This window comes from Novosphingobium kalidii (genome assembly GCF_040534015.1).
GTDB classification, from domain to species: domain Bacteria; phylum Pseudomonadota; class Alphaproteobacteria; order Sphingomonadales; family Sphingomonadaceae; genus Novosphingobium; species Novosphingobium kalidii.
Genome location: NZ_JBEWLY010000023.1, coordinates 72842 through 128201, shown reverse-complemented (window position 1 = coordinate 128201; position 55360 = coordinate 72842). Strand labels below are relative to the sequence as shown.

Sequence of the window (55360 nt, the reverse complement as noted above, 5' to 3'; positions counted from 1 at the left end):
TCGACCTGGGCCAGGGCGTTCAGACCGCACCCGAGCACTTCCTGGGAGACTATCCCGCTTTCAAATTCAGGGGCTTTGCGCACGTCATCCCCGAGGATCTGACCGGGAAGAGTGTGCTCGATATCGGCTGCAACGCCGGGTTCTATGCCATGGAGATGAAGCGGCGGGGAGCCGACCGCGTGCTCGGCATTGACAGTGACGATCGCTATCTCGCCCAAGCCCGCTTCGCTTCCGAGCAACTCGGCTTCAACGACATCGAGTACCGCAATCACTCGGTCTACGACGTCGGCGCCTTGGGTGAGAAGTTCGATCTCGTGATCTTCATGGGCGTGCTCTACCATTTGCGGCATCCCCTCCTCGCGCTCGACCTTATTCGCGAGCATGTCGCCGGCGACATGATGCTGTTCCAGACTATGCAACAGGGCTCTGCCGACGTGCTGCAAGTGCCTGAGGATCACCCCTTTCACCTGCCCGGCACCAGCACGCCACCGACCTACTTCGACAATCCCGCGTATCCCAAGATGCACTTCATCGAGAAGTCCTTTGCGCACGACTGGACGAACTGGTGGGCGCCAAACGCCGCGTGCAGCCAAGCCATGTTGCGTGCTGCCGGGTTCACGATCGAGGCTCAACCGGAGCCAGAAGTCTACATGTGCCGCGCCGTCGAGGTCCCGTACGAGAAGTTCGGACCTGCAGCGGTCTATCCGGCAACAGAGCCAGCCAAAGGGGGGAATGCCAAGTGATCGAAGCCGCGATGATCTGGAACGAGCCCAACAACAAGTCGCATTGGGACCCGGAGCACGACCCCGACTGGGCCATCTACGGCGACCTGGTGAAGCGCGCGGGCGCAGCGATCCACGACGTCAATCCTGAGGTACTGCGCGTTTTGGGCGGCATGTCGCCTATCGACCCGCATTGGGTGAACCGCATGCGTAAGCACGGCGCGCTCGACGCTGTGGACGTCGTTGCAGTGCACGGCTTTCCGCTCGACTGGAACCTGTGGCCAATTCACGATTGGCCCGAAAAGATTTCCGAGATCGAGGCTGTCTGCCCGGACAAGCCGATCTGGGTCACCGAGGTTGGCGTCGGCTCTTTCGGCGCTGAGGAAGTGCAGGAATTCGGCGTTAGGCGAACTTCCGAGTTGCTTATCAATCGAGTGCCCCGGATTTTCTGGTATTCGCTTTACGATCTGCCGCAGGAATGGGGTGCCACCACGCGCCACCGCGAGGCGGAAGGCTCAAGTTACTACCGCCACTTCTACATGGGCCTGATCCGGGCCGACGGCACGCCGAAACCCAGCCTGGAGCATTACGCCAAGGTCGCCGGCGAGATGGGCTTGATGCAGTGGTTCCACTTCGAGGATCCGCGCCTGGACGACGCCGTGGCATGGATGAAGCGTCTGGGCACCAAGCACTTGCGCACCGGCCTCTCCTGGGCCGATAGCTTCCGCCCCAACGCGCTTGATTGGTTCGACCGCCAGATGGAAGCGCTGGCCGACTTTGATGTGACGGTCACCTTCTGTTTCACGCCAGAGCACTTGGGCCCCGGCGCGCACCACACCAGCCCACCGCACGACACACAGGCCTTTGCCGATTTCTGCGGTCAGATGATCGAGCGTTATGCCCCGAAGGCGGTCGGCTCAGCCATGTCGCCCTCATCCGCCCTCCAGCCTGCAGCCGTCTAGGGAGACCGTCGATGCTTTCGCCTCATCCGCACGGGATCAACGTTGCCGTCGTCGGCATCGGTAATTGCGCCAGTTCGCTGGTACAGGGAATTGAGCATTACCGCGCCGGCGCAAACGAAACGATTGGCCTGATGCATTACGAGCTCGGCGGATACGCGCCGAGCGACATCCGCCTCGTCGCCGGCTGGGATATCGACAAGCGGAAGGTGGGCCGCGACATTGCCGAGGCTGTGTTCGCCAAGCCGAACTGCACCACCGTGTTCTGCGAAACGGTGACGCCCACTGGCGCGGTGGTGAAGATGGGGCGCCTTCTCGACGGCGTCGCTGACCACATGGTCGAATACCCCGACGATCGCACTTTTTTGCCCGCAGAGGAACCGGAGGCCACCGAGGAAGAGGTCATCGCCACGCTGCGCGAAACCAACACCGACGTGCTCATGAATTACCTTCCGGTCGGCTCGCAGAAGGCGACGGAATTCTACGCCGAGTGTGCGCTTAAGGCTGGCGTCGCCTTCGTAAACAACATCCCCGTCTTCATCGCCAGTGATCCGGATTGGGCGCGCCGCTTCGCGGAAGCGGGCATCCCCATCATCGGCGACGACATCAAGGCGCAACTCGGTGCGACGATCACCCATCGCGTGCTGACGGACTTGTTCGCCAAGCGCGGCGTGAAGCTTGATCGCACTTACCAGCTCAATACTGGCGGAAATACCGACTTCCTGAACATGCTGGAGAGGAAGCGGCTCGCCTCAAAGAAGAAGTCCAAGACCGAAGCAGTCCAGTCCGTGGCCGCAGAGCGCGTCGAGGACGAAAACATCCACGTAGGGCCTTCGGACTACGTCGCGTGGCAGAACGACAACAAGGTTTGCTTCCTGCGCATGGAAGGCCGCATGTTTGGTGGTGTCCCCATGAACCTCGAGCTGCGTCTTTCCGTGGAGGACAGTCCCAATTCAGCGGGCGTGGCGATCGATATGATCCGTTGCGCCAAGATCGCGGGGGAGCGGGGCATCTCAGGGCCGGTCAATCCAGCCGCGGCGTACTTCTGCAAGCACCCGCCCGAGCAGATGACCGACGACGCCGCGTTCGACGCCCTTGAGGCCTTCATCGCCGGCTGAGGCAGCTCGACGGCGAATCTAGACTTCGATTTTCGGATCGGCGCCGCGGCTCGATACGGCGTTGAGCTGATGAAGGCTGCACGCGGGCGGTCTGGCCCTGCGAAGCCATCCCGGTGCAGATTCCAGTTCCTGATTTCCAGCTTGCGAGGGGGTAAGCGCATGAATGTACAAGAAGGGCTTGTGCCCAAGACGATGCGAGCCGCCACTTTGACGGCGCCTGGCACCATGACTGTCAAAACTGTGCAGCAACCGCAGCCGGGTGCGGGCGAGGTCCGCATCGCGATAGAAGGCTGCGGCGTTTGCGCGTCGAACCTGCTGCCCTGGAAAGGCAGCGAGTGGATAGACTACCCGCTGGAACCAGGCGGGCTCGGCCACGAAAGCTGGGGAACGATCGACGCCGTTGGATCTGACGTGGCCGGTCTTGAACCAGGCGACCGCGTCGCCTCACTCTCGGGGCGCAGCTATGCCGAATACGACGTTGCCCCGGCTTCGGCCGTGGTCAAGCTGCCGCCTGCACTCGACGGCGAGCCTTTTCCAGGCGAACCGCTAGCCTGCGCATTCAATATCTTCCGACGCAGCGACGTGCGGCCGGGGCAAACTGTCGCTATCGTCGGGATCGGCTTCCTGGGTGCTGTCCTGACCAAGCTCGCAAGCGATGCCGGCGCACGCGTCATCGCCATCTCCCGCCGTCCTTCCTCGCTCGAGCTGGCCAAGCACTACGGTGCTGCCGAGACGATCCCTATGGACGACCACTGGCAGATCATTGAACGTGTGAAGGCACTCACCGGAGAAGGCCTCTGCGAGAGGGTGATCGAGTGCGTCGGGTATCAGTGGCCGCTCGACCTTGCTGGCGAGTTGGTCGGCTTCGGCGGCAGGCTCGTCATCGCGGGCTACCATCAGGACGGCCCGCGCCAGGTGAACATGCAGATGTGGAACTGGAAAGGCATCGACGTGATCAATGCCCACGAGCGCGACCCAGCAGTCAGCCTTCAAGGCTTGCAAGAGGCAGTGCAGGCGGTCGCCAGCGGTCGCTTGGACCCAACGCCGCTCTACACCCATCGCTATCCGCTCCAACGCCTTGGCGAAGCACTGGACGCCACGCGGGACAAACCCGACGGTTTCGTCAAGGCCTTGGTGACAGTGGCATGAACGGCATGAGCCTGCCCCGCGTAGGTTTCCTGGGCACCGGGTGGATCGGAAGGCACCGGATGGAGGCAGCCCTCGCCACCGGCGCCATCCAGGCGGCTGCAGTGTGCGATCCCTCGCCCGAATGTGCTGACGAAGCGCTAAAGCTGGCGCCTGACGCCAAAGTGCTGCCCTCCATCGAAGCCTTGCTGGACGAGGATCTGGACGGCATCGTCATCGCAACGCCAAGTGCGCTCCATGCGGAACAGTCGATTGCCGCCCTGAAGAGAGGCGTGGCCGTGTTCTGCCAAAAACCGTTAGGCCGCGATGCGGCCGAGGCGGCGGCAGTGGTGCAGGCGGCGCGCGAGGCCGATCGACTGCTTTCGGTCGATTTCTCCTACCGGTACACACAGGGCGGGCAGGCTCTTGCGGAACTGGTGCGCGGCGGCTCGCTCGGCAAGATCTTTGCCGCCGATCTCGTGTTTCACAATGCCTATGGGCCCGACAAACCTTGGTTTTACGACCGCACTCAATCGGGTGGCGGTTGCGTCATGGACCTTGGCGTCCACCTCGTAGACCTGTTGCTTTGGCTGCTCGACTTTCCGGAAGTGGCGGACGTCTCGTCCACTCTGTTGGCCGGCGGCGCACCTGCCGCTCCGGAAGCTGTAGAAGACTACGCCACCGCTCAGATCACGCTCGCAAACGGCGTAACTGCGCGGCTTGCCTGTTCCTGGCGGCTGCAGGCGGGTCAGGAAGCGGTGATTGAGGCCAGCCTCTACGGCACCGATGGCGGCGCTTCGCTTCACAACGTAGGTGGCAGCTTCTACGACTTCGAAGCCAAGCGCTTCAGCGGAACCTCCAGTGAAACGCTGGTTTCTCCGCCGGACGCCTGGGGCGGTCGAGCCGCCGCTGACTGGGCTGAGCGCCTAGCGCGAGATCGCGCTTTTGATCCGGCCGCCGAGCGGCTCGTCGAAGTCGCACGGGTTCTTGATCGGATCTACGGCGACTGACCTCTTCCAGAGGCGGGGACGACCGACCGCGTCAGTCCGTCCCCATCGCTTTCGGATCGATGAGCCGGTCCACCAGCTTGCCCACCCTACCGCGCGAGTAGGCCAAACCATGATATGCGCTCAGCGCCGCCTGCCCCCAACGGATGTAGACGGCAGGCCAGTGCAGAGCGCGCGCGAGTCGGAAGGCCCGGTGGCTGCCCCGGCTGATCGCCTGACGCATGCGGTAGATCATCTTGCGCCGTTTCGGTATCTGACGCGAGGGCTGAACGCGCTTGCGGGGCTGCACCGGAAGCCTGGCGCGGGCCAGCCGGTAAGCCAGTCCTTCCCGCCGCTGGCGAAAGCCTGCCGCTTGCGTCTGCCGGATGAACTCGTGATCGACCTTCTGCAATTGCAGGCGTCCTTCCGCAATCCCCTGTTGTACGATCTCGAGCATCAGCGTCGAGCGCGTGATCACGACGTTCGTGCCCTTCCCGTCTGAGGAGTAGGGCTCAACCCAGGCGTCGCCCATCGCGATGTCCGCTGTCTCCGACACGACATCGTCGCAGAAATTGCAGGCGGAATTCATAAAGAAGCCTGAGCCCCAGTCTCCATCGACCAAGTGCCACCAGTCTTGCTGGCGCGTAGATCCATCTTCAAGCGTCAGCTGCGCCGTGTACCAGTTGGCCGGCCTGTCGGGATTTTTCAGACGGTAATCGATCGCAGCCACAGCTTCAGGTTCGGCGCCAAGCTGCAGCGCGAAACTGTCCACCATGCGCGCGCTCTTCATGTGCCCGCAGAACAAGCCGATGGTAAATGCGACGCGTTCCGCGATGATCGGATTTTCGCGACGGATGAGATTCACGGCCTTGATGAAACACGGAATGCCAACGATGGCGTACCGGCCGGGCACAGCCTCGATCTCGCGCAGCACTTCCGATAGCTCGACGGGGTAGTAGCGTGACTTCGCGCCCTCGCTCAGCTCGGCTTCACTGCGTGAGATGCGATAGCCGAACAGCCGCCCATCTCCCTCACTGCGCCGGCGCGGTGTCACATGTGCGACGCCGTCAACAAGGCCACGGCGCAACAGTTCCGCTGCAACCCAGCTCACCATTCCGCCGGAGCTGCCGCCCATCCGAAAGTCGCCTTCCGAGACGTGCCCTACGTATGCGCCTCGATATCGGCCGATCATCGCGTCGTTCTGCGGTGCACTCGGGTAGAGCCTAGCGGCGATTTCGTCCTCGTCGGCAGCGGCAGGCGAGAACGGGCACAGGCGGGCAAATGCGTCGCTCGGGGGCCAAGGCTCAGGCGCAGCAGGCTTAAGGTGGCCATCCTTGTCCCAGACCATCTGCGCGGAGGGCTGCAATGTCGTGCATCCACCGCAGCCGATACACAGACCCGAAGCAATGATCTCCTTCGGCTCCGTCGGCGCGCGGCCCCGCTTTGCAAGACCTGTCATACCCCGACAGACTCCAGATACGCTTCGGACTGGCGCCTCAGTTGGGCGATGGCCTCAGTAATGCCGCCCGCAAGCGGCTGATCGAGCACGGCAGAGAATCGCTCCGGCGCGTCGTCCCCATGGAGCAAGTGTGCCTCTGCCCCGAGAGCAGCCGTCAGGTCACGCACCTTGTTCATGCGGTAAGGGGATACGGCGCAGGCAAAGGGTTTCTCATAGAGGAGCGCGAAGACGCACCCATGGAAGAAGTTGGTCAGGACTGCGCGAGAGCCGCCAATCAAGTCGGTGAACTCGAACGGATCCGCGTCGATCCTTTGCTCGTGCGCCCAACTGTTGCGGTATCCTATGCTGATGAGCTTAAGGCCCCGCTCATCGGCCCAGCGCCGCGCCGCCTGGGCAAACTCTTCACTGAAGCTGTGCCCATAGAGCGCAACGTATTCTTCCGGCGGGCTGCTCATGGCGCGGAGTGCGACGGGAAACTGCAAAACCGGGTCCAGCACGAGTGCTGGTTCCCGGTCCAGGACCGAAGAGACCAGCTGCCGTGAGTTGTCGTCGCGAACGGATATCGCATCGAACTGGTTCAGACGATCCGACCAGTGCCCGCCAATACCGGCTACAGCGTCGTAGTTCCCGAAGCTGGCTGCATAGGAGACGACGCGGCGCGCCGGTAAGCCGCCGCCCCAGAACACGTCGTAACCGCCGTACCAGGGGTGATACAGGTTCCAGACTTCGTCGCTGCCAATGATGACAAGATCGCGCAGCTCCATAGCCGCCGGGTCCTGCAAGGGGAACGGCTCCGACAGCGGGAGACCGGCGATAGCCACCTGGAAGGCGCGAGCTTTACGCGCATAAAGGCGGATGTCCTCACGCGATGACCTGCTCGGCAGCAGCGGTTGCATCGCACAGCGCCATTCGATCAGGTCCGTGCGCGGACACTGATAATCGAGCAGAACGGCGTCGTGACCTCGCGCGCGCAAACCCTCCACCAGGCTGCGAGCCTGCCAGTAGGAGCCGTAGTTGATGCAGCGGTGAAACGTCAGCACTCCGATCTTGAGCGGTCTGCCAGCGCCTCCGGACGAATTTCCTTCACTGTGTTCCCGAAACATTCCTGCTAGCGCCGCTCAATCTGCCTCGCCGGAGACAAACTTGTTGAAGCGGCTCTCCTTGCCGTCTTCTGTCTTGTCCTGGTGCAGGAAAGCCAGCTTGTTCTCATCAAATATCTTGAAGAACTCGTCCCAATCGATTTCCTCCAGCGCCTCGTCCTTCTCGGCGAAGTCCACGCGCAGGAGGCCGCCCTCCTGACCATTGTCATGCGTAGAGGATACGACGCTGGGGCGGCCCTTACGGTCTTCGATCCACTTGCGGATTTCCTTGTGATCGGTCGTCTTCTTGGCCGAACTCATGCCGGAGCTCCCTTGTGCGGCAATGGTGGAAGGCCACTGCGGGTTAAGAATGGCTGCTCAACCTCCGGAAACGAACGTCGTTCCCGTCGTTCGGCGCAGATGCCGCCAGCCGGTCCGAGAAACCTTTGGTCGGAGTGCCGAACTCAGTGTGCAACTTAGCGCACGCCGTGCACGTTGCCTGCACATGATCCTCTCGGCAACCCGTGGAGAATAGAACGGTGCGAAGCAGGCGAGATACCGCCGTTGCGGGCAGTCGGACTGGTGGGAAGGCGACAAGCCTCTCTCTTCTACTCCTTGCCGGCGCGGGCGCCATGTTCTGGCGTGCCAACCAGCGCAAGGAGAAAGCCGTGAACGCCACTACCCGGGCACGACTGCAGCCAGCGGCTTCCCCTGCGGGCGACCTTCTGGAGCAGGATTGAGACGATGCGGATTCATCATCTGAGCTGTGGAACCTGTTGCCCGGTCGGTGGTCGCCTCTTCGATGGGACGAGCGACGGAGCCTTCGGCCACCTTGTTTGCCACTGCCTGCTGATTGAGACTGACGCCGGGCTGGTCCTTGTCGATACAGGCATCGGCACTCGCGACATCGCCCACCCGCGCGAGCGTATCTCCCCATTCTTTCTGGCGCTCTGCAACGTGCAGCTTCGTCCTGAGGAAACAGCAATTGCACAGGTGAAGGCGCTCGGCTTCGACCCTGCTGATGTCCGGCACATCGTCGTAACGCACCTCGATTTTGATCACGCTGGCGGCATTGAGGACTTTCCGAACGCAGTCGTTCACGTCACTTCCCGAGAGCGGGACGCCGCGCTTCACGGGCGCGGCGGAGCATTCGTGGGACGTCGGCGCTATCGCCCGCAACAGTGGGACGAAGTCATCGATTGGCGGCTATACCCGATGGGCGGAGGCGAGAAATGGCTGGGTTTTGATGCCGTTCGCGATCTCGAAGGTTTGCCTCCGGAAATACTGCTGGTTCCGCTGGTCGGGCACACATGGGGCCACTGCGGCGTTGCCGTGCAGACTGACAGCGATTGGCTGCTTCACGCTGGCGATGCTTACTTCTTCCGCGGCGAAATTGGCTCCGAACACCGGGCCTGCCCACCGGGAATGGCGGGATATCAGCGCCTGATGGAAGTCGATCGCCGTGCGCGGCTCACCAATCAAGAAAGATTGCGCAAGCTGTCGTTGTCGAAGACCGACAACGTGCGGATTTTCTGCGCCCATGATCCCGTGGAGTTCGAGATACTCAGCCGCTGCTGACAGCTCGCGCTATAGAAACCCTGCGCCTGACCGGATCAACGCCGAAACTCTCCAATTGCGAGGCCGAAAATGAGCAACCAGCAACCCGAGACCCCTGCCCTGCGCGACATTCCGATCGGCATCGATGCTGCAGGGCTACGCCGGGAGTTCGACTCCATGGGCGAGATCGAAGTCCCCGCTGACCGGTACTGGGGTGCGCAGACGCAGCGCTCGCTTCACCACTTCAACATCGGCGGAGACCGCATGCCGATCGAAGTCTGCCGCGCCTATGGCACTGTGAAAAAGGCATGTGCGCTGGTGAATGCGGCCGGGGGCTCGCTGCCGCAGTGGAAATGCGACGCTATTGTTCGTGCCGCGGATGAGACCATCTCCGGTGCCCTCGACGGGCATTATCCGCTCTACGTTTGGCAGACCGGTTCGGGCACGCAGTCCAACATGAACGTCAACGAAGTGCTTTCGAATCGCGCCATCCAGTTGCTTGGTGGCGAGATCGGCTCACAAGTACCGGTCAGCCCCAATGACGACGTCAACATGGGGCAATCTTCGAACGACACGTTCCCGACGGCCATGCACATCGCCACCGTTCTGGCTATCGACGATGAACTGCTTCCCGCCATCACCCGGCTGGTTGAGGTGATCGAGCGCAAGGCCGACGGCTGGATGGACGTCGTCAAGATCGGCCGCACCCATCTCGAAGACGCGGTGCCGCTCACCGTCGGTCAGGAATGGCATGGCTGGGCCGGGCAGTTGCGCGCTTGCCTCCACGAGATCGAGCGCAGCCGCGAGGGTCTTTGCGAACTTGCAGTCGGGGGGACGGCGGTCGGCACAGGCCTCAACGCTCCGCCGAGGTTCTCGGCAAACGTAGCCGGGATGATCGCGGAACTCACGGGCAAGCCCTTCGTCACCGCCCCGAACAAGTTCGCCGCGCAAGGCGCGCTAGACGCGATGGTGCGCGCCAGCGCCGGGTTGCGCGGGCTTGCCGTGGCGCTGATGAAGATCGCCAACGATATGCGATGGCTGGGTTCCGGCCCTCGCTGCGGCCTTGGCGAGCTCAAGCTGCCGGACAACGAACCGGGCTCTTCCATCATGCCCGGCAAGGTAAACCCGACACAATGCGAAGCGATCATGATGATCGCGATCCAGGTGATCGGCAACGACACGGCGGTCGCGTTCGCCGGCAGCCAGGGCAACTTCGAACTCAACGTCATGCGGCCCGTCATCATCAACAACGTGCTGCATTCCATCCGCATTCTCGCCGACGGTTGCGACCGTTTCCGCGAGTTCTCGGTTGAGGGCACCGAGATCGTTCGCGAGACTATCGAGCGTTACGTCCATGGCAGCGTCATGTTGGTCACCGCCCTTTCTCCCGTCATTGGCTATCAGAACGCCGCCCACATCGCGCACGAAGCCATCGAAAAGGGGCTGACGCTGAAAGAAGCTGCGCTTGCTTCGGGGCATATCGACGAAGCCGGCTTCGAAGCGGCGGTGCGCCCACTCGACATGGTAGGAAAGGGTCTTGCCGGCGCGTGAGCGGCACGAGGCGCGACTTTGCTTTGCCACACGTTTTCTGTAATAGTGGGCGATGCAAACCGTACAGGAAATCGTCGCGGAACTCGTCCGCGTTTATGAAGCCGCCGTCGCCTGCCTGAAGGCCGATATCGCCGCCTTTATTCAGGATGGCACTCCGCCGCCGCCGGATCGCCGGGCGGAGGGCTTGTGGGCCTATCCTGAAATCCGCATCGATTACGCAGGGCGGGAGCATGGCGCGGCCACGTCACGCGCCTTCGGCCGCCTGCCGGAGCCCGGCACTTACATCAGCACCGTCACACGCCCGCATCTTTTTGCTGACTATCTCTCCGAGCAGCTGTCTTTGCTTGATAGCGAGTATGCGATCGAAGTGACGGTCAGTCGTTCCAAGCAGCACATCCCGTTCCCCTACGTGCTGGAAGGGATCGCAGTGGGCAACGTTACTCCACAAGAGCTGGCGGCACACTTTCCCACCACTGAACTAGCGATGATCGGGGACGAGATCGCCGACGCAGTGGATCGCGGTGCGCCTGGCGACCCGCTGCCACTCTCCCTGTTCGACGGCCTGCGCACAGACTTCAGCCTCGCGCGGCTCGCCCACTATACGGGCACCAGCGTCGAGCACTGCCAGCAGTACATCCTGTTCACCAATTACCATCGCTATGTGGACGAATTCGTTGACTGGGCGGCGCGCCAGATCGGGAAGGACGGCTACGTCGCTCTATCCGGTGCCGGCGGGCTCTACCTTGACGCCCCCACCGACAATGCGCGTGCTCGGCTCTCCGACACGGCCTGGCGCCGCCACCAGATGCCGGCCTACCATCTCATCCGCGAGGACCGGCTGGGCATCACGCTCGTTAACATCGGCGTTGGCCCCTCCAACGCGAAGACGATCACAGACCATCTCGCCGTCCTTCGGCCAGAGGCCTGGTTGATGATCGGCCACTGCGGCGGCCTGCGTGAGTCCCAGCGCATTGGCGACTACGTGCTCGCTCATGCTTACTTGCGTGACGACCATGTGCTCGACCCGGTGCTCCCGCCCGAAATTCCCCTACCCGCGATTGCCGAAGTGCAGCAGGCACTCGCCCAAGCCGCCGAAACGGTGAGCGGCACGGGCGGAATGGACCTCAAAAAGCGGATGCGCACGGGCACGATCATCACCACCGACGACCGGAACTGGGAACTACGCTACAGTCACTCGGCGCGCCGCTTCAGTCAAAGCCGCGCGATCGGCATCGACATGGAAAGCGCCACCATCAGCGCCCAGGGCTTCCGCTTCCGGGTTCCCTACGGCACCCTGCTGTGCGTTTCCGACAAGCCCCTCCACGGCGAGCTCAAGCTACCCGGCCAGGCCAATCGCTTTTATGAGGAAGCCATCGGCGCGCACCTCGCCATAGGCGTGCGCACCTGCGAGCTTCTGCGTGAGCAAGGGCCGCGTCTGCACTCCCGCAAGCTGCGCGCCTTCATCGAGCCGCCGTTCCGCTGATCAAGACCGCCGCACGCCAGGGAACGAACTCCGGCCGCAGCCACTTAAAGTGGCATTGGGCAAGGAGAACTGAGGCATGGCGACACAGGCTGCGTACGCGGACCGGCTGGCGGAGCCGTTCGGCATGAGCGAGAGACTGGCTCACAACTGGGCATGGCTGATGCTGCGCGGCGTACTCGCGGTGATCTTCGGCATCATCACTTGGCTGATGCCCGCTGTCGCGCTCGGTTCGCTGGTGATGGTCTTCGCGATCTACATGCTGGCCGACGGTGTTCTTGCGATCGTTGCCGCCGTGCGGGCGGCAAAGGCGCATGAGCGCTGGGGCTGGTTGATCTTCGAAGGAGTCCTCAACATCGCTGCGGGCTTGTTTGCCTTGCTGGTCCCGGGTCTGGCAGTCCTCACTCTCGTGCTCCTGATCGCGGCTTGGGCGGTCATCACAGGGGTAGCGCTGCTTGTTGCATCGTTCCGCCTGCACATGACGCATGGCCGGCTGTTGATGGCGTTCGCGGGTGTGCTTTCGGCGGCGTGGGGTGTGCTCCTCTTGTTGGCGCCCATCGCGGGAGCCTTGGTTCTCACGTTGTGGATCGGCGCCTACGCTGTGGCTTTCGGCGGGCTGATGGTGTTCCTGGCTCTCCGCCTGCGCAAGCAGCGCCAATCGGTCGCTGGCTGATGGGAACCAACCCTAGGGGCTGCTCAAAGCGGCGCCGAGCCTGTCACACGGCAGGCCCGGCGCGGGTGACAAACCGCGGCCTTGCTCTTGACGGATGTCACATACCGGTCACATGAGCGCGCCCATTCCCACGGAGACTTCCCAAAATTCGCCAGATTGCCGCCCTTCCCTATCGCGTTGACGACGGCACGGACGGCTCGATCAGGGTTCTTCTGGTAACATCGCGCGATACGGGGCGCTGGGTCATCCCTAAAGGCAACACGATGAGCGGCACCAGCGCGCACGCAGCGGCCGCCATCGAGGCGGAAGAGGAAGCCGGCGTGACAGGGCTCATCTGCCCTACCGCGATCGGCTCGTACCGCTATCGCAAGCGGCGCCGGAACGGCGCTTCACTGATGATCGACGTGGAAGTCTTTCCCCTCGTCGTGCGCGAAGAGCTGCCGAACTGGAAGGAAGCGCACGAGCGAGAGCGGCGCTGGTTCAGCCTGAGCGAAGCGGCCAGCAACGTCAACGAGCCGGACCTTCGCGATCTCATCCGCTCCTTTGCCGCCACCGAATTTCGCGCTGCCGCCACACGCACAACGATCTTGGGCACCATGGCCCAGAAAACGGGAATGAGCAGGATGTTTGGCTGGTTTCAGATGCTGTTGCCGCGCAAGACCGAGTTCTTCGACCTGTTCGAGGCGCACGTGGGAACCGTCGTCGCAGGCGCAGATGCTCTTGCCCGGCTCTTCTCCGAGGCGAAAGGCCGGCAGGACCATATCCGCGAAATCAACGAGCGTGAGCACGACGCCGACAATATCATCCGCGACGTGCTGCACCTTGTGCGCCGGACCTTTCTGACGCCATTTGACCGCAGTGCCATCATTAGCCTCGTGAGTTCGATAGACGACGCCATCGACCTTATGCAGTCCGCGGCGGCAGCGATCGATCTTTACGAGTTTACCGAAATCGACCAAGAGATGCGCGACATGGTTGCGCTCATCGTCGACAGCACGCGCGTTTTGAGTGAGGCCGTGCCGCTGCTGCGCGATGTGGGCGCCAACGGCAAACGCCTGCACGAACTGACGGAGCGCCTGGTCCGCATGGAAGGCCACGCCGACGCCATTCATGCCATGGGCCTTAAGAATGCCTATCGCGCGTTCGGGGCCGACAATCCGATGGGTTTCATCGTACGCCGGGAGATCTTCAACCACTTGGAGCGCATCACCGACGCGCTGGAAGACGTCGCCAACGAGATCGACGGCATCGTCATCGATCACGCCTGACCGCCCCATGCACGAACTTGCTTTGCCGCTACTCGTCGGGCTGGTGCTCATAGCCCTTGCCTTCGATTACCTCAACGGCCTTCACGATGCCGCCAACTCCATCGCCACGGTTGTCGCCACCAGGCTGCTGAGCCCCGGCATGGCAGTTGGCTTTGCAGCATTCTTCAATTTCGCCGCGTACTTCCTGACGCTGTTCTTCCCGGCGCTGCATAAAGTGGCCGAGACAATCGGGTCCGGCATCATCGGGCAGGATCTGGTCACGCCTTCGGTGATCTTCGGCGCGCTGATCGGCGCCATGTTCTGGAACGTCGTTACCTGGCTGAAGGGCATCCCGTCTTCAAGCAGCCATGCGCTTATCGGCGGGCTGATTGGTGCCGGCGTCGCGCGCGCTGGCGTGACCGGGATCCAATGGTCGGGTCTCAACAAGACGCTGATTGCCATCGTGCTGTCGCCGCTGATCGGCATGGCTATCGCGATGCTGCTGATGCTGCTGACGAGTTGGCTCTTTGCCCGTTCGACGTCGCAGGCTGCGGAGAAGAGCTTCCGGGCGTTACACCTGGTGTCCTCCGCCGCTTACTCGTTGAGCCACGGCTTGAACGATGCGCAAAAGACCATGGGCATCATCACCGTGCTGCTTTACTCGACGGGCTATCTGAGCGGCCCCTTCGAGGTGCCTCACTGGGTGGCGATCAGTTGCTATGTCGCCATCGCCTTGGGCACTCTGACGGGCGGATGGAAGATCATCGAAACGATGGGCTCTCGCATTACCAAGCTATCGCAGCACCAGGGTTTCTGCGCTTCGACGTCAGGCTCGGTCGTGGTTTTCACAGCCTCGCTGCTCGGTATCCCCGTTTCAACCACGCACACCATTACCGGCTGCGTGATTGGCGCCGGCACCGCCCGCCGTGCCTCGGCGGTTCGCTGGGGAGTCGCCAGAAGCGTGGTGACGGCGTGGGTCATCACCATCCCTGCGTCCGCAGCGGTGGGCGCACTGTTCTATCTGCTAACCGTTCCTTTCGGCGGCTGACGAGCGGCGCGGCGCCGTGAAGCGCCGCGCCACAGATCATGTTACCAGCCGCAGGTCTTGCCCTGGTTCTGCTTCTCGAGCCAGGTCTGCAGCGGCGCGAAGTAGCGCAGCATCGGCTTCCCGCTCATCTCGCGGCTGCCGGTGAAAGCCTGCAGCGCGTCGGGCCAAGGCTTTGATGCCCCCATCTTGAGCATCGCGTTCATCTTCTCGCCGACTTTCTTGTCGCCGTAGAAGCTGCAACGGTGAAGCGGGCCTTTCCATCCGGCCTGCTTGCAAGCGGCCTCGTAGAACTGGAACTGCAGCAGCCGGGCAAGGAAGTACCGCGTGTAGGGCGTCACTGCCGGGATGTGGTACTTGGCGCCCGGATCGAACGCATCGGCAGGCCGCTCGGTCGGAGGAACGATGCCCTGGTACTTCAGGCGCATCTCGTCCCACGCTTGCTGGTACTGCGCCGGTTTGATGTCGCCGGAGAACACATCCCAGCGCCAGCGGTCGATCATCAGACCGAACGGCAGGAACGCCACCTTGTCCATCGCTTGGCGCAGCAGCAGACCCAAGTCCTTGTCGGCGCCGGGCACCTTTGATTTGTCCAGCAAACCGATCTGAACGAGGTACTGCGGCGTGATCGAGAGCGCCATCGTGTCGCCGATCGCCTCGTGAAAGCCGTCGTTGGCGCCGTCCTGATAGTAGGCCGGCTGCACATTGTAGGCGCGCTGATAGTAGTTATGGCCAAGTTCGTGATGAATGGTCACGAAGTCATCCGAGTTGACCTTGGTGCACATCTTAATGCGCAGGTCGTCAACGTTGTCGACGTTCCAGGCCGAAGCATGGCAGACCACTTCGCGGTCCGCCGGCTTGGTGATCTGCGAGCGCTCCCAGAACGTCTGCGGCAGCGGCTCGAAGCCGAGCGAGGAATAGAAGTTCTCGCCAGCCTTGACCATCTTCACGGGGTCGTAGCCCTTCGCCACCAGCAGCTCGCCAATGTCGTAGCCAAGGTCTCCAGCGCCGGCGGGTGCAACGACATCGTAGATGTTGCCCCACTCCTGGGCCCACATGTTGCCGAGCAGGTCAGCGCGGATCGGACCCGTCGTCTTCTGCACGGCGTCGCCGTACTTCTCGTTGAGCTTGGTGCGAGTGTAGCAGTGAAGCTGGTCGTAAAGCGGCTTCACTTCCTGCCACAGCCTCTCGGTGAGCGCAGCGAACTCCTCGGGCTTCATGTCGTAATTCGACCGCCACAGTGCACCTGCATCGGCATAGCCCAGCTCCTCGGCACCGGCGTTCTGCAGGTCGACCATCTTGGCGTAATCGGCCTTCATCGGCTTGCCGACGTTGTCGTGCCAGCTGGTCCACATCTCCGCGAGTTCGGCGGGGTTGCGGTTGGTGCCCATGGCCTCTTCGATGTCAGAGCCGTTGATGGGCTGGCCGTTGAGCATGCCCTTGCCCTTGCCGTAGATGCCTTGGAGGCGCGCGCCGAGCGTGGCCAGTTCCTCTGCCGCGCCGGGACGGGTCGGTGCCGGCTGAACGATCAGCGTGCGCATGCGGTTCAGCTTGCGGTTCACGTCGTAGGACAAGCCCGGCTGCCCCGCGTAAGTGGCGGCCTTGTTCGCGTTCTCAACGTTGAGCTTGTTGTAGGCCGCTGCAGCCCGCGAAGTTACCGCCTCGCTGTCCACTGTGATGTAGGTGTTATAGACCCAGTCGGCCTGGCTCGCCTCGATTGTCTTCTCGTTGTAGGCAGCTTCGGCCTGTTCAACGAACTGGGCGGCCGTCTGCTCCTTGGCAGGCGCTTCATGCGCCTGCGCCGGAAAAGCTGCAGCCATCGCTCCGGCCAGCGCCAGAAGCGAAATCGTGTTAGTTTTCATGATGTCCCCGTACTTGGGAATTGCGGATGGCCTATGCTGGCCGCACCGCAGCCACGGGTCAAGTCGTCAGAAAGGCCACCATCGCTTCACCCAGTTCCCGCTGCGTCACTGAAGACATATGGGTGCCGGGCACCTCGACGTAGCGGCCATCGGGAAGTGCCTCTGCCAGCGCCGGAGCAGACCCGTTATCCTGATCGTCTGCACCACAGACCACCAGCGTGGGCATCGTGATGCGAGCCAGAGCCTCGGATGCCGTATCATCGACCGATTGCAGCAGCAGCCGAGCCGCGACACGGTCAACCTTCTGCGTTTTCATGAAAGCCTGCGCGAAGTAGGCGGGATCGCCTCGCTTGATTTCATCGAAGCGGTCGATCGCATCGACGAAGAAGGCGCTCCGCCGCGCCCATCCGGCAAGCCCCTCCAGCCCCATACCGGCCAGGATCAGCCGTCTGGGAGCCAGACCTGCGAGCACAGCCCGAACCGCTGTGCGCGCTCCCAGAGAGAACCCAGCAAGGTCGAAGTCGGAAAGCCCGATCGCCTCGACCAGGGCGGCAGCGTCGCGGACCAGCACGTCCTCGGGATAAGCGTCCGGCTCGTGCGGCGCGTCGCTCTGCCCATGGGCGCGCAAGTCGGGCATGATAGCTTCGAAGCCGGCTTCTGCCAGCCTTCGCGCATGACCGAACTTGATCCAGTTAACCTCGGCGCTGGAGAAAAGTCCGTGAAGCAGGAGCACCGGACGCCCTTCACCCAGACGGTGCACCGCAAGGCGCGTGCCACCCCAACCCTCCAGAAACTCGCTGCGCACTTCGTTCATTCAGGCGGCTCCTCACGCTTGTTTTGGATGGACGAACGAACCGCTAGGTACCAGCCGCACGGCAGCACCACCAGCGCAGTTCCGGCCTGTTACTGAGTTCGCGAGTTGAAGCGCTATGCTGGAGAGGACGCAGTCAACGGGTTTGCAGCAGAAGCGGAGATGCCGTGCTTCTTCAGGCAGTGCCGCAACTGGTCATAAGTAAGTCCCAGATCTGTGGCTGTCCGGCGCTGGTTCCAGCGATGCCGCTCCAGCGCCCCCTCGATCAGCTCGCGCTCATGCGCATCGACCGCCGCACGCAGATTCATCGCGGGTGACCGCTCGGAACGGTCTGCCTGCCCGGCGCGGTTGGCTGGCGCCTCCTCCCGCTTCTGCGGCGTGGTTACGCACGGTGCCCAAGCGCTTTCGAACGGATCGAACACAATCTCTCCAATCGGCTGATTTTCATTGTCCCATCGGTAGACCGCCCGCTCGACAACATTGCGCAGTTCGCGCACATTTCCCGGCCAGCTGTAAGCCTCCAGCGCCTCCAGCGCGACCGCAGCAAAGCCGGGCCAGCCGCTCCACCCCAGTTCCGTCGCCATGCGCCGCCCATAGTATTCGGCGAGCTCAGGCACGTCCCCTTCCCGAGCGCGCAGCGGCGGTAGTGTTATGACCTCGAAGCTTAGCCGGTCCAGCAAGTCCGCGCGGAATCGGTCTTCCGCCGCCATTCGCGGGAGGTCGGCGTTCGTGGCTCCAACGATCCGCACGTCCACTTCAAGCGGACGCGATGATCCGATACGTGTAACCTCGCCGTATTCGACTGCTCGCAGCAATCTTTCCTGGGCAGCCATGGAGAGCGTGCCCAGCTCATCCAGGAACAGAGTGCCTTTGTCTGCCTCTTCGAAGCGCCCTGCCCGGGCACGCGTTGCGCCGGTGAATGCCCCTGCCTCGTGCCCGAACAACTCGGCCTCGATCAGTGTTTCGGGCAGAGCGGCGCAGTTGAGCGTGATGAGCGGCTCTCCCCAACGCGAACTCAAGCGATGCAAGCGTTGTGCGATGAGTTCCTTTCCGGTTCCTCTCTCTCCCACCACCAGTACCGGCCGCCCGGTCGCAGCGGCACGAGAGGCTCGTTCGACTGCGTCGAGAAAAGCCGTGGACTGACCCAAGAACTGGACGTTGCGCTCCATGCCCAGCTTTTAGTGCAATTTGCCACCTTTTGGCAAATTATCCCATTCAGCAGTCATCAACTCGCACCGGAAAACGTTAAAATTCAACAGCAAGGCAAATTGGCACGGCGCTTGCGAAGTTGGGGTCAACCACGGATCAGGGTAAGGCAAGGATAGACACATGCTCTCGCGCAATAACACTCCCGCAGATGGCCAGCCCTCGCGCACGAAGCTCGACACGGCAATCGTGGCGAGCATCCTGGCAATGGGCGCGCTGAACTTGTTCGTACTGATTGACCAGATCAGCCCCGCCAGAGCCTATGCGGCGGGCCCGTGCAATTGCGTCATCTCGCGCGTGGCACTGGCATGACCCGACTGGAGGCAGAGATAGCCGAACTCCGTGGCGCCGAGCACGGCAGCCATGCTGCGCGGCTATTGACGCTCGACGGCATGGAAGGCGTTCGCTCTAAACGGACTGTCAGCCGCCCGTATCCCTACCCCTACGCCGACCGTCCCAAGATTAGAAAGGGCATTCCCAAAATGGGTATTTTCTCCCGGACGCGCGACATCATCGCCGCCAACTTCAACGATTTGCTCGAGAAGGCGGAAGATCCGGCCAAGATGATCCGCCTGATCATCCTCGAAATGGAAGAGACGCTGGTCGAGGTTCGCACGTCGAGTGCGCGCACGATCGCCGATCAGAAAGAGATGCGCAGGCACGTCGCAAAACTCGACAAGTTGCAGGCGGACTGGGCCGACAAGGCACAGCTCGCGCTCAGCAAAGCCCGCGAAGACCTCGCCCGGGCCGCGCTGCTGGAGAAAAAGAAGGCTGCGGACATGGCAGACCAGCTCAAGGCCGAGATCGAGGTGCTCGACGATGCGCTGCGTGCCTATGAGCAGGACATCGAGAAGCTGCAGAGCCGCCTTCGCGAGGCTCGCACCAGGCAGACCTCGATCGCCGCGCGGCTCCAGAGCGCAGAGAACCGCGTCAAACTGCGCAGCTTGCTCGCCAGCGAGCGAGTAGACGAGGCGATGGTCCGCTTCGATCAGCTTGAAAGGCGCGTAGACTATGCGGAGGGCCGAGCCGAATCGATGAGCATGGGCGATAGTCGCCAGCCGTCGCTATCGGATGAGATCGCCGCTCTGGCGGATGGCGACAGCATTGAAGCGGAACTCGCTGAAATGAAGCGTGCCATGGGCGACGAAAAGGCAGAAAATAAGACGACAGACTCACCGCTGGGCTGAAGCGGTAGCAGCTGACAGAAAACATGCAGTCATTCGTGCAAGAGGAACAGGACCATGGCACGCGGACAATTCTATCTCGACAAGTCGAATGCCAAGCTCGCGGGAGTATGCTCGGGGCTGGCGGACTACACCGGCGTCGATCCCCTCTGGGTTCGGATCGCAACGGTTTTACTGACGCTGTTTGTGTCGTTCATAACCATTCCGATGTACATCGTGGCAGCGCTGATCGCCGACAAGAAGCCGTTTTCGCACTACAGTGAGGTGGAAGAGGAGCGCCAGCTGCGCCGCATCCAGCGCCGACGCAAGAAGCATCATGTTCACGCGGAGCTCTCCGACATAGATCGCCGGGTAGCGGAGATGGAACGGCACTACTCCAGCAGCAACCCACGGCTCGCCGCCGAAATTGACAGTCTGCGCTAAGCGCAACAAGAAGGATATTGCGCCATGGAAGGCATTCTCGCCCTGCTCATCCCGCTGGCTCCATTCATCATGGTGTGCTTCATCGTGTGGACCAAGCATCAGCGCAAGATGGCCGAACTGCAGGTGCAGGCGACAGCCGAGAAGGCGGCGCAATATGCATCGCACTCCCGCGAGCTGGAAGAGCGCGTGCGTGTTCTGGAGCGGATCATCACTGACGGTGGCTACGACACCGCCCTCCAGATCGAGGCTCTTCGTGACGCCCGCTCGGTGGAGCGGCAGCGCAGCGTCGAGCCGGACAGCAGCATCAACTGAAGGAGGACGCGATGGCTTTGGACTACCTCGCGATCGAAGCGCTGGCACCGGTGCTCGTCGCCGGGACCTGTATCGCCACGGCAGGCTGGGTCTTCAACAACTGGCTCCGAATGCGGCACGGATATCCTCTTGAGAACTCCTGGGGCAAGACCCTCTACCCCAAGGGCGACACCGAAGCGCAAGCTCGCGTTCAACTCCTGACACAGGAAAATGCGCAGCTTCGTGCCGAAATCGGTTCCATCAAGGATCGCCTTGCGAGCGTCGAGCGGATCGTCACTGACAGCGGCTATGACGTGGCGCAGCAGATTGAAGGACTGCGCCTCGCCCGTGAAGAGGTGACGACCCAATGAGCTTCGGGACCGCCATTGTCGTGATCGTCGCGATTGCCGCAGTCACTTGGTTGCGCGCTCAAAAAAATCGGGGTGGCCACGGCTCGCCGCCTCATGATGCTGAGCTGGAGCGGGAGGTCGAGCAGTTGCGGCAGCGCATCGCCGTGCTCGAGCGGATCGCCATCGAAGAGCGCGACGGCGACCGCCTGGCGCGCGAGATCGAAGCCCTTCGCGACTGAACTCCTGCCGCGCGCTCAGGGGAGCGCGCGCTTGAGCTCGTCGATCCAAACCGTCGCACTTGCGTCCGAGGGCGCCCGCCAGTCGCCCCTCGGGCTCAGCGCTCCTCCGCCCGAGACCTTGGGCCCGTTTGGAATCGCAGAGCGCTTGAACTGGCTGAAGGCGAAGAACCGCCACAGGAATTCTTCCAGCCACTTTGCGACGGTCGCGAGGTCGTAAACGTTGCGCCCATCTTCGGGGAAGCCAGCGGGCCAATTGCCCTGCGAGGCTTCACGCCAAGCATGCCACGCCAGGAACGCGACCTTGGACGGCTTCTGCCCGAAGCGCACGATGTGGTGCAGGAAGAAGTCGTTCAGTTCGTACGGACCGATCTTGCCTTCGGTACTCTGCATTTCCCCGTCCTCGCCGGCAGGGACAAGTTCGGGCGAGATCTCGGTGTTCAGGATCGAGAGCAGAACCGCGGACGTCTCCTCATCCACCTGGGTGTTCGCGGTCCAGCGGATAAGATACTGAATCAGCGTCTTGGGAACGCCCGCGTTGACGGCATAGTGGCTCATCTGATCGCCCACACCATAGGTGCACCAGCCCAAGGCCAGCTCCGACAAGTCGCCGGTACCGATCACGAATCCGGAGTGCTGGCTGGCGAGGCGGAACAGATAGTCGGTTCGCAGCCCCGCCTGCACGTTCTCGAAAGTGACGTCGTAGACTGGCTCTCCTTTGCCGAAGGGGTGCCCGATGTCCTTGAGCATGGTCGTGGCGGCAGGCCGGATGTCGATCTCAGCAGCAGTAATGCCGAGCGCCTCCATCAGCTTCCAGGCGTTGCTCTTGGTTCCCTGGCTGGTACCAAATCCGGGCATCGTATAACCACGGATCGTAGTGCGCGGCAGGCCCAGGCGGTCGCAAGTCTTGGCCGCGACAATGAGCGCGTGCGTGGAGTCGAGGCCGCCCGAGACGCCGATGACAAGGCTCTTCGACTTGGTCGATTCCATCCGCCGCATGAGCCCATCCACTTGGATGTTGAACGCCTCGTAGCAGTCGGCGTCGAGCTTTTCAGGGCGATCGGGCACGAAGGGAAAGCGGCGGATCGCACGCTTGAGGCCGATGTCACCCTTGGCTGGAACATGATCGAAGGAGATCGTGCGGAAGCTATACTCCGGGCGCCCGGAAGCACGGCCGGAATCGTTGTAGGTGGGAAGGCGAAGCCGTTCGCCAACGATCCGCGCGCAATCGACGTCAGCAATGCACAGTTCTGGTTCGAGCGAGAAACGCTCCGATTCAGCCAGCAATTCGCTCAGCTCGTAGATGACGCCCTGTCCGTCCCACGCCATGTCGGTCGTGCTCTCCCCGTGACCACCCGCGGAGTAAACATAGGCAGAAGCGGTCCGGGCCGACTGGGCGCTGCACAGCATGTGCCGGTCGTCCGACTTGCCGATGACGATGTTCGACGCGGACAGATTGCACAAGATCGTCGCTCCGGCGAGCGCACCTAGTGTCGAGGGCGGCGTGGGCGCCCAGAAGTCCTCGCAGATTTCGATGAAGAAGCGGAAATCCGACATCAGGCTGGATGCGAAGACCAGGTCGGTTCCGAACGGGATGTCCCTGCCGGCAACCCGGATCGTCTGCCCGACAATCCCGATCCCGCTCGCGAACCAACGCTTTTCGTAGAACTCGCGGTAGTTAGGCAGGTACGACTTCGGCACTGCACCCAGCAGCCGCCCATTCGCGATGGCCAGGGCGCAATTGTAGAGCCGGCCTCGGTCCGCGACCGCGGCGCCGATCAGCAGCACGGGCGAGAGACCTTTGCTCGCTTCCACCACCTCTCCGATGGCGGCTTCCACCGCCTCGATCATAGCCTGCTGCAAGTGGAGGTCGTCTATGGCGTAGGAGGATAGGCACAGCTCAGGATAGACCAGCAGGTCGACCCCTGCTTCGTGCGCTCGACGCGCTTCCGCGATGATGGCGTCGCGGTTGCACGGCACGTCGGCCGTGCGAACCTTAGGGGTCGAGGTGGCAACGCGCACGAGTCCATGGCGGTGCATGTCGTAAAAGGGGTGGCTCTCGCTCATGCTTCAGGTCCTGACATCCCGAACCGCTCCAGGCAATGTTCACCTCGCATCGTGCACTCCGTCCCACATATCGGCCAAGCCCGATGCAATGCGACAGCCTGCAACGTCCAGCCCTGCGACACGAACGGGAGGGGATTTGACTTGTTCCGTCCGACCTTGGCCTTACATGCTCTCAACATGCGCAGCCTGGATGACATTCGCGAAGAGTATGAGTTCCTCGATGGTGACGAGCGGTATCGTCTGCTGATCGAGTTAGGACGCGAGCTCGATCCAATGCCCGATGCGCTAAAAACAGACGCAACGAAGGTGCGCGGCTGCTCGGCGAGCGTCTGGGTCTATCCTACCAGAGCCGACGGCGATACGCTGCACTTCCTGGCGGATAGCAATGCGGCCATCACGAAAGGCATCGTCGCCCTGGTGCTCGCTGCCGTGCAGGATCGTCCTGCTGCCGAAGTGGCCGACACCGACATCGCGGAAAAGCTGGAGCCTTTCGATCTGCGCAACCAGCTCTCGTCGAACCGAACGCAGGGCGTGCCGAACATGATCGCGCTGATCCGGGAGACTGCGGCGCGCTATGCCGGATGACGAGTTCCCGAAGCGCGCGCCTCCAGCGCTGCGGCCGTTGTGGGCCGCTGGAGGCGCCTTCTTCGTAGGACTGGGCACCGTTGGCATTTTCCTGCCGCTGCTGCCGACCGTCGTGTTCTACCTTCTGGCGGCCTGGTGCTTTTCGAAAAGCCACCCTCACCTTGCCGACAAGCTTTACGCGCACAAACACTACGGACCGCACCTCGTCGCGTGGCGGGATCGGCGGGCGGTCAGCCGCAAAGGCAAAATCTCGGCGCTGCTCGGCATGACGGGCAGCGTGCCCTTCGTGATGCTGACGCTTGGGTTTCCTGCCGTGATCATCCCGGTCGTGGTGCTGGTGACTTTCGGCCCGTGGATCTGGTTGCGGCCGGAATAGTTAAGGCCCTCCCGCCATGGTGACGGGAAGGCCTTAACTCTCATTCGCGCGATCTCAGAGGAGATCGAAACGATCGGCGTTCATCACCTTCGTCCAGGCCGCCACGAAGTCCTTGACGAACTTTTCACCGGCGTCCGCCGCAGCATAGACTTCCGACAACGCACGAAGCTGCGAGTTCGAACCGAACACGAGGTCGGTGCGGGTCGCGGTCCACTTGCGCTCATCCGTCTTGCGGCACGTGCCGACGAAAGTCTCGTCGCTGCTCTCGTCGACGACTTTCCACGCCGTGCCCATGTCGAGCAGGTTGACGAAGAAGTCGTTGGTCAGCTGCCCCGGACGATCGGTTAGGACGCCGTCCTGGTTGCCGCCGTGGTTGGCGCCGAGCACGCGCAGACCGCCCACCAGCACCGCCATCTCGGGAGCGCTGAGACCGAGGAGCGCCGCGCGATCTATCAGCAGTTCCTCCGTCGGCACGCTCATGCGAGTCGGCAGGTAGTTACGGAAGCCATCGGCTTGCGGCTCCAGCGGTTCGAAGTTGACCGGATCGGTCCACTCTTGCGAAGCGTCGGTGCGGCCCGGCGTGAACGGCACGCGCACCTTATAGCCCGCATTGATCGCCGCCATTTCGACCGCTGCCGTGCCGCCCAGCACGATCAGGTCCGCGATAGACACCTTCTTGCCGCCCGTCGCGCTGGCATCGAAGTCAGCCTTGATGCGCTCGTAGACAGCCAGCACCTTCGCGAGCTTCTCTGGTTCGTTCACATCCCAGTTCTTCTGCGGTTCCAGGCGGATACGCGCACCGTTGGCACCGCCGCGGTGATCAGAGCACCGGTAAGTCGAAGCCGAGGCCCAGGCGACCGAGACCATCTCGGAGACGGTCAACCCGGATTGCAGAATCTGCTTCTCGAGCACCGCCACATCGTTGGCGTCGATCTGCTTGTAGTCGGCCTTGGGGATAGGGTCCTGCCAGATCAGATCTTCGGCGGGCACGTCGGAGCCGAGGTAGCGCGCCTTGGGCCCCATGTCGCGGTGGCAAAGCTTGAACCATGCGCGGGCGAAGGCATCGGCGAACTGGTCGGGATTGGCGTGAAAGCGCTCGGAAATCTGGCGGTAGCCCGGATCGACCTTCATCGCCATGTCGGCCGTCGTCATGATCGTCGGTACTTTGACGCCGGCGGTGTGAGCCTTCGGTGCCAGAGTTTCCTCCGGATTGCCGACGGGGTGCCACTGCCAGGCGCCCGCGGGGCTCTTCTCCAGCTCGTACTCATGGTTGAGCAGATTATCGAAGTACCCATTGTCCCACTGGATGGGATTGGCGGTCCAAGCACCTTCGATGCCGCTGGTGATCGTGTGATCGCCCAAGCCGCTCTCGTGCCCACTCTGCCAACCCAGGCCCTGCTGCGCGATGTCCGAGCCCTCAGGTTCGGCGCCGACCTTCGCGGCGTCACCGGCGCCGTGGCACTTGCCGAAAGTGTGGCCGCCGGCGGTCAGAGCCACGACTTCCTCGTCATTCATGCCCATCCGCGCGAACGTCTCGCGGATGTCTCGTGCGGAGCCGACCGGGTCGGGCTTGCCGCCGGGCCCCTCGGGATTAACGTAGATGAGGCCCATCTGGATCGCCGCCAGCGGGTTCTCCAAGGCACGACCAGCTTCCTCGTCGATGCGCGTCTCGCCGAGCCATTCCTCCTCAGTGCCCCAGTAGATGTCCTTCTCTGGCTCGAAGACGTCAACGCGCCCGCCACCGAAGCCGAATACCGGCCCGCCCATGGACTCGATCGCGACGTTGCCGGTCAGGATCATCAGGTCCGCCCAAGAAAGCTTGGCCCCGTACTTCTGCTTGATCGGCCAGAGCAGGCGACGCGCCTTGTCGAGGTTGGCATTGTCCGGCCAGGAATTGAGCGGCGCAAACCGCTGAGAGCCCGAGGATGAGCCGCCGCGACCGTCACCCGTGCGATAAGTGCCGGCGCTGTGCCAGGCCATCCGGATGAAGAAGGGGCCGTAGTGCCCATAGTCCGCTGGCCACCAGGGTTGGCTGTCAGTCATCAGCGCGCGCAGGTCTGCCTTCACTTCTTCCAGGTCCAGAGTCTTGAAGGCCTCACGATAATTGAACTCGTCCCCGTACGGGCTGCCGGTAGCACCCTTCTGCGGAAGCACCTCCAGCGACAGCTGGTTCGGCCACCAGTCACGATTGCTGCGGCCGAACAAGGTGCGAAGCGCCGTGGCTTCCTTCATCGGACAACCCTTCAGGGGATCGCCGCTTGTCTTGGCGTCCATATTCTTCTCTCCTCAAGGTCATTTAAAGTGATGCTAGTCTGCCAACCGAACGCCTCAGTGGGAAATGAGTTCGGCCGATTACAGCGATAGGGGCTACCGAATGGATCCGAGAGCAACCTCGGTTTTGGCGCGATCTCCCACGGCTTCTCGCAACCCCGCCACTCCAGACCAGCGCTGCCACTTGAGTTCGCGCTTCAGCCCCCATCGCCTTCTTTCTCAGCCGTGACGTCATCACCGCTGCGACACTTTGGTGCAAAGGCACATAGCTCTGCGACGATCCAAATAACCATCATTCATCTTTGAGGTCATATTTCTGAATACGACGGAAGCCACCTCCGCTTCCAGCAAAGAGGATCAACACCATGCGCAAGCTCACTATCGTCGCCCCGGCTCTTATCGCTGCGATGGGCCTCACGGCCGCCCTTCCCGCTCAAGCCGCACCACACGGCCACTACGAAGGGGGGCGATACGAAACAGGGCGCTATGAAAGGGGTAGGCACGACACTGGCCGGCACATGCGCGGAGCAGACGCGCAAATCCGTAGTGACATCAAAGGGCTGAACCTTGCGATCGACCGCGCTCAGGCACGACGGAACATCTCGAAGCGTGAGGCTGCGGGCCTGAGGCGTGATGCCGCACAACTCCAGCCCTCTACGCCTCCTACAGTCGCGGTGATCTCACCAAGGTGGAAGTACGCAGGCTGCAGGACCGCATCGCTCACATCCAAGTGGCTCTCCGCTCAGAAAACCGTATCTGGAACAAGCGCCGCGGATAAACTCTAGGCTACGGTTGCTCGCGCCCGTTCCGCTTGAATTGCGGGACGGTCGCGCCTAATCGCGACATATTATGACAGACATGCCGCGCACTCTATACCAAAAGATCTGGGACGCTCACGTCGTCGATACGCGTGAGGATGGTACGAGCCTCATCTATATCGACCGCCATCTTGTTCACGAGGTGACGAGTCCCCAGGCCTTCGAAGGCCTGCGGGTGGCAGGTCGCAAGGTGCGGCGTCCCGACCTTACGCTGGCGGTACCCGATCACAACCTGCCGACAACGCCGCGCAGAGATGCGGCGGGCAACCCCCTTCCGATAACCGACGCCGAGAGTGCGAACCAGCTTGCGGCGTTGCGCCGGAACGCGCCGGAGTTCGGCGTGCGCTACATCGACGCGACCGATGCCGAACAAGGCATCGTTCATGTCGTAGGGCCCGAGCAGGGCTTCTCGCTTCCGGGTGCTACAATTGTCTGCGGTGACAGTCACACCGCTTCGCACGGCGGCATTGGCGCGCTTGCCTTCGGCATCGGCACCACAGAGGTGGAGCACGTGCTGGCAACGCAGACGCTGTTGCTGAAGCAGAGCAAGACCATGGAAGTGCGCGTCGAAGGGCAACTCGGCGCCGGCGTCACTCCCAAGGACGTGATCCTGCACGTCATCGGGGTCACCGGAATGGGCGGCGGCACTGGCTATGTCATCGAGTATCGCGGCAACGTGTTCGAGGACATGTCGGTGGAGGGGCGCCTGACCGTCTGCAACATGGCGATCGAGGGTGGCGCCCGCTCGGGCCTCATCGCGCCCGACGAGAAGACCTTCGCTTACCTCCAGGGACGCCCTTATGCGCCTAAGGGCGAGGACTGGGACAAGGCCGTCGCCTGGTGGAAGAGCCTGGCGACCGACCCTGGCGCCACGTTCGACAAGTCGGTCGCCATCCGTGCTGAGGACATCCAGCCCACCGTCACCTGGGGAACGAGCCCAGAAGACGTGTCGGCCATTGGCGGCGTCGTCCCCGCTCCCGAGGACTTTGCCGACGCCTCGAAGCGCGACGCGGTGAAGGTGAGCCTCGATTACATGGGACTGACCCCTGGCACCCGGCTGACCGAGGTGGAAGTGCAGAACGTCTTCATCGGCTCGTGTACCAACAGCCGCATCGAAGATATCCGGGCTGCCGCCGAAGTGCTCAAGGGCCGCAAGAAGGCTGGCCATGTGAAGTGGGCCATCGTCGTGCCCGGCTCGGGCTTGGTCAAGGCGCAAGCCGAAGCCGAAGGCCTCGACAAGATCATCATCGATGCAGGTCTGGAGTGGCGTGAGCCGGGCTGCTCGGCCTGTCTGGCCATGAACCCGGACAAGGTCCCGTCTGGGGAGCGCTGCGCCTCCACGAGCAACCGCAACTTCACGGGGCGCCAAGGTCCCGGCAGCCGCACGCATCTCATGAGCCCGGCGATGGCCGCGGCCGCGGCGGTTACCGGCCGCCTGACCGACGTGCGTGAACTGGTAGGATAAGCGACATGGACAACGACACCGACGATTCCCTCGCCTCGCGCGCCGCTCTCGCAGCCGGCGCGGCAATCGGTTCGGCAGCAATCGCTGCAGCCCTGCTCTACGCAAAGCGCCGCAGGGACAAGAAGGCGGCCGCAGCCCTGCCCCCGCCGACCAGCACCGCCCCCCACTTTCCCGTCGAGACTGACTGATGGAGCCGATTTCCCACGTCGCCGGGCGAGCCATTCCGTTTGGCCGCAAGAATGTCGATACTGACGTCATCATCCCCGCGCACTGGCTCAAGACCATCACGCGCGAGGGCCTCGGCTGCGGCGCCTTCGAGGCCGTGCGCAAGGAGCCGAACAACGTCTTCGACGATCCGGAATACGCCGGCGCCCCGATTTTGGTAGCCGGAGACAACTTCGGGTGCGGATCGAGCCGCGAGCACGCCGCATGGGCGCTGCTGGACATGGGTGTGACGTGCGTGATCGCCCCCAGCTTTTCAGACATTTTCTCTGGCAACGCCTTCAAGAACGGCATCCTCACGGTTGCGCTGCCGCAGGAGGCCGTTGATCGGCTGCTGGAAGTCGCAAAAACCGATCCGATCGACGTAGATCTTGAGACGCAAAGCGTGACAACGCCCTTCCAGGATCGCTTCACCTTCGAAATCGATGCGTTTCGCAAACACTGCTTGCTGGAAGGGTTGGACGAAGTCGGCATGACCATGGCTCAGGCGAGCACGATCGACGCGTATGAAGGAAAAGCACGCGCAGAACTGCCGTTTTTGGCCCAGACTGCACGCAACGTCCCCTAAGGGCAAATTCCTTTGTTGAACCCGGCAAGCCGTCGCCCTATCGCGATGCTCGCAATTCCCTCGCAGAGGTTACGTGATGACGACTTTCGACGACCGTGAGCGCGCCGAAGAGGCCAAGTTCGCCCATGATGCCGAAATGCAGTTCCGCATTCAGGCACGCCGCAACCGCCTCCTCGGAGAATGGGCCGCAGAGCGCATGAACCTCTCCCCTGCGGAGCGCGAGGCTTACGCCAAGGCTGTCGTTCAGGCTGACTTTGAGGAAACAGGCGACGAAGACGTCGTACGCAAGCTGCTGGGCGACCTGACCAGCGCCGGCGTCGAGGTGGATGAAGCCGAAGTGCGCTCCGCCTTGGAAAGCAAGCAAATCGAAGCCCGCCGCGCGCTTATGGGCGAAGCCTGAGCCATCCCGCAAGAGCAAGGACAAGCAAAATGGCGATGCCGGCAAACGAGATCGAGGCGCTGATCCGCTCAGCGCTGCCCGACGCTCAGGTCACGATTACCGACCTCGCGGGCGACGGCGATCACTACGCCGCTCATGTTGTGTCCGCCGCTTTCGAGGGCAAAAGCCGGGTCGCGCAGCATAAGCTCGTCTACGAGGCGCTCGGGGGCCGTATGGGCGGTGTGCTTCACGCCTTGCAACTCACCACCGCTGTTCCCAACTGAGGACGCATACACATTTCCCCTGGCGAGATGCCTGGCGCACAAAGGTTCTGCTTCAATGTCCGACGTCAACACCCGCATCGGCGACATCGTCAAATCTAACGACGTTGTGCTTTTCATGAAGGGCACGCCGCTCTTTCCGCAGTGCGGCTTTTCAAGCCGGGCAGTGGCGATCCTCGACCATCTTGGTGTGGCTTACGAAAGTGTGGACGTTCTCCAGGACATGGAAATCCGGCAGAGCATCAAGACCTTTTCGGACTGGCCCACGATCCCGCAGCTCTACGTGAAGGGTGAATTCGTCGGCGGCAGCGACATTATGATGGAGATGTATGAGGCCGGCGAACTGCACGCCTTGATGACGCAATCTGGCGTGCCAACCGCCGCCTGAGAACCTTGACGCAGTGGCCTTCGTGCGAAGCCGCTGCATTGCGCACTCCCGTCACCTCTAGCTTCTGTACGGCAGTGGTCTGCAGGTGAGTGTCTGCCGCCAGTTCGGGGAGGCGGAGCCGTCAAGTTGTCCGGCCCCGCCTCTAGCGAGACGTACTCAGGGTACGTCAGCCACATTGCACAACCCGTGCCAACTTCTTGAAACCGTAGCTTTTGCTGTGTTTTCCCTCTCCGTTCTCTGCGCGGGGGACACTCTTCTGTAAAGTTCACCGACACCAGATCGGCATCGCGTTCTTTCTAGACCCAATTTGCTTGCCTGATCACAGCGGGGCGGCAAGAATAGGCAGATGTCAGAATACCCAGGTGAAGGCCCGATGCCGCCAAATGGCCCTCAGGTCGTTCCCGCCGCGACAGTCGTTATCTTCCGCCGTGCTCATGAGGGCCCACCTCAACTGCTGATGGTTCAGCGCTCACGCGAGATGCGCTTTGCTGGCGGCGCGGCTGTGTTCCCTGGCGGCAAGATCGATCCGGAAGACCGGACGCTAGCCGCTGAACTCATGCCGGAGGATGATCCAGAGGTGGCCGCCGCGCGCATCGCGGCAATCCGGGAAACGCTGGAGGAGACCGGATTGGTGATCGGTCTGCGCAACCGGGTCTCCGCAAGCGAAGCCGCGTCCGCTCGTGCGCTTCTTCTGAAAGAAGGCCACCTCGCACCCGTTATCCGGGCTTATGGCTGGGCAGTCGAGCCAGAGCGCCTGACGCTTTACGCGCACTGGTGCCCACCATTTGCCCGCGCGTTCGACACACGCTTCTTCGTCACCGATCTCGGAACTGGCGACGTAGATATTGCGGTAGACGCTACCGAGAATACTCATCTTTTCTGGGCCAGCGCCGCGCGCGCGCTTGAGATGGCAGATGCGGGGGAGATCAGCGTGATCTTCCCTACCCGGCGTAATCTGGAACGGCTCGCTCAGTTCGATAGCTTCACAGCGGCCTTGCACGACATTTCGCGCCACCCCGTGCGCCGCATTCAGCCGATACAGGTCGAGCGAGAGGGCGAAATGTGGATCGAGATTGCCGAGGGGCATGGCTACCCTGTCCTCGGGCAGCCGCTAGCAACCGCCAAGAGGGGCTGAGAGCCAGCAAGCGCGCGATTAGCGGCGGAGTAACGTCAAAGCTTGCGCCGACACGATGGTGGTGAGGCCGAGAGACGTCTTCTCGGCCTCACCACGCTCTCGGGGCCCGCCGAGAGCCAAGGATCAAGCGCCCATGACGGCAGGCGCCGATCGCTACGCTACGCGCCCTCGCCAGCCGGCCCGACACACTGGGGGAATGCCGGAACGCTGCGCCGCTCAGCCTTTCAGCGGCGGCTCACGCGACGAGGGGAAGAGGATACTCGCCGCCAGCTTTGAGAACTCTCCTCAGGTGCCCCAGATCGGCGCGAGCTGGCAGTCCCGGTCTTGGGGGACAGCGCCCCACAACCGGAATTAGGCCTCGGCGGTATGCGCTGCGGGTTGTGCCGCCGAGCGATCCGCGTCAGGTTCGGGAGCGGGACGGAAGAATCCCGTATAGAGATGCCCGGCAAGCACCGAGTGCAGCACGGCGGATGTACGGTCGGACACACCGAGCTTACGAAATGCGCGCCGCACGTAGCTGTCAACGGTCTCAGCCGATATTCCCAGTATCTCGGCGATGACAGAGTTACTCTTGCCCATGGCGATCCAGTACACCACGTCCAACTCGCGCTCCGACAGGCGGACGTCGCTTGGTTCCATACTGTCGATCAGCTCGCAATAGCGCAGGAACGACATCTGGGCGAGCCCGTGCATGATCGCGACAGTTTCGTCAGTGGCCAAAATGCTGGTTTGCGCTGGCAGCCCAACAAAGCCGGTTCGGGCGCCGGGTCCGTAGGTCGGCAGGGCAAGTCCCTCCTCGAAACCGAGATCGGAAAGAAACGCAAAGAATGCCGCCTGCTGGCGACCGCCTGGTTCGATCTGCCGCGCCTCACTCCAACGCAACGGCCGTCCGACACGTAGCGTTGTGTCGGGCAACGGGTCTTCGAAGCGAAGTCGCTCGGGGTAGGCGCCGGACCATGCGGCAGGCATGTTGTTGGCGCTGTGCACCCGGCCGAAGCGTCGGTCGGAGGTAATCGGCGTGACAAAATAGGCGGAAGGATACCCACAGGCAGCGAAGGCAGCCATGGTCGCCTCTCGCAGACCAAGGACCGATTGCGCCGCGCGGATCTGCGCAAGGCCCATGCGAACGTGCATCAGCGACTCCAGCAACGCTTCGCGCGCTGCACTTGTCGGACATAGGAGATTCTCGGCGGACAGGCAAACCATGCAGCGCGGATGCGGGGCTTGCGAAATCCGTTCATGGCCAATGCCCCTGCCGCGCAACAACCCCTCTGCTGCCAAGCCGATTTTGCTGTATGGGCGGTGACCATGGATAGCATGCCGCGACGCCGCTTTGTCATGGGTCTCGGACTTGCGGGTGGAGCAGTTGCCACCGCAGGGCCCTTGCGTGGAGCCACGGCTGCGCCAGCCACGACCATTCCCGCCGCCTGCGCACCGCTCACCGGCCTCAGCTTCACGGCTCCCGAGCAGCAGCAGATGCTGGGCGCGGTGGACGAGATTGTCGATCGGGCCCGCGCATTGGCGCAGATGCGCTTTGACAACGACCTGCCACCCGCCGAACTGTTCGACCCGCGCCTGGCGGGATGGCAGCGTGAAAAGGGCATTGCCCTTGCAGCGCCTGCCCTTCCTCTTCCCAACCTGCCGACTGGCGCAGACGATATTGCCTTTTCCCCAGCATGGCAGCTCGCTGGATGGATACAGTCCGGCAAGCTCAAGGCGCGGGCACTTACGGATATCTACCTGGATCGGATCGCGAGGAACGCGGACCGCCTCAACTGCATCACGACGCTGATGGCCGATGCTGCACGGCGGGAAGCGGAAGCCTGCGACCATGACCTCGCACGCGGACATCTGCGCGGACCGCTTCACGGCCTACCGTATGGCCTGAAGGACCTGATCGACACCGCAGGCGTGGAAACCGCATGGGGTGCCGAGCCTTACCGCGGACGGGTGCCGGCCTCAGACGCGACAATCGTGACGCGCATGCGCGATGCGGGCGCCATCCCGCTTGCCAAAACGAGCCTTGGCGCCATCGCATACGGCGACATCTGGTACGGCGGGCGCACACGCAATCCCTGGAATACAGCGGAGGGTTCCTCCGGCTCATCAGCGGGGAGTGCGGCGGCGGTCGCTGGCGGTCTTTGCGCGTTCGCGATTGGGACGGAGACAATGGGCTCGATCATCGCGCCCGCTGCCCGCTGCGGCGCAGTCGGCCTGCGACCCACTTTCGGGCGAGTGCCCCGCACTGGCGCAATGGCCCTGTGCTGGTCGCTGGATAAGATTGGCGTCCTTGCCCGCGATCCGCTGGACACCGCACTGGCTCTGAAGGTGATGAACGGTCCCGATGGACAAGATGCCAGCGCAATCCCAGAGCCGCTCGGGCGAGTGCCACAGATAACGCCCGCCAACATAAGGGTTGGCTATCGACCCGAGTGGTTCAAGGCAGGCACCGCAGCCGACTGGGCTGCCCTGGCGGCGGCGCGCAAGGCGGGCTTCACTCTTCACGAGATCGAGATGCCCGAGGTTGATCTCGAGAAGCTGGGTGGGCTCGTGGTGCTGGAAGCTGCCGCGGCCTTCCAGGAGTTAACCGCGAGCGGGCGCGATGATCTCCTGACCTGGCAGGATGACATTGCCTGGCCCAATAGCTGGCGCGCGGCGCAGTTCGAAACGGCAGTCAACTACATCCAGGCGCAGCGGCTGCGACGGCGGCTCATGCTGGAGTTTGCCAAGACGATGGCAAGTGTGGACGTGATCCTGCACCCGAATAACGCTGGCGGTCTACTCGCGATCGGCAACCATTGCGGCTACCCCGCCCTGTGCCTGCCGGTTGCGATGCTCAAGCAGCCTACCCGGCAGGGGTTCACCGACTATGTCGCGCCGGCGGACGTGCCGGCAGGTGCTGCCATGCATCGGGTGCCGTTCAACGTGAGCATCACCGGAAGGCTGTTCGAGGAGGCGCGCCTGGTCGCTGTGGGCCAGGCTCTAGCGCGAACAATCGGCCTTGAGCCTCTTCGCCCCCTACCGTGAGCCTTGATGCAGGTCATGGTCGGGATCTGCCAGTTCCGCATCGATACTGAGCTCTTGCTTGGCTTTCTTGCTCGGCATGCGGGTGAAGCCGCTCAGGTCGCTGAACTGGTCGAAGTCTCGCTCGATCTTCACCGGGCTGGCTACATAGGCGGTCACGAGTTCGGCTACGGAACGCAGTGCGTGAAGATGGATGCGCTCGTACCCGTGGCTGGCATCGACCCCAAAGGTGATCAGCCCGGTGCGAACGTCGGCTCCGGACTCCAGCGCACTCGCTGAATCGGAGCGGTAGTAGCGAAACACATCCTTCTGATAGCGGATGTCGTTGTCGTGACACAGCAGCGCCAGCTTCTTGCACAAATGATAGTCAAAGGGTCCTGTCTGGTCGGCCATCGCCAGGGTGACGCCAAACTCATCGCTGTTCTGGCCCGGTGCCGTCGTGCCATTGTCGATGGCTACCAGAGAGGCGACCTCGGGCAGCAGGATGGACGAGGCTCCGACGCCAACTTCCTCGGCGATGGTGAAGAGGAAGTGGACGTCGACCGGCGTCTCCTTTCCCTCGTGCTGCAGCGCGCGAATGGCGGCCAGCATGATGGCCACGCCTGCCTTGTCGTCCAGATGACGCGAAACGATGTAGCCGTTCTCCAGGAACTCAGTCTCGGTATCGATGGCGATGATATCGCCAATCTCGATGCCAAGCTTGTGTAGCTCGGGCAACCCCTTGGCATAGGCGTCGACGCGAACTTCGACATTGTCCCAGGATACCGGCTGAGTATCGATTTCCTTATTGAAGGTGTGACCCGAAGCCTTGAGCGGCAGGATCGAGCCACGATAGGTGCCCTTCTCCGAAAAGATCGTGCAGCGTGCCCCCTCCGCAAAGCGTGAGGACCAATGCCCGATAGGCACGATGGCCAGTCGTCCATTCTCCTTGAGCGCTTTCACCTGCGCGCCCAGCGTATCAACATGGCTCACAATTGCCCGAGCCCCGCGCGGGTCCTTGCCTCTGCGGATGGCACGAATTGCACCGCGCCTGGTCAACTCCGCGTCAAGCCCCATGGCTGCAAGCTCGGAGGTGACCAGTCGCACGACGTTGTCGGTAAAACCGGTGGGACTGGGAGTCCTGAGCAGCTTTCCAAGGACTTGGAGCAAGTAGTCGGTATCGATTGTCAGCTTGTTCACGTCTTCTTCTCGATCGCTTTAAGTCCGCTGCGGAAGTTGCGCACGTCGGTGGGCATCGACAGCGGAAATATCAAATCCACAAAACGCTGCGCGGTCGGCTGCGGCTCGTGGTTGGCAAGGCCCGGTCGCTCGTTGGCCTCGATGAACACATAGTCGGGCGATCGCGGGCTCGTGACCATGAAGTCGATGCCGACCACCGGTATGTCGATCGACCGAGCGGCGGCGACTGCCGCTTCGACCAGTTCGGGATGGACGGAATCGGTGACGTCGTGGATGGTGCCCCCGGTGTGCAGGTTCGCTGTCTTACGGACTTGCAGCTCTTCGCCTGCGGGCAGAATATCGTCCATGGTGTACCCAGCCAGGCGGACGATGCGGGCTGTCTCGGCATCGACGGGGATACGGGATTCCCCGGCGGTTGCCGCCATGCGTCGGCGGCTCTGCGCGTCGATCAACCGCGCGATAGTGCTGATGCCGTCACCAGTAACTGCCGCAGGTTTGCGGATCGCGGCTGCGACGAGCTTGAAGTTGATGACTACCAGGCGCAGGTCCTGGCCTTCGAAGTACTCCTCCAGCAGCACGGTGGTCGACATGCGCTGAGCACTCGCAATGGCGCTTTCCACTTCCTCCACGCTGCGCAAATCGACCGAAATCCCGCGCCCCTGCTCACCGTGGGTTGGCTTGACCACGACCGCGGTGTTGCGCCCGAGGAAATCTGCGATCTGCTCACGAGTCCCGTCCCATTGCACCTGATCGGGAACGCGTACGCCCGCCTCGGAGACAACGCGGCGCGAGATTTCCTTGTTCTCGCAGATCGACATGGCGACGGCGCTGGTCAGCTCTGAAAGGCTTTCCCGGCACACGACTGTGCGTCCGCCGAGCGATAGGCGAAAGATGCCGCTTTCCTCATCGATCACCTCGACATGAATGCCCCGCCGCCGCGCCTCGTTGATGATGATGAGCGCATAAGGATTGAGATTGCCGCCGAGCTCGGGCCCGGTGAACAGCTTCTCGTTGATCGTGTTCTTGCGCTTCACGGTGAAGCTTTGGATGCGCTTGAAGCCAAGCTTCTCGTAGAGCCCGATCGCCTGCTCGTTGTCATGCAGGACGGTAAGGTCGAGGTACTCTGCCCCCTTTGCCCAGAAGCGCTCTGCCAGCGCACGCGTCAAAGCGGTGCCGATCCCCGACTGGCGTGCCTGGGGGTCCACCGCCAGGCACCAGAGCGAACAGCCCTTGTCCTGGCTGCCCAGGTAGTGGCTGTGGTCCACTCCCATCACGACGCCGGCAACTTCGCCGTCCTGAGAGTCGGTCGCGACCAGAAAGATCAGACCTGCACCCTCAAGGTTCCCGTCGAAGAACTCTGGCCGCATCACCACCATGTTGCGCGACGCGAAGATGCGGTTTGCGCTCTCCACGTCCCGTCCCGGTTCGATGTCCCGCACGAGTACCGGACAAGCTTCATCCGCTGGTTCGTAGTCCGATCGTTGAAGCCGAAACGTGTGGGAAGGATCGAGGAACAACTCCTGCGGTGCGCTGGCGAGCAGCACATGAGGATTGATCACATAGATGCCGATGTCACGGCAGTCCTTCTCCTCCTCTCGCAGAGCTTCGGCGAAGTCTTGCGTGTCGGCGAAGCTATTACCGAAGATGACGCGGCCCCACCCGCATTCGGCGACGGCATTTCTCATGGCCGTCATCTCCGGCATCACCGCGAGTTCATGCATCATCGCCTTAGATCCCCTGCCCCTGGAGCCACATCTCGATCAACCCAGCTTGCCAGAGTTCGGACCCTTGCAGTGGCGTGATATGATCGGCGGGATCGGCATAAAGCTTGTCCAGCCACTCCTGCCGAAACAGGCCGCGGTCCCGCGCTGCCTGGCTCGACAGAGCATCGCGTACCAGATCAAGGTAGGGCCCCGAGATGTACTTGAGCTGCGGGACCGGGAAGTAACCTTTCTTCCGATCGATCACCTCATGCGGCACGACCAGCCGGGCGGCGTCCTTCAGCACACCCTTGCCGTTGTCGTTCAACTTGAATTCGGGCGGAATTCTGGCGGCAAGCTCCGCGAGTTCATGATCGAGGAACGGTACGCGCGCCTCAAGCCCCCAAGCCATGGTCATATTGTCCACGCGCTTTACGGGATCATCGACCAGCATGACCTGGCTATCCAGCCGCAGCGCCCGATCAACGGGTGTGTCGGCACCGCTCGCCAACAAATGTGAGGCTACCAATTCGCGGCTGACGTCGCTTTCGGCCATCCACTCAGGCGCGAGTTGTGTGGCGAGCGTCGCGTGGTCACGGTCGAAGAAGGCGGCGGCATAGTCGTCGACCACCGACGTAGAGTCCGCCACTTTCGGATACCAGTGATAGCCCGCAAAGATCTCGTCGGCGCCCTGTCCGGACTGCACCACCTTGATGTGCTTGGAAACCTCGCGGCTCAACAGATAGAAGCCAATGTTGTCATAGCTGACCATCGGCTCGGACATCGCCGCGATCGTGCCAGGCAGGTTCTCCATCAACTCGGATGAGGGGACGAAGATCTGGTGATGATTGGTTTCGAACCGCTGCGCGATAAGGTCGGAATAGACGAACTCATCGCCCTTCTCCCCATTGGCCTCCTCAAAGCCGATCGAGAACGTCATCAGCCCCGCCTGCCCTTGTTCAGCGAGCAGCCCGACGATGACGCTGGAATCCACGCCTCCTGACAACAGCACGCCAACCGGCACATCTGCCACCATGCGGCGCTTCACCGCCAGCTTCAACGCATCCAGCACCTGATCGCGCCAGTCCTCGCGCGTGAGAGCCGCATCTTCCGGGCGCCGTTCATGGGGCGGGTTCCAGTAACGCCACTCCTTGAATTCGCCGTTGGGTTCGTAGCGGCGCACCGTGGCAGGAGCCAGCTTGCGCACACCCTGCAGCAGTGTGCGCGGGGGCGGGACCACCGCGTGAAAGGTCATATAGTTGTGCAGCGCAGCACGATCGATCGTCGTGTCGACGTCTCCCCCAGCCACGATGGCCGGGAGAGTCGATGCAAACCGCAGCCGCTGGCCATTCACGCTGTAATAGAGCGGCTTGATGCCGAAGCGGTCGCGAGCCATCGTGACGATGCCGCTATCGCGCTCCACGATCACGAAGGCGAACATGCCATGGAAGCGCTCCACGCAGTCGGGGCCCCAGGCGTGATAGGCCTTGAGGATCACCTCCGTGTCTCCGTGCGAGAAGAATGTATAGCCGAGGGCCGTGAGCTCTTCCCGCAACTCCGGATAGTTGTAGATGCAGCCGTTAAAGACGAGCGTCAGCCCGAGCGTAGGATCCACCATCGGCTGCGCCGCATGGTTCGTAAGGTCGATGATCTTGAGCCTTCGGTGAGCGAAGGCGACCCGCCCTTGCGCAAATACACCTGCGCCATCAGGCCCGCGCGGCGCCAGCTTCTCAGCCATTCGGGTGACGGCGAGAGTATCCGCAGAGCCGCTATCGAAGCGAATTTCACCAGCTAAACCACACATGTCAGACTAGCGCCCGCAGAGCGGAGAACGGGAACATCGGCGTGAAAGGCAGCGTTCTGGAAACGGGTATGACGGCCTCCTTCGGGTGGTTCTTGGTCGGGGTTCCCTGAACCAAATGGCTCAACGCCTGAATGGCTCCCGCCACTATGTCGCTTTGGCGGAGAGTGTTCCGCTGCATATCACTCGATAGGACGCCGACTATCCAGAAGATCGTCGCTCGTCGTGTGGGCACGCTCCGCATCGACCAGTTTAGCCACGTTCGCGTCCGGCCCCGGCTCGTCTTTCGACCGCTCAACCGACTGTGGCGCCCTCCCCGGCCTCTTCGTTGTCCCGACGCTCTCTTGCGGCGGCGCTGGGGGCACCTCGTCGAAGCGGAGGCGATAAATCGGCTCGGGTAGAGCGAACCCGGCGCCTTCCAGCGCAGTTTTGGCTGCGTCGAGCGCGAGGCTCCGCCCCTTCAGGAAGTCTGTCCGCGATTGATCGAGCCAGCCGAAGAAACGCAGCACGATATTGGAATCGCCCACCTCCCAGATGATCGCTGCCGCTGCCGGTGTATCCAGCACGAATGGCAAGCTGCGGACCGCCTCGAGACCAACTGCCATGCCGCCCACCGGATCGTCCGCTGCATCAATGCCCAAGTCGAACTGGAACTGGCGCTCAGGATTGCGCGTGTAGTTCAGAATTATGGCTTTGAAGACGGTGGAGTTCGGAATGCGCAAGTGGTTTCCATCCAGCGTCATCAGAATGGTGGCTCGGCTGGTGAGCCGCACAACGCGCCCTTCGTGCCCCTCTATCACCACGAGATCGTTAGCGCGGAACGGCTGACGCAGGCTTAACATCAGACTCGATACGTAGTTGTCGACCGTGTCCCGGATTGCGAAGCCAATCGCGATGCCGATTACGCCGGCACCGCCCAGAACAGCACCTAGCAGGGCAGTTGCACCCAAGACCTCCAGACCGGCCACTATCCCCAGCACCACGAAAATAAAGCGGACCAGTGTCGCCAGCAACTCAGCAAGAAAAACGTTCGGCGTGACCCTGCGCCAGAACCCCTTGAACGAGGTCAGCAAATAGCCAAGCGCACCAATCAGGAGTGCGATGCCCAGCGCTACGCCGATCAGCGGCAGTCCATGGATAAGACCACGTATATCTTCTCTGAACTTGCCAAGAGCGGGAGTGAGATTGCTGTCGACATTCAGATCGCGCTTCAGCTCGTTCTGGACCGTCACCACGCCCGCAACCCGCCCAGCGATGGCCTCAGCCCGCTCAACATCCTCCGCCGTCGGCACAGCCCCCGCCAGCGTCACCACCCCCGCTGAGACGCGAACGCCCACATCTCTCAATCCTTGGACTTCCGAGAAAATACTGCGGATGCGTTCGCGGATGTTCTCGTCCGACCGCAGGTCGATTTCCGTGGCAATGGCAGTCTGCGGCGCCTGCTCTGGCGCCCCCTCAACCGGTGCTACAGCCGTCAAATCCTGGGCTAGAGCTGTGCATCGTGGCAGCAGTGCCGCGCCGATCAGCAGCACCGCGAGAAGGCGCGCAAGCACTCGGTAAGGACCAAACAAACCGACGGGTTTGGGGCAGAAACTGATTTGCATGCTCCCACAACACACGAGCCGCGCAGACCTTCCATCACACCGTGACTTTTCTGCCAGTTGGTTTGACGCAGCGGCACGCGCGAGAGCGGTCAGCTCTGACCTACCTATCGCGAGCGCGACGAAAGAAGAAGTCGGCCGAGAGCATCAATAAAGAAGAACATTGTCATTGTTGTTGATGCTGAGCCGCTCCAACTAGCCCCCGAGATTTATGAAACCTTTCCATTAATTTGACGTTCAACCAATACACGACCCGCTTCCTTACTGAGTTTCGGAAACGCGCGGCGTCGGCCTTGAGTGTCAGACACCCTGACGCACGGCAGATTAAAAGGAGAAAAACCCATGAACGCCCACACCAACGTGCGTAAACTTGCCTGCCTCGACGATTGGCAACTTGAACATCCCGACCAGGATCTGCGCGGAAAAACCCTCGTAGACCTTCAGGGACGCGAAATCGGACGCGTCGATGACATGCTGGCCGATCTGGAGGATGAACGCGTCGTCGCGCTGCGCCTGCACGACAATCGCATCGTCAATATCGCCAATGTCGACATCCGCGGCGGACGCCCCGTCCTGACAGCCGATGCCGCGCAGATTCCGCAGCCGGCAGACGGGTTCGATCGCGAAGCTGTGACGACCGAGCATATCCCGGTTATCGAAGAAACGCTCGACGTCGGCAAGCGTGAGGTGGACCTAGGCGCAGTTCGCATCCGCAGCCGTGTTGTCTCCGAAACGGTGGGAGAGAACGTCACTCTGCGCAACGAGCACGTCAACGTCGAACGCCGGCCGGCACACGAGGCTATCAGCGAAGCCGATGCCGAGGCCCTGCTCAAGGATCGGACAATTGACGTGACCGAAACTGGCGAACGCGTCGTGGTAGGTAAGCATGCGACGGTTACCGGCGAAGTCGTGGTCGATAAGGAAGTGGATACGCGCACGGAGCGGGTCGAAGGCGTTGTCCGGCACACCGAAGTCGATGTTGATCGTGACGCCAAGCGCCGCTGAGCGAACACATGCCAGTGTTTGCATCACCGACACCGCTGGGGTCGTGTCATGACTGACAATCATGAACACGACTCAGGCGTTGGTCCGGAAAGCGCACCTGGTGATCGCATCCGCATCCCGATAGTGGAGGAGCGGATTCATCTAGAAAAACAGAAGGTCGAGACAGGCCGGGTACGGGTCACCTCTCGCGTGGTCAGTGAAACCCAGCCGGTCCATGAGACGCTTGCGACCGTTCGGGTGCAGGTAGAGCGTGTACCGGTGGACCGCGTTGTCACGGAAGCGCCTCCCGTTCGCACAGAAGGGAACCGCACAATCATCCCGGTTACCGAAGAGGTCCTCGTGAAGTGCATCCGCGTGACCGAGGAGATTCATCTCGTCGAAGAGCGCACCGAATCGCCCTTCGAGAACGAGGTGACACTCCGCCGCACCGAAGTGGATGTGGCTCGCGACTAACAGAGGCAGCGGCTTTCCTGCTTACAACGTGCTGTGCACGTCGCCGATAGTCGAATGAGATCCCGGCCTGAAAAAAGGAAGAAAGACATGGCAGAAATCCCAATTGAGAAAAGAAAAGGCGGCGTGCCTTGGTGGGTCTGGTTGCTCATCCTTGCTGCCATCGTCGCACTTTTGATCTGGCTGTTTGCCGGCCGCGAAGAGCCGGTTGTTGAAAACGCCGAACTGGATAACGACAGGATTGCAACAGCAGGCGCCGTTGACCCAGGCATGGGTGAAAACACCATCGCTCCCACAGAGGAAGTTGCGACTGGTGGGCCGATAACCGACCTGAGCATGCTGCTGGGCAGTCAGGCCGACGCCGTGATCGGGCGCGAAGTCCGGCTTACGAATGTGCCTGCGGGTCCTGTTCCTGCAGATGCCGGTTTCTGGATTATGGGCGACAATGGCCAGCGCGAGTATGTAATCTTGCATGAGGTCAGGACGCCGAACACGCCGATCGAGGGCAAGATCGACGTTGACGAAGGCGACCGTCTCGACATCGTCGGCACCGTCCGCTCCGCGGAACGCGGCGTTCCGACCGGCGCTGCCATCCCCCCACCAACCGACCCGCTGCCAGCAGGTGTAAACCATTACATCGAAGCTCAGTCGGTAACCAAGGCCAAGTAAGCTCAGAACCGATCGCTCGCGCTTCCGGCGCGAGTGCTCGGCCCATCTGATCGACGACGCGGCGGCGCTGACCTGCAAGCCACCCTCGTCTCAGCCGATAAAAGAACCACGGCACATCGGGATTTCCGATGTGCCGTGGTTTCTTGCATGTGCGAATGGTGCGCCCGACAGGATTCGAACCTGTGGCCCCCAGATTAGGAATCTGGTGCTCTATCCTGCTGAGCTACGGGCGCACGCGATGTGCTTCTTACGGTGCAGCTTCCGCCTTGGCAATCAGTTCGCCTGCTCGGGCGGGACGACCGGGAAAGGCAGAGGCGCGACTGCTATGCCTTCCTCCAGGAGCTCCTTGGCCTCGGCGATGGTCGCCTGTCCGTGAATGATCTCCGCATCGCGCTCGCCATAGTGCATCGCACGCGCATCCTCGGCAAAGCTACCGCCGACGTAGCGCGATGACTTAAGTGCTTCCGCCTGCATGGCAGCAAGCTTCTCCATCAGGACGACGGCAGCAGGCGGTATGGGCGCAGAGACCACCGGAGCTGATGCCCCATCCTGCGGAGGCTCCACCGCCGCGGACCGGACCGGCGCCGGCAGTTGATTGCCCTTCCGCCCAATGCGCGGCGCCATGATAGCTTTGCCGACTTCGGGCGAACCACAATGCGGGCACATCACCAAGCCGCGCTCCTGCTGGCGCACAAAATCGTCCGAGGAACCGAACCAGCCCTCAAACTTATGGCCGCCGCCACGACATTCCAGATCGAATACAATCATCGGACGCTCTAATTGGGAATAGCGCGCCTGTTGGCAAGACTGGGAAGTTGCTTGCGCACCTCGACGATGCGAGCCGGGTCGACCGTCACTAACCCGATACCGGACGTCTCGCCCCCAAGGTCGAGGAGAACGTCTCCCCAGGGGTCTGTTACGAGACTGTGCCCGTAAGTCGTGCGCCCATCCTGGTGGTGGCCAACTTGCGCCGCGGCGATGACATAGGCGCTGGCCTCCACGGCGCGGGCGCGCTGCAGCAAGTGCCAGTGGGACTGTCCGGTTGGAACAGTGAAGGCGGCGGGGATTGCAATGACATCGCACTGGGCCCGTCCCAATGCTTCGAACAGAGCAGGAAAGCGGATATCGTAGCAGATCGTCAGTCCCAGCCGCCCGAGTGGCGTCTCTACGATGGCGAGTGCATCTCCAGCGGCGTAGGCGTTGGACTCCCGCCAGGATTCACCGCTGGGAAGGTCGACGTCGAACATGTGCAGCTTGTCGTATCGCGCCGCAATTTCACCCCTGTCGTCGATGACAAAGGCACGATTGGCCCAGCGGCCATCCTCCCGCTCAACAGCCAGCGACCCAATCGCGACCCAAACCCCGGCGCGCGCCGCCGCTTCGCGCACGGAGCGGAGTACCCGATCATCCTCCTCGCGAACGATGGCAGCCGCTGCGCGCTTCCGATCACGATCGATCAGGCCAGACATTTCGGGGGTGAACAGCATCGCCGCCCCGCCCTTCTTCGCCTGATCCACGGCGTCCACTATCGCGGCGGCATTCACGGCGGGATCGATCCCGCTCGTCATCTGGAACACAGCGGCGCGCGCCGCCGCGCGTGCAGTGCTCAAAGCCCCAGAGCCGCGTCGAGCTTACCTGCGCTGTCGAGTGCGCTGATGTCATCGAAACCGCCCAGCGGCTTGTCATCGGCGAGGACCTGCGGAACGGTGCGGGCACCCGGCACGCGCTCTACCATCTCGGCACGCTTCGGCCCGCCCATGGTCACGTCGTACTCCTCGTAAGAAATACCCTTCTTGTCGAGCAGCGACTTGGCCGCAACGCAGTAGGGGCAGCCCCACTTGGTGTAGATCTCGACCTTCGCTTGAGCCATCCGACTTCCATCCTCTTTCGGTGCGTTTTGCGACCCTTGAAACGGCCGGCGGCTACCATATCTCTCGAAAAGAGTCATGGCCCGCACGGGAATGACTCGTCAGCGGGGTGCCGGGTTCCCGGGCCTCGACTCACGAAGATTGCTCATTGGAGGATTTTTGTCATGAATCGTATCGACTTTTCGCCCTACCGCCGCACGATGGTCGGCTTCGATCGTCTCTTCGACATGATCGAGAACCAGGCCCGGGTTCAGGGCGGCGACAAGTACCCCCCCTTCAACATCGAGCGCCGCGGCAGCGACGCTTATCGCATCACTCTCGCGGTGGCGGGCTTCAAGTCCGCTGACCTCGACATCACCGCGCAGGCAAACCTGCTGGTGGTTAAGGGCAACAAGCCCGAGGAAGAGAGCGAAAGCGAATTCCTTCATGTCGGCATCGCCCAGCGCGGCTTTGAGCGTCGCTTCGAACTGGCGGACTACGTTCGCGTCCAGAGCGCCGATCTCGCAGACGGTCTGCTGGTGATCGACCTCGTGCGGGAAGTGCCCGAGGCAATGAAGCCGAAGAAGATCGCGGTAGGCGGCAACACGCTAAGCGTGGTCGACAACAGCGGCGAGCAGGCCGGCGCGGCCGCCGCCTAAGCGCGATCGCGCACGTATCAGCTGTGGAGGGGCGGATCCAAGCGGGTCCGCCCCTTTTTAGTTCAGACTAGTCGCGCCTGGCGCACTGCAGCACCGATGAATCCGGCGAAGAGTGGATGCGGATCGAACGGCTTGCTCTTGAGCTCAGGATGGAACTGTACCCCGACGAACCAGGGGTGGTCCGGCCGCTCGACGATCTCCGGCAGCAGTCCATCCGGCGACATGCCGGAGAAGATCAGGCCATTGCCTTCGAGCGCCTCGCGGTAAGCGGCGTTCACCTCGTATCGGTGGCGATGCCGCTCGGAAATCTCGTTCGCGCCGTAGATGGCGGCAACATGGCTGTTGGCGGAGAGCATGGCGGGGTAGGCACCGACTCGCATGGTGCCACCCAAGTCGCCGCCCTCGGCGCGCTTCTGCAAGCCGTCATTGCTCATCCACTCAGTGATGATGCCGACCACCGGCTCGTCCGTCTGTCCGAATTCGGTGGAGGAAGCACTGCCGATACCCGCTGAGCGCGCACCTTCGACGCAGGCCATCTGCATGCCGAGGCAAATACCGAAGAAGGGCACGCTGCGCTCACGCGCGAAGCGCACGCTGGCGATCTTGCCCTCTGTCCCTCGTTCGCCGAAGCCGCCAGGAACGAGGATGCCATGCATCGGCTCGAGCAATGCCGCTACCTCGGAGGCTTCGCGTTCGAAGACCTCGGCATCGATCCAGTTGATGTTGACCTTCACACGGTTGGCCATGCCACCGTGGACCAATGCCTCGTTGAGCGACTTGTAAGCGTCCGGCAGGCCTACATACTTGCCCACGACGCCGATCGTCACCTCGCCTTCCGGGTTCTGATAGCGGTCGACGATATCCGTCCAACGCGAAAGCACGGGCGCTGGCGAAGTCATGCCGAAATGGTGGAGCACTTCTGCGTCCAGACCTTCACCGTGATACTGGAGGGGCACCGAGTAGATGTTCGGCGCGTCAAGAGCGGGGATCACGGCTTCGCGGCGCACGTTGCAGAACAACGCGATCTTGGCCCTCTCGCTCTCCGGTAATTCGCGTTCGCAGCGGCAGAGCAGAATATCGGGCTGAATGCCGAGCCCCGTCAACTCACGCACGGAGTGCTGAGTGGGCTTGGTCTTCAACTCACCGGCAGCAGCAATGTAGGGAACGAGCGTCACGTGTACAAAGCAGGTCTGCTCACGCCCCAGCTCATTGCGCAATTGGCGCAGGGCCTCGATGAAAGGCAGGCTTTCGATATCGCCGACCGTGCCACCAATTTCGCACAGGACGAAGTCGAGATCGTCGGTATCAGCCATCGCGAATTGCTTGATGGCATCAGTTACGTGAGGGATCACCTGGACCGTTGCCCCCAGGTAATCGCCACGCCGCTCCTTCGCAATGATGTCGCGATAGATGCGTCCCGAGGTGATGTTATCGCCCTGATGCGCCGATACCCCGGTAAAACGCTCATAGTGTCCCAGGTCGAGGTCGGTCTCGGCCCCGTCATCGGTGACATAGACTTCGCCGTGCTGATAGGGACTCATCGTGCCCGGATCGACGTTCAGATAGGGGTCGAACTTGCGAATGCGGACCTTGAAGCCCCGTGCCTGCAGCAACGCTGCCAGGCTCGCCGCCATGAGACCTTTGCCGAGCGAGGAGACCACGCCGCCGGTGATAAAAATATGCCGCGCCATGGGAGTTGGGCCTTAAATCGCATGGAGGCATCAGGGCAAGCGCCCTGCGCCTCAATTCCACAAAAAGAGGACGTGCCGAGCCCGTTGTCGGGCCACCAGCACCGCCGGACGCTTACTGCGCAGCAGAGCCGGCGAGCGGATCGTTGGCAGGTGCCGGCGTCGGCGCTGTTGGCGCGGGAGCGACACCTGGGTTGGCCGCACCCGCGAGCGGGTCGGCTGGCGCTTGCGGCAGAACCGGCGCATTACGCTGCAGCGAAGTGTCGAGCTGGCGCGTCGAGCTCACATCGACCGCCATCGCGGCGAGCGCGATGCTGAGCACCACAAAGAGAGTTGCGAGGATTGCCGTCGTGCGCGTCAGGAAGTCGGCTGCGCCGCGTGCCGACATCAGGCCGGACGGATTGCCGCCGCCGGTCCCCAGTCCGCCGCCCTCCGACCGCTGCACGAGGATCACCCCCACCAGCGCGGCGGCGACCAGCGCCTGAACAACGGTCAGAAAGAGAAACAGCGACATGCAAACCCCGGAAGAATCATCTGCGGAGGAGCCAACGCCGCCCGCTTATATGCTCGCGCAAATAGGCGCTCGCCTGTCCGGGCGCAACCCACTGCTCCCGGACGCAGGCGCCCACGCGATTGCGCCGATCAGCCTTCGTCGAGACCCGCCGCAGCGCCAACGATCGCAAGGAAGCTCTCAGCCGCAAGGCTCGCACCACCGACGAGCGCGCCACCCACCTCAGGAACGGCGAGGAGTTCGGCGGCGTTGTCCGCCTTGACCGAGCCGCCGTAGAGAATGCGAACCTGCGCACCGGCATCGCCGTAGATAGCGACCAGCTTGACACGGATCGCCTTGTGCATGGCCGCAACATCGTCGATCGAAGGCACGCGGCCGGTGCCGATCGCCCAGACCGGCTCATACGCAACGGTAAGCCTGTCCACCGCGCCGTCCGTGCCGGGAACTGACCCTTCGACTTGTGCGCCAACGACGGCTTCGGCACTTCCTGCGTCGCGCTCCGCCTCGGTCTCGCCGACACACACGATGACTGCCAGACCAGCCGAGTGAGCCGCCTCGGCCTTTGCCTTTACGATCTCGCTCGTCTCTGCGTGCAGCGTGCGACGTTCAGAATGCCCGACGATGACGAAGTCAGCCCCGGCATCCTTCAGCATCGGCGCAGAAATATCGCCTGTGAAAGCGCCGCTTTCCTTCACGTGACAGTCCTGCCCGCCCACGCCGATGAGTTCGACCGAGTCCCGAGTGCGGTAGATAAGCGTAGCTGGCGGCGCCACAGCGACTTGCACCTTTGGCAGGCGCGCCGCTGCGCGGTCGATCGCCCGCGCTTCGTTCAGCATCGCGCGCGTGCCGTTCATTTTCCAGTTGCCGACGATGTAAGGCAAACTTGCCATCTTCAACCCTTGTTAACGAGCCGAATCCAGACTCGGCTCCCATTTGCGACTGGCAGCTAGGACAGCGGCACCCGCCTTGTCAAAGCAGGTACGGCAGGTTTGCGACGACTGCCACTCAGGTGTGGCGCGGATACACAAGTTTATCAGGCAGCATTGCAGGAAGCGGCTTTGGCACCTAAAGCGGCGCGGCTCAGGCGGAGACACACGGTCCTCCCCACCACCCACGGTTAGACGGCCTCCTCAAGCATGCTCCAGTTCTTCCGCTCGTTCCTTAAATCCAAAGTCGGCGCCGTTATCGGCCTGGTTGTGCTGGGGCTTATCGCGCTCGCATTTGCCGCGGCTGACATCACCGGAGGCAGCTTCGGCGCATCCACCACCAGCGGCCATGTCGCCGAAGTCGGCAGCGAGAACGTGACTCCCGCTGAATTGACTACCGAGGCCAACCAGGCGTTGGCGCGCGTGCGTCAGCAGGAACCGACCATGTCGATGAGCGGCTTCATCGCTCGTGGCGGACTCGGCATCATCCTAGACGATCTTATCGACCTGAAGGCGCTCTATGCATTCGGTCAGGACCACGGCATCGTCGCCGGCGACCGGCTGATCGACAGCGAATTGCAGCGCGCCGGTGCGATTCAGCCACAGGGTATTCCGCGCGACTCTGTCGCTCAACGACTGGTCGCCCGGCAATTGCTCGCCCCTGCCGAATACGGCGCGGTCCTGCCGGCCGAGATGGCATGGCGCTACGGTCAGCTCCTGGGCGAGCGACGGACCGGCTCGATCGCGATCCTGCCGTCCCTGCTCTTTGCGCCGGAGAAAGAGCCTACGGCGGCGGAGCTAGCCGCTTACTACAAGGCGAACACGGATTCCTTCATCCGCCCCGAACGACGCGTGATCCGCTATGCGACCTTCGGTGCCGACGCAGTCAAGAACGTGGCCGCGCCCACCGATGCCGAGATCGCCCAACGCTTCAATGCCGATAAGGCGCAATACGAAGCAATTGAACGGCGGCAGATCACGCAACTCGTGGTCCCGACGGAAGCGGCCGCCAAAGCCATTGTGGCGGAAGTCGAAGGCGGAAAGTCGCTGAAGGCCGCTGCCTCTGAAAAGGGACTCTCGGCAGCCAAGCTCGACCCGCTGAGCAAAGCAGAGCTCGCCACACAGACGTCGTCCGGCGTGGCGGACGCAGTCTTCGCCGCCCAGCAGGGCAGGCTTGCCATCGCGCGCAGCCCCCTTGGCTGGCACGTCGTGCGCGTCGAGACCATCGACCAGCGCCCGGCGCGGACGCTTGACCAAGTGAGAGGCGAGATCGCCAGCAACCTTGCGACCGAGAAGCGTCGCGCTGCGCTCAGCGACACGCTCGGCAAGATCGAGGAGCAGTTCGAGGAAGGTGCCAATCTGCCCGAGGTCGCGCAGAGCCTGGGCCTGCAAGTCCAGTCCACTCCCCAGATCACTGCCGACGGCGCGGTTTACCAGCAGCCTGGACAGTCCATCACGCCGGCGCTCAAGCCAGTCCTGCAGACTGCGTTTGCGATGCAGGAAAACGAGCCGCAAGTCGCTGAAGCCGAAGCTGGCACGACGTTTGTGATCTATGAGGTGACCGAAATCGCCTCCTCGGCCCCGGCTCCACTGCGCGAAATCACCGAAGACGTGAAGGCCGCCTATGCCCTCGACAAGGGCGCGGCGGCTGCGAAGGAGCAGGCGCAGAAGATCCAGGCCGCGGTGCGCAAGGGCGAGAAGCTTGAAGCTGTTCTCGCAAAGCTGCCCAAAAAGCTGCCGCCGGTAGAACGTGTTGGCATGACGCGCCCGCAGCTGATGCAGATCCAGCAGTCCGGTCGTCCGGTTCCCCCGCCGATCATGCTCCTGTTCGCGATGGCTTCGGGGTCTGTGAAGATCCAGGAAGCGCCGCAGCAGCGCGGCTGGTTCGTGGTCGCCCTCGATGAAGTGGAGCCCGGCAAGATCGATCGTAACGATCCTTCCGTTGCGGCAACCCGTCGCGAACTGGGCAAAGTGGCGGGTGGCGAGTACTCGGAAGCGCTCCGCAAGGCGATCACCAAGGACGTCGGCGTCGAGCGCAACGAGTCGGCGATCAAGGCGGTGCGTGACCAGCTCGCCGGCGAGATCGGCAACTGAGCGGGCGCAGGACGGACGGCGCGGGAACGGTGAGCGACAGCGAAACACAGCAGCGGCAGGCAGCATTGGCCATGCTTGAGAAGAGCCGCCCTGCCTTGGTGTGGCGGCGCCTTGTCGCTGATACCGAGACTCCGGTCGGCGCTGCACTGAAGCTGTTTGAGGCTGGCCGAGGCGACTTCCTTTTAGAGTCTGTAGAGGGCGGTGAGACACGGGGCCGCTATAGTCTCGTGGGGCTCGATCCGGATCTGGTCTTCCGCGCCGGTCCCGAGGGCTGCGAGATCAATGCTGAGTGGCAGCGCGATCGTCAGGCTTTTGTTTCACTTGGTGCCGACAGCCTCGGGGAGCTCCGTTCGCTGGTGGAGGCCTGCCGGATCGACGTGCCGCCCGAACTTCCCTCGGCTCTTGCCTGCCTCGTCGGGTACTTCGGGTACGAGACGATCGGGCTGGTCGAGAAGCTGCCGCGCGCCCCACAAAGCGCGCTTGAGTTGCCCGACATGCTGTTTGTGCGCCCATCGCTGATCCTCGTGTTCGATCGGCTCAGCGACGAGCTATTCTGTGTCGCTCCGATCTGGCCTGGCACAGGCGATCCGGAGGCGCTCGTCGCAGCGGCCGAAGAGCGCATCGACGAAGCCTTTCGGGCGCTCTCGCGAACTGTACCAGCGCCTGTCGGGGCGGCGCCTCTTGCCGTTCCCGAACCGCAGCCGGTCCTCTCGCCCGAGGACTACCGAACGATGGTCCTGCGCGCGAAAGAGTATATCGAAGCAGGCGACATTTTTCAGGTGGTGCTGGCGCAACGCTTCACCTGTGAGTTCCCGTTGCCCCCGCTTGCGCTCTATCGCGCGCTGCGCCGGGTGAACCCGTCGCCATTCCTGTACTTCCTCGATCTCCCCGGCTTCGCCCTGATCGGCTCCAGCCCCGAGATCCTCGTGCGTGTCCGGAACGGCGAAGTGACGATCCGCCCGATCGCAGGCACTCGTCCGCGTGGCGCAACGCCCGCCGAGGACAAGGCCAACGAAGCAAGCCTCCTCGCCGATCCCAAGGAGCGGGCAGAGCACCTCATGCTGCTGGACCTCGGGCGCAATGACGTCGGCCGCGTCGCAGCGGCCGGGACGGTTGAGGTAACCGACAGCTACACTATCGAACGCTACAGCCACGTCATGCACATCGTCTCGAACGTGGTGGGCAAACTCGACACCGCGAAGCACGATGCCGTCGATGCCGTTCTCGCCGGGTTTCCCGCCGGGACAGTGTCGGGTGCGCCCAAGGTCCGCGCGTGCGAGGTGATCGCGGAGCTCGAGCCCGAGGCCCGCGGCGCTTACGCCGGGGGAGTAGGTTACTTTGCTCCCGATGGCTCCGTCGACTCCTGCATTGTCCTGCGTACCGGCGTTCTCAAGGATGGCGTGCTTCACGTGCAGGCTGGAGCCGGCATCGTGGCGGACAGTGACCCGGCATATGAGCAGCGCGAGTGCGAGGCCAAGTCAGGCGCCCTCTTTGCTGCCGCCCGCGAGGCGGTCCGCGTTGCGGGAGAGCCGGGCTTCGGCCAGTGAGGATTCTTCTTTCCGCGCTGGCGGCGCTCGCGCTCGCCGCTTGTGACCGCGCACGAGACACGGCCTCCGCACAGGAAGCCCCCCCTCCACCGCCCTGCTCCAGCGCCACGTTCGAAGACACTCCGCTCACGCATTGCATCGCGGATCCGGCGCAGCATACGGTTCGCGTGGTACTCGGCCCAGAAGACGGAAGCCCTTACCGCAGCTTGTCGGAACTGGCGGTCGGAATGGGTGAAAAGGCGAGCCGAGTCGCATTCGCCGTGAACGGCGGCATGTTCGATGCCGATGGCATGCCGATCGGCTACTATGTCGAGGACAGCAACCGCCGCCACACGTTGAACCGCAACGAAGGCTGGGGCAACTTCCACTTACAGCCGAACGGCGTGTTCTATGGCTCCGATGGTAAGTGGGCGGTGCGTGCCAGCGACGACTTCGCCGCGCATGTCAAGAAGCGGCCGGAGTTCGGAACGCAGTCCGGTCCGATGCTGGTGATCGACGGCAAGCTCCACCCCCGGTTTGACGCGGACGGCCCCTCGCGCAAGCTGCGCAATGGAGTCGGTGTCGACAAGCATGGGCGCGCCCATTTCGTCATCAGCGAGGCGCCGATCTCTTTCGGCAAGTTCGCGCGCTACTTCCGCGATGAACTGAACACGCCCAACGCCCTGTTCCTCGACGGCAGCGTATCGTCCTTATGGGACCCGAACACCGGTCGGGTGGATGGCGGCCCACCGCTCGGCCCCTTGATCGTCGTCGAGAAAAGGCACAAGGCAAAGCCATGATCCTCGTCATCGACAACTATGACAGCTTCACCTGGAACCTTGTCCACTACCTCATGGAACTGGGCGCTGAGGTCGAGGTTGTACGCAACGATGCGCTCTCCGCAGAGCAAGCGCTGTCGAGCGGGGCACAAGGCTTCCTCATTTCACCCGGCCCCTGCACACCCAACGAGGCGGGCATCAGCCTTGACCTTGTCGGCGCTGCCGCGGACGCGGGCAAGCCGTTGCTCGGCGTATGCCTGGGACACCAGTCGATCGGGCAGTACTTCGGAGGCAAAGTCGTGCGCGGCGGGCTGATGCATGGCAAAACCTCGCCCGTCAGCCACGACAGCAGCGGCGTGTTTGCCGGACTTCCCGCACCTTTCACCGCCACGCGCTATCACTCGCTGATCGTCGACGACATTCCCGAAGCGCTGCAGGTCAACGCCAGGTCGGACGATGGCCACGTCATGGGCTTTCGCCACGCGAGCTTGCCGATCCACGGCGTCCAATTCCACCCGGAGAGCATCGCCACCGAACACGGCCACGATATGCTGGCGAACTTCCTCAAGCTCTGCGGCGTCGAGACGCGCCTGCCGGCATGATGACCGTTATGCCCCCCACCATCGCCGAAACCGAGGCGCTGTTTGGGCGCATGCTCGACGGCGAGATGAGCGACGAGCAAGTCACCGAGGCGCTCCTCGCCATGTCCAACCGCGGGGAAACCGCTGAGGATATCGCTGGCGCCGTCCTTGCCATGCGCGCCCGGATGATCCCGGTGGCCGCGCCGGCAAATGCCATCGACGTTTGCGGCACGGGTGGTGATGGCCAGCACAGCCTCAACGTCTCCACAGCCGTGGCCATCGTCGTCGCAGCCTGCGGCGTGCCGGTCGCCAAGCATGGCAACCGTGCCGCATCGTCGAAGGCAGGTGGCGCCGATACACTGGAAGCGCTCGGGCTCGATCTCACCCGCGCCAGCGACCTCGCGGAAGAGACGCTGGCCGATATCGGCATTGCGTTCCTGTTCGCGCAGAAGCATCATCCCGCGCTGGCTCACCTCGCTCCGGTCCGCAAGGCCATCGGCAAGCGCACGATCTTCAATCTGACCGGCCCGATGTGCAATCCCGGCCGCGTCACGCGCCAACTCGTGGGAGTGGCGAATCCGGTCTACGTCCCGATCTATCGCGATGCGATGGCAATGGTCGGCTGCGGAGCGGCAATGGTCGTGGGCGGCGAGGAAGGCCTGGACGAGCTTTCGATCGACGGCCCCAGCGTTGTCGCCACAATCAACTGCGGTAACGTTCCTGAGCGGATCACGCCTGCCGACGCCGGCCTCCCGACGCATCCGCTCGATGCGCTGCGTGGCGGTGACGCGAACTACAACGCGGCTGCCCTGCGCCGCCTGCTGAGCGGCGATCTGGGGGCATATCGTGATGCCGTCCTGCTCAACTCCGCCGCTGCGCTCGTCCTTGCTGGAGAAGCCAGCGACTTGCGCGATGGTGCCGAGGAAGCCGCCGAAGTGATCGACAAGGGCCTTGCCAAGGCCCTGCTCGACTGCTGGATCGCGGCCACTTCGAAGTAACGAGATGTCCGACAAGCTCATAGAAATCTGCGCTACAAAGCGCGAGGAAGTCGTCGCTCGCAAGGGCGACGCCACGGAAGCGGACCTCGACGCCCGCGCCAGCGAGCAGACGCCTCCACGAGGCTTCCGCAAGGCCCTGGAAGCAAAAGCCGCGCATGGGTTCGCGCTGATTGCTGAAATCAAGAAAGCGTCGCCGTCCAAGGGGTTGATCCGAGCCGACTTCCGTCCCGGTGAGCACGCGCTGGCGTATCAACTGGGTGGCGCGGCCTGCCTGTCCGTGCTCACCGATGCACCTTATTTCCAAGGCCACGAAGACTTCCTGATGGATGCGCGGGCTGCCTGCGATCTGCCTGTCCTGCGCAAGGACTTCATGGTCGATCCCTGGCAAGTCGCCGAAGCACGT

At 62.7% G+C, this 55360-nt stretch carries 56 protein-coding genes and 1 tRNA gene (2 of these 57 cut by a window edge); 37 read left to right on the top strand and 20 right to left on the bottom strand.

The genetic code is table 11. The annotated features are described in order from the left end of the window. From ABVV53_RS14480 to ABVV53_RS14460, 5 genes are all read left to right on the top strand, one after another. A protein-coding gene (locus ABVV53_RS14480; protein WP_353985131.1) for a TIGR04290 family methyltransferase crosses the window boundary here: on the top strand, positions 1–743 show its 3' portion. Its footprint begins 88 nt before the window's first position; the window shows 743 of its 831 coding nt (coding positions 89–831); the start codon falls outside the window, past its left edge; its stop codon occupies positions 741–743. Further along, positions 740–1684 carry a glycoside hydrolase 5 family protein gene (locus ABVV53_RS14475; RefSeq protein WP_353985130.1) on the top strand — a complete coding sequence of 315 codons (945 nt, stop codon included), beginning with the start codon at positions 740–742 and terminating at the stop codon, positions 1682–1684. The genes ABVV53_RS14480 and ABVV53_RS14475 overlap by 4 nt, the downstream gene beginning before the upstream one ends. An 11-nt stretch (positions 1685–1695) precedes the next feature. Beyond that, a complete protein-coding gene (locus ABVV53_RS14470; RefSeq protein WP_353985129.1) occupies positions 1696–2799 on the top strand; it encodes an inositol-3-phosphate synthase in 1104 nt (367 codons plus the stop codon). Between the two features lie 159 nt (positions 2800–2958). After that, a complete protein-coding gene (locus tag ABVV53_RS14465) occupies positions 2959–3948 on the top strand; it encodes an MDR/zinc-dependent alcohol dehydrogenase-like family protein (RefSeq protein ID WP_353985128.1) in 990 nt (329 codons plus the stop codon). Positions 3949–3953: 5 nt separating this feature from the next. Next, a complete protein-coding gene (locus ABVV53_RS14460) occupies positions 3954–4934 on the top strand; it encodes a Gfo/Idh/MocA family protein (protein ID WP_353985127.1) in 981 nt (326 codons plus the stop codon). A gap of 31 nt (positions 4935–4965) precedes the next feature. Here the strand turns inward: ABVV53_RS14460 and ABVV53_RS14455 are convergent, their stop codons facing one another. From ABVV53_RS14455 to ABVV53_RS14445, 3 genes are read right to left on the bottom strand one after another with little or no spacing between them, the layout of a single operon-like run. Further along, complete coding sequence (locus ABVV53_RS14455; protein ID WP_353985126.1) at positions 4966–6369, bottom strand: Coenzyme F420 hydrogenase/dehydrogenase, beta subunit C-terminal domain; 1404 nt, start codon at positions 6367–6369, stop codon at positions 4966–4968. Further along, a complete protein-coding gene (locus ABVV53_RS14450; RefSeq protein WP_353985125.1) occupies positions 6366–7472 on the bottom strand; it encodes a polysaccharide pyruvyl transferase family protein in 1107 nt (368 codons plus the stop codon). The genes ABVV53_RS14455 and ABVV53_RS14450 overlap by 4 nt, the downstream gene beginning before the upstream one ends. Before the next feature lie 15 nt (positions 7473–7487). Then, positions 7488–7769: a hypothetical protein gene (locus ABVV53_RS14445; RefSeq protein WP_353985124.1), complete on the bottom strand. Its 282-nt coding sequence runs from the start codon at positions 7767–7769 to the stop codon at positions 7488–7490. 423 nt (positions 7770–8192) lie between these two features. On the opposite strand from ABVV53_RS14445, the gene ABVV53_RS14440 reads away from it, so the two are divergent. The 6 genes from ABVV53_RS14440 to ABVV53_RS14415 all read left to right on the top strand — a co-directional run bounded on the left by ABVV53_RS14440 (position 8193) and on the right by ABVV53_RS14415 (position 15004). Then, a complete protein-coding gene (locus tag ABVV53_RS14440) occupies positions 8193–9026 on the top strand; it encodes an MBL fold metallo-hydrolase (protein WP_353985123.1) in 834 nt (277 codons plus the stop codon). 69 nt (positions 9027–9095) lie between these two features. Further along, positions 9096–10556, top strand: coding sequence for a class II fumarate hydratase (gene fumC, locus ABVV53_RS14435; RefSeq protein WP_353985122.1), 1461 nt, complete (start codon positions 9096–9098; stop codon positions 10554–10556). Positions 10557–10608: 52 nt separating this feature from the next. Beyond that, positions 10609–12039, top strand: a complete 1431-nt coding sequence (locus ABVV53_RS14430) for an AMP nucleosidase (RefSeq protein WP_353985121.1) — start codon at positions 10609–10611, stop codon at positions 12037–12039. Positions 12040–12115: 76 nt separating this feature from the next. Further along, the gene (locus ABVV53_RS14425; RefSeq protein WP_353985120.1) at positions 12116–12709 is read left to right on the top strand and encodes an HdeD family acid-resistance protein; all 594 of its coding nucleotides are present in this window, start codon (positions 12116–12118) and stop codon (positions 12707–12709) included. A gap of 146 nt (positions 12710–12855) precedes the next feature. Next, the gene (locus ABVV53_RS14420; protein ID WP_353985306.1) at positions 12856–13977 is read left to right on the top strand and encodes a DUF47 family protein; all 1122 of its coding nucleotides are present in this window, start codon (positions 12856–12858) and stop codon (positions 13975–13977) included. Positions 13978–13984: 7 nt separating this feature from the next. Further along, the gene (locus tag ABVV53_RS14415; protein WP_353985119.1) at positions 13985–15004 is read left to right on the top strand and encodes an inorganic phosphate transporter; all 1020 of its coding nucleotides are present in this window, start codon (positions 13985–13987) and stop codon (positions 15002–15004) included. Positions 15005–15045: 41 nt separating this feature from the next. On the opposite strand, the gene ABVV53_RS14410 is transcribed toward ABVV53_RS14415, so the two are convergent. The 3 genes from ABVV53_RS14410 to pspF all read right to left on the bottom strand — a co-directional run bounded on the left by ABVV53_RS14410 (position 15046) and on the right by pspF (position 18843). Then, positions 15046–16863 carry a M2 family metallopeptidase gene (locus ABVV53_RS14410; RefSeq protein WP_353985118.1) on the bottom strand — a complete coding sequence of 606 codons (1818 nt, stop codon included), beginning with the start codon at positions 16861–16863 and terminating at the stop codon, positions 15046–15048. Between the two features lie 58 nt (positions 16864–16921). Next, on the bottom strand, positions 16922–17677 hold the full coding sequence (locus ABVV53_RS14405) for an alpha/beta fold hydrolase (RefSeq protein ID WP_353985117.1): 756 nt from the start codon (positions 17675–17677) through the stop codon (positions 16922–16924). Between the two features lie 113 nt (positions 17678–17790). After that, positions 17791–18843: a phage shock protein operon transcriptional activator gene (pspF, locus tag ABVV53_RS14400; protein WP_353985116.1), complete on the bottom strand. Its 1053-nt coding sequence runs from the start codon at positions 18841–18843 to the stop codon at positions 17791–17793. 160 nt (positions 18844–19003) lie between these two features. Between pspF and ABVV53_RS14395 the strand changes: the two genes are divergently transcribed. Genes ABVV53_RS14395 through ABVV53_RS14370 form a run of 6 tightly spaced genes read left to right on the top strand, consistent with a single transcriptional unit; the run spans position 19004 to position 21367 of the window. Beyond that, positions 19004–19192: a hypothetical protein gene (locus ABVV53_RS14395; RefSeq protein WP_353985115.1), complete on the top strand. Its 189-nt coding sequence runs from the start codon at positions 19004–19006 to the stop codon at positions 19190–19192. Further along, positions 19189–20067, top strand: coding sequence for a phage shock protein PspA (gene pspA / locus ABVV53_RS14390; protein ID WP_353985114.1), 879 nt, complete (start codon positions 19189–19191; stop codon positions 20065–20067). The genes ABVV53_RS14395 and pspA overlap by 4 nt, the downstream gene beginning before the upstream one ends. Before the next feature lie 54 nt (positions 20068–20121). Beyond that, positions 20122–20487, top strand: a complete 366-nt coding sequence (locus ABVV53_RS14385) for a PspC domain-containing protein (protein WP_353985113.1) — start codon at positions 20122–20124, stop codon at positions 20485–20487. A 24-nt stretch (positions 20488–20511) separates the two neighbouring features. Beyond that, positions 20512–20799 (top strand): hypothetical protein, encoded by a 288-nt coding sequence (locus ABVV53_RS14380; RefSeq protein ID WP_353985112.1) that lies wholly within the window; start codon positions 20512–20514, stop codon positions 20797–20799. An 11-nt stretch (positions 20800–20810) separates the two neighbouring features. Beyond that, positions 20811–21149 carry a hypothetical protein gene (locus tag ABVV53_RS14375; protein WP_353985111.1) on the top strand — a complete coding sequence of 113 codons (339 nt, stop codon included), beginning with the start codon at positions 20811–20813 and terminating at the stop codon, positions 21147–21149. Then, positions 21146–21367, top strand: coding sequence for a hypothetical protein (locus ABVV53_RS14370; protein WP_353985110.1), 222 nt, complete (start codon positions 21146–21148; stop codon positions 21365–21367). The genes ABVV53_RS14375 and ABVV53_RS14370 overlap by 4 nt, the downstream gene beginning before the upstream one ends. A gap of 15 nt (positions 21368–21382) precedes the next feature. Here ABVV53_RS14370 and ABVV53_RS14365 read toward each other — a convergent pair whose 3' ends face one another. Beyond that, complete coding sequence (locus ABVV53_RS14365; protein WP_353985109.1) at positions 21383–23431, bottom strand: NAD(+) synthase; 2049 nt, start codon at positions 23429–23431, stop codon at positions 21383–21385. A 177-nt stretch (positions 23432–23608) separates the two neighbouring features. Here ABVV53_RS14365 and ABVV53_RS14360 point away from each other — a divergent pair, with 177 nt between their 5' ends. Together ABVV53_RS14360 and ABVV53_RS14355 are read left to right on the top strand one after the other, a co-directional pair. Next, complete coding sequence (locus tag ABVV53_RS14360) at positions 23609–24016, top strand: SufE family protein (RefSeq protein ID WP_353985108.1); 408 nt, start codon at positions 23609–23611, stop codon at positions 24014–24016. Then, positions 24006–24392, top strand: a complete 387-nt coding sequence (locus ABVV53_RS14355; RefSeq protein ID WP_353985107.1) for a YbaN family protein — start codon at positions 24006–24008, stop codon at positions 24390–24392. The genes ABVV53_RS14360 and ABVV53_RS14355 overlap by 11 nt, the downstream gene beginning before the upstream one ends. Positions 24393–24446: 54 nt before the next feature. Here the strand turns inward: ABVV53_RS14355 and katG are convergent, their stop codons facing one another. Continuing rightward, positions 24447–26666, bottom strand: a complete 2220-nt coding sequence (gene katG / locus ABVV53_RS14350) for a catalase/peroxidase HPI (RefSeq protein ID WP_353985106.1) — start codon at positions 26664–26666, stop codon at positions 24447–24449. 846 nt (positions 26667–27512) lie between these two features. On the opposite strand from katG, the gene leuC reads away from it, so the two are divergent. From leuC to ABVV53_RS14315, 7 genes are all read left to right on the top strand, one after another. Next, positions 27513–28946: a 3-isopropylmalate dehydratase large subunit gene (gene leuC, locus ABVV53_RS14345; protein ID WP_353985105.1), complete on the top strand. Its 1434-nt coding sequence runs from the start codon at positions 27513–27515 to the stop codon at positions 28944–28946. A gap of 5 nt (positions 28947–28951) precedes the next feature. Further along, entirely contained in the window at positions 28952–29134 is a 183-nt protein-coding gene (locus tag ABVV53_RS14340) for a hypothetical protein (RefSeq protein WP_353985104.1), read from the top strand. After that, entirely contained in the window at positions 29134–29736 is a 603-nt protein-coding gene (leuD, locus tag ABVV53_RS14335) for a 3-isopropylmalate dehydratase small subunit (RefSeq protein ID WP_353985103.1), read from the top strand. The genes ABVV53_RS14340 and leuD overlap by 1 nt, the downstream gene beginning before the upstream one ends. Positions 29737–29812: 76 nt before the next feature. Further along, entirely contained in the window at positions 29813–30136 is a 324-nt protein-coding gene (locus tag ABVV53_RS14330) for a DUF1476 domain-containing protein (protein ID WP_353985102.1), read from the top strand. 29 nt (positions 30137–30165) lie between these two features. Further along, complete coding sequence (locus tag ABVV53_RS14325; protein ID WP_353985101.1) at positions 30166–30399, top strand: BolA family protein; 234 nt, start codon at positions 30166–30168, stop codon at positions 30397–30399. A gap of 55 nt (positions 30400–30454) precedes the next feature. Continuing rightward, positions 30455–30784: a Grx4 family monothiol glutaredoxin gene (gene grxD / locus ABVV53_RS14320; protein WP_353985100.1), complete on the top strand. Its 330-nt coding sequence runs from the start codon at positions 30455–30457 to the stop codon at positions 30782–30784. Positions 30785–31130: 346 nt separating this feature from the next. After that, positions 31131–31919 carry an NUDIX domain-containing protein gene (locus ABVV53_RS14315; protein ID WP_353985099.1) on the top strand — a complete coding sequence of 263 codons (789 nt, stop codon included), beginning with the start codon at positions 31131–31133 and terminating at the stop codon, positions 31917–31919. 351 nt (positions 31920–32270) lie between these two features. Here the strand turns inward: ABVV53_RS14315 and ABVV53_RS14310 are convergent, their stop codons facing one another. After that, positions 32271–33053, bottom strand: a complete 783-nt coding sequence (locus ABVV53_RS14310) for a helix-turn-helix transcriptional regulator (protein ID WP_353985098.1) — start codon at positions 33051–33053, stop codon at positions 32271–32273. Positions 33054–33227: 174 nt separating this feature from the next. On the opposite strand from ABVV53_RS14310, the gene ABVV53_RS14305 reads away from it, so the two are divergent. Next, entirely contained in the window at positions 33228–34946 is a 1719-nt protein-coding gene (locus tag ABVV53_RS14305) for an amidase (protein WP_353985097.1), read from the top strand. Here the strand turns inward: ABVV53_RS14305 and ABVV53_RS14300 are convergent. The 4 genes from ABVV53_RS14300 to ABVV53_RS14285 form a co-directional block, all read right to left on the bottom strand. Continuing rightward, positions 34938–36122, bottom strand: coding sequence for an osmoprotectant NAGGN system M42 family peptidase (locus ABVV53_RS14300; protein WP_353985096.1), 1185 nt, complete (start codon positions 36120–36122; stop codon positions 34938–34940). The genes ABVV53_RS14305 and ABVV53_RS14300 overlap by 9 nt on opposite strands. Further along, entirely contained in the window at positions 36119–37846 is a 1728-nt protein-coding gene (gene ngg / locus ABVV53_RS14295) for an N-acetylglutaminylglutamine synthetase (RefSeq protein WP_353985095.1), read from the bottom strand. The genes ABVV53_RS14300 and ngg overlap by 4 nt, the downstream gene beginning before the upstream one ends. A 4-nt stretch (positions 37847–37850) precedes the next feature. Further along, entirely contained in the window at positions 37851–39626 is a 1776-nt protein-coding gene (locus ABVV53_RS14290; RefSeq protein WP_353985094.1) for an N-acetylglutaminylglutamine amidotransferase, read from the bottom strand. Positions 39627–39805: 179 nt separating this feature from the next. After that, positions 39806–41227 (bottom strand): mechanosensitive ion channel domain-containing protein, encoded by a 1422-nt coding sequence (locus ABVV53_RS14285; protein ID WP_353985093.1) that lies wholly within the window; start codon positions 41225–41227, stop codon positions 39806–39808. Between the two features lie 339 nt (positions 41228–41566). Between ABVV53_RS14285 and ABVV53_RS14280 the strand changes: the two genes are divergently transcribed. Genes ABVV53_RS14280 through ABVV53_RS14270 form a run of 3 tightly spaced genes read left to right on the top strand, consistent with a single transcriptional unit; the run spans position 41567 to position 43348 of the window. After that, positions 41567–42229 carry a YsnF/AvaK domain-containing protein gene (locus ABVV53_RS14280; RefSeq protein WP_353985092.1) on the top strand — a complete coding sequence of 221 codons (663 nt, stop codon included), beginning with the start codon at positions 41567–41569 and terminating at the stop codon, positions 42227–42229. A gap of 48 nt (positions 42230–42277) precedes the next feature. After that, the gene (locus tag ABVV53_RS14275) at positions 42278–42682 is read left to right on the top strand and encodes a YsnF/AvaK domain-containing protein (protein ID WP_353985091.1); all 405 of its coding nucleotides are present in this window, start codon (positions 42278–42280) and stop codon (positions 42680–42682) included. A gap of 54 nt (positions 42683–42736) precedes the next feature. Further along, positions 42737–43348, top strand: coding sequence for a hypothetical protein (locus ABVV53_RS14270; protein ID WP_353985090.1), 612 nt, complete (start codon positions 42737–42739; stop codon positions 43346–43348). Positions 43349–43504: 156 nt separating this feature from the next. Here the strand turns inward: ABVV53_RS14270 and ABVV53_RS14265 are convergent. The 4 genes from ABVV53_RS14265 to grxC form a co-directional block, all read right to left on the bottom strand. Next, positions 43505–43581 (bottom strand) — tRNA-Arg (locus tag ABVV53_RS14265). 40 nt (positions 43582–43621) lie between these two features. After that, entirely contained in the window at positions 43622–44116 is a 495-nt protein-coding gene (locus ABVV53_RS14260; RefSeq protein ID WP_353985089.1) for a DUF1178 family protein, read from the bottom strand. A gap of 8 nt (positions 44117–44124) precedes the next feature. Further along, positions 44125–44958, bottom strand: a complete 834-nt coding sequence (locus tag ABVV53_RS14255; RefSeq protein ID WP_353985088.1) for a carbon-nitrogen hydrolase family protein — start codon at positions 44956–44958, stop codon at positions 44125–44127. Then, the gene (gene grxC, locus ABVV53_RS14250) at positions 44955–45218 is read right to left on the bottom strand and encodes a glutaredoxin 3 (RefSeq protein WP_353985087.1); all 264 of its coding nucleotides are present in this window, start codon (positions 45216–45218) and stop codon (positions 44955–44957) included. Before grxC ends, ABVV53_RS14255 begins: the two co-directional genes overlap by 4 nt. A 162-nt stretch (positions 45219–45380) precedes the next feature. Here grxC and ABVV53_RS14245 point away from each other — a divergent pair, with 162 nt between their 5' ends. Continuing rightward, positions 45381–45854, top strand: coding sequence for an Hsp20 family protein (locus ABVV53_RS14245; RefSeq protein ID WP_353985086.1), 474 nt, complete (start codon positions 45381–45383; stop codon positions 45852–45854). 62 nt (positions 45855–45916) lie between these two features. Here the strand turns inward: ABVV53_RS14245 and ABVV53_RS14240 are convergent, their stop codons facing one another. The 3 genes from ABVV53_RS14240 to tpiA form a co-directional block, all read right to left on the bottom strand. Next, a complete protein-coding gene (locus ABVV53_RS14240; RefSeq protein ID WP_353985085.1) occupies positions 45917–47545 on the bottom strand; it encodes a CTP synthase in 1629 nt (542 codons plus the stop codon). Positions 47546–47657: 112 nt separating this feature from the next. Continuing rightward, positions 47658–48050, bottom strand: coding sequence for a preprotein translocase subunit SecG (secG, locus tag ABVV53_RS14235; protein ID WP_419956783.1), 393 nt, complete (start codon positions 48048–48050; stop codon positions 47658–47660). Between the two features lie 134 nt (positions 48051–48184). Next, a complete protein-coding gene (gene tpiA, locus ABVV53_RS14230; RefSeq protein ID WP_353985083.1) occupies positions 48185–48943 on the bottom strand; it encodes a triose-phosphate isomerase in 759 nt (252 codons plus the stop codon). Positions 48944–49189: 246 nt separating this feature from the next. Here tpiA and ABVV53_RS14225 point away from each other — a divergent pair, with 246 nt between their 5' ends. The 6 genes from ABVV53_RS14225 to trpC all read left to right on the top strand — a co-directional run. Further along, positions 49190–51073 (top strand): peptidylprolyl isomerase, encoded by a 1884-nt coding sequence (locus ABVV53_RS14225; protein WP_353985082.1) that lies wholly within the window; start codon positions 49190–49192, stop codon positions 51071–51073. 71 nt (positions 51074–51144) lie between these two features. After that, positions 51145–52620 (top strand): anthranilate synthase component I family protein, encoded by a 1476-nt coding sequence (locus tag ABVV53_RS14220; RefSeq protein WP_353985305.1) that lies wholly within the window; start codon positions 51145–51147, stop codon positions 52618–52620. Continuing rightward, positions 52617–53399 (top strand): phosphodiester glycosidase family protein, encoded by a 783-nt coding sequence (locus tag ABVV53_RS14215; RefSeq protein WP_353985081.1) that lies wholly within the window; start codon positions 52617–52619, stop codon positions 53397–53399. The genes ABVV53_RS14220 and ABVV53_RS14215 overlap by 4 nt, the downstream gene beginning before the upstream one ends. Next, positions 53396–53980, top strand: a complete 585-nt coding sequence (locus ABVV53_RS14210) for an anthranilate synthase component II (protein ID WP_353985080.1) — start codon at positions 53396–53398, stop codon at positions 53978–53980. The genes ABVV53_RS14215 and ABVV53_RS14210 overlap by 4 nt, the downstream gene beginning before the upstream one ends. Beyond that, positions 53980–54957 (top strand): anthranilate phosphoribosyltransferase, encoded by a 978-nt coding sequence (gene trpD / locus ABVV53_RS14205; RefSeq protein ID WP_353985304.1) that lies wholly within the window; start codon positions 53980–53982, stop codon positions 54955–54957. The genes ABVV53_RS14210 and trpD overlap by 1 nt, the downstream gene beginning before the upstream one ends. A 4-nt stretch (positions 54958–54961) precedes the next feature. Next, on the top strand, positions 54962–55360 hold the 5' portion of the coding sequence (gene trpC / locus ABVV53_RS14200) for an indole-3-glycerol phosphate synthase TrpC (protein ID WP_353985079.1). The gene runs 390 nt beyond the window's last position; 399 of the gene's 789 nt are visible here — the first part of the coding sequence; its start codon is at positions 54962–54964; its stop codon lies off the right edge, out of view.

Coding starts and splice junctions, on each gene's coding strand:
- ABVV53_RS14470 (WP_353985129.1), top strand. CDS start 1,696: ATGCTTTCGCCTCATCCGCACGGGATCAACGTTGCCGTCGTCGGCATC.
- ABVV53_RS14465 (WP_353985128.1), top strand. CDS start 2,959: ATGAATGTACAAGAAGGGCTTGTGCCCAAGACGATGCGAGCCGCCACT.
- ABVV53_RS14460 (WP_353985127.1), top strand. CDS start 3,954: ATGAGCCTGCCCCGCGTAGGTTTCCTGGGCACCGGGTGGATCGGAAGG.
- ABVV53_RS14455 (WP_353985126.1), bottom strand. CDS start 6,369: ATGACAGGTCTTGCAAAGCGGGGCCGCGCGCCGACGGAGCCGAAGGAG.
- ABVV53_RS14450 (WP_353985125.1), bottom strand. CDS start 7,472: ATGTTTCGGGAACACAGTGAAGGAAATTCGTCCGGAGGCGCTGGCAGA.
- ABVV53_RS14445 (WP_353985124.1), bottom strand. CDS start 7,769: ATGAGTTCGGCCAAGAAGACGACCGATCACAAGGAAATCCGCAAGTGG.
- ABVV53_RS14440 (WP_353985123.1), top strand. CDS start 8,193: ATGCGGATTCATCATCTGAGCTGTGGAACCTGTTGCCCGGTCGGTGGT.
- fumC (WP_353985122.1), top strand. CDS start 9,096: ATGAGCAACCAGCAACCCGAGACCCCTGCCCTGCGCGACATTCCGATC.
- ABVV53_RS14430 (WP_353985121.1), top strand. CDS start 10,609: ATGCAAACCGTACAGGAAATCGTCGCGGAACTCGTCCGCGTTTATGAA.
- ABVV53_RS14425 (WP_353985120.1), top strand. CDS start 12,116: ATGGCGACACAGGCTGCGTACGCGGACCGGCTGGCGGAGCCGTTCGGC.
- ABVV53_RS14415 (WP_353985119.1), top strand. CDS start 13,985: ATGCACGAACTTGCTTTGCCGCTACTCGTCGGGCTGGTGCTCATAGCC.
- ABVV53_RS14410 (WP_353985118.1), bottom strand. CDS start 16,863: ATGAAAACTAACACGATTTCGCTTCTGGCGCTGGCCGGAGCGATGGCT.
- ABVV53_RS14405 (WP_353985117.1), bottom strand. CDS start 17,677: ATGAACGAAGTGCGCAGCGAGTTTCTGGAGGGTTGGGGTGGCACGCGC.
- pspF (WP_353985116.1), bottom strand. CDS start 18,843: ATGGAGCGCAACGTCCAGTTCTTGGGTCAGTCCACGGCTTTTCTCGAC.
- ABVV53_RS14395 (WP_353985115.1), top strand. CDS start 19,004: ATGCTCTCGCGCAATAACACTCCCGCAGATGGCCAGCCCTCGCGCACG.
- pspA (WP_353985114.1), top strand. CDS start 19,189: ATGACCCGACTGGAGGCAGAGATAGCCGAACTCCGTGGCGCCGAGCAC.
- ABVV53_RS14385 (WP_353985113.1), top strand. CDS start 20,122: ATGGCACGCGGACAATTCTATCTCGACAAGTCGAATGCCAAGCTCGCG.
- ABVV53_RS14380 (WP_353985112.1), top strand. CDS start 20,512: ATGGAAGGCATTCTCGCCCTGCTCATCCCGCTGGCTCCATTCATCATG.
- ABVV53_RS14375 (WP_353985111.1), top strand. CDS start 20,811: ATGGCTTTGGACTACCTCGCGATCGAAGCGCTGGCACCGGTGCTCGTC.
- ABVV53_RS14370 (WP_353985110.1), top strand. CDS start 21,146: ATGAGCTTCGGGACCGCCATTGTCGTGATCGTCGCGATTGCCGCAGTC.
- ABVV53_RS14365 (WP_353985109.1), bottom strand. CDS start 23,431: ATGAGCGAGAGCCACCCCTTTTACGACATGCACCGCCATGGACTCGTG.
- ABVV53_RS14360 (WP_353985108.1), top strand. CDS start 23,609: ATGCGCAGCCTGGATGACATTCGCGAAGAGTATGAGTTCCTCGATGGT.
- ABVV53_RS14355 (WP_353985107.1), top strand. CDS start 24,006: ATGCCGGATGACGAGTTCCCGAAGCGCGCGCCTCCAGCGCTGCGGCCG.
- katG (WP_353985106.1), bottom strand. CDS start 26,666: ATGGACGCCAAGACAAGCGGCGATCCCCTGAAGGGTTGTCCGATGAAG.
- leuC (WP_353985105.1), top strand. CDS start 27,513: ATGACAGACATGCCGCGCACTCTATACCAAAAGATCTGGGACGCTCAC.
- ABVV53_RS14340 (WP_353985104.1), top strand. CDS start 28,952: ATGGACAACGACACCGACGATTCCCTCGCCTCGCGCGCCGCTCTCGCA.
- leuD (WP_353985103.1), top strand. CDS start 29,134: ATGGAGCCGATTTCCCACGTCGCCGGGCGAGCCATTCCGTTTGGCCGC.
- ABVV53_RS14330 (WP_353985102.1), top strand. CDS start 29,813: ATGACGACTTTCGACGACCGTGAGCGCGCCGAAGAGGCCAAGTTCGCC.
- ABVV53_RS14325 (WP_353985101.1), top strand. CDS start 30,166: ATGGCGATGCCGGCAAACGAGATCGAGGCGCTGATCCGCTCAGCGCTG.
- grxD (WP_353985100.1), top strand. CDS start 30,455: ATGTCCGACGTCAACACCCGCATCGGCGACATCGTCAAATCTAACGAC.
- ABVV53_RS14315 (WP_353985099.1), top strand. CDS start 31,131: ATGTCAGAATACCCAGGTGAAGGCCCGATGCCGCCAAATGGCCCTCAG.
- ABVV53_RS14310 (WP_353985098.1), bottom strand. CDS start 33,053: ATGCACGTTCGCATGGGCCTTGCGCAGATCCGCGCGGCGCAATCGGTC.
- ABVV53_RS14305 (WP_353985097.1), top strand. CDS start 33,228: ATGGATAGCATGCCGCGACGCCGCTTTGTCATGGGTCTCGGACTTGCG.
- ngg (WP_353985095.1), bottom strand. CDS start 37,846: ATGATGCATGAACTCGCGGTGATGCCGGAGATGACGGCCATGAGAAAT.
- ABVV53_RS14290 (WP_353985094.1), bottom strand. CDS start 39,626: ATGTGTGGTTTAGCTGGTGAAATTCGCTTCGATAGCGGCTCTGCGGAT.
- ABVV53_RS14285 (WP_353985093.1), bottom strand. CDS start 41,227: ATGCAAATCAGTTTCTGCCCCAAACCCGTCGGTTTGTTTGGTCCTTAC.
- ABVV53_RS14280 (WP_353985092.1), top strand. CDS start 41,567: ATGAACGCCCACACCAACGTGCGTAAACTTGCCTGCCTCGACGATTGG.
- ABVV53_RS14275 (WP_353985091.1), top strand. CDS start 42,278: ATGACTGACAATCATGAACACGACTCAGGCGTTGGTCCGGAAAGCGCA.
- ABVV53_RS14270 (WP_353985090.1), top strand. CDS start 42,737: ATGAGATCCCGGCCTGAAAAAAGGAAGAAAGACATGGCAGAAATCCCA.
- ABVV53_RS14260 (WP_353985089.1), bottom strand. CDS start 44,116: ATGATTGTATTCGATCTGGAATGTCGTGGCGGCGGCCATAAGTTTGAG.
- grxC (WP_353985087.1), bottom strand. CDS start 45,218: ATGGCTCAAGCGAAGGTCGAGATCTACACCAAGTGGGGCTGCCCCTAC.
- ABVV53_RS14245 (WP_353985086.1), top strand. CDS start 45,381: ATGAATCGTATCGACTTTTCGCCCTACCGCCGCACGATGGTCGGCTTC.
- ABVV53_RS14240 (WP_353985085.1), bottom strand. CDS start 47,545: ATGGCGCGGCATATTTTTATCACCGGCGGCGTGGTCTCCTCGCTCGGC.
- tpiA (WP_353985083.1), bottom strand. CDS start 48,943: ATGGCAAGTTTGCCTTACATCGTCGGCAACTGGAAAATGAACGGCACG.
- ABVV53_RS14225 (WP_353985082.1), top strand. CDS start 49,190: ATGCTCCAGTTCTTCCGCTCGTTCCTTAAATCCAAAGTCGGCGCCGTT.
- ABVV53_RS14220 (WP_353985305.1), top strand. CDS start 51,145: ATGCTTGAGAAGAGCCGCCCTGCCTTGGTGTGGCGGCGCCTTGTCGCT.
- ABVV53_RS14210 (WP_353985080.1), top strand. CDS start 53,396: ATGATCCTCGTCATCGACAACTATGACAGCTTCACCTGGAACCTTGTC.
- trpD (WP_353985304.1), top strand. CDS start 53,980: ATGACCGTTATGCCCCCCACCATCGCCGAAACCGAGGCGCTGTTTGGG.